Source organism: Paradesulfitobacterium ferrireducens (assembly GCF_017310645.1).
GTDB lineage: Bacteria > Bacillota > Desulfitobacteriia > Desulfitobacteriales > Desulfitobacteriaceae > Paradesulfitobacterium > Paradesulfitobacterium ferrireducens.
In genome coordinates this window covers 1-57,671 of the sequence record NZ_JAFLRH010000003.1, presented here as the reverse complement: position 1 = coordinate 57,671, position 57,671 = coordinate 1, and the positions used below count along the sequence as shown (strand labels likewise).

Genomic DNA, 57,671 nt, shown 5'->3' with positions numbered 1-57,671 from the left:
GAGAAATCCATTTTATGCATCCTCCTTGAGGGACAAACATATCTGGTATAAGCTATGTGAATATGCTTAGTTTTGCCACTATAATAAAGGCTTTTTAGGTCTTGTTTTGCCAAGCAAGTGACCGCCCACAAACTGAGTGCATAATGTATATTCTGAGGAGGGTGAACTAAATATGATGCATCCGGACACAGAACTCCGCCTTGTAAGTAAAGAGGTTGGTCTTGGGGTATTTGCAACAAAGTTTATTCCTAAAGGGACGATCGTCTGGATTTTGGATGATTTGGACATGGTATTAGAGGAGGATTATGTCGATTCCCTCGATGAACTTAGGCAAAATATGGTATATAAATACTCGTATCAAAATAACGACGGCGATTATATCCTTTGCTGGGATCACGCAAGATATATGAATCACAGTTTTCATCCGAATTGCGTTGATACGGCATATGAGTTCGAATTGGCGGCAAGAGACATTTACCCTGGTGAAGAATTAACTTGTGATTACGCAACTATGGGCGATGATGAAGAATTCGAATGTGTGCCTGAAGAAGGTACAGCGCGGACAAAAGTTAAAGCAGATGATTATTTGAATTTTTATCAGGAATGGGACGCAATGGCCAGGGAAGCGTTTAAAACTTTTAATGATGTTGAACAACCGCTTAAACATTTAATCAGAAAGGAATTTGTCGATAAAGTCAATGCAGTTGCTTGTGGACGTGAACCATTAGACTCAATTCTCACCACATTTATAGAAGAGTCAGACCAGGATGAGGGGTAGGATTTTGTCCTGCCCCTGATTTTTTATTGCTTCTCCTTTCATGAACACTTACTGGACATGTTGAATAAAATACATCAGACAACCCCCTTTTTTGTTTACACGTCTTTAAGAAAGAGGTGAAATTATATGGCCGAAGATCCCAAAGGTAGCAGCCAAATTGTAGTTCAAACAGAATTGGCTCTCATAATTGCTTTGCTGGCATACAGCGTTTACGCATGGAACAAAGAAGAATAATATTTATCTAAAGAATGAAGTTTAAGGGGTAGGATTTTTTCCTACCCATGTTTTTCTTGTTCTCACTCCTCCACATGAACACCCCATGGACATGCTGAATAAAATAGATTAGGCACCCCCATTTTCGTCAATGCGCATCTAGCAGGAGGTGAAAATTCTATGAAAGACGATTGTGAATGTTTCGGGGATACAGTAATCCAAGCAGAGTTGGCGCTTGTTATAATATTTTTTTTAATTCTCGAAGCTAAACAGAAGCTAAAAATATATGGAATAACAGGGTATAGTCAGAATCAAGGAAATAAAGACAGTGCTAATCAAGAAAACAATGCCAATCAAGATAACAGCGGCACTAAAAATCAAAATGAGAACAAAGATACCGGCGGAAAGCAGGATAATAATGGGAGCAAAGCCAATAACAATAATAACAATAATAAAGGTAATAGTAATAAAGAATCTCAATGGTATCAGGGATGGTAATGATCGTTATCCGTCTGCCGGCCTGGATTCGCCCTCTAGAACGGAGGTGATACCTTGTGAACGGAAATAATCAATGTCTCGGGCATAAAATAATCCAAGCAGAGTTGGGGATTATAATCGGATTATTCATCCTGTTTATCAGAGATTACCATAAAATCAATAATATGAATAACAATACTAATCCAAACAAAAACAGTAATCCCAATCATAACACCAATACCAATACGAATAACATTACTATTTTCACCAATAAAGACAAATGGCAATAAATTTTGGCCTAGGCAATTATGCCTAGGCCTTCTCACAGATTCCTCTCACAGATCCCTCATAGAATAATGACCTTTCTAGTAGAACAGCCATTCAACCCAAACATACAGGCTTAGTAAACTAATGATCAACCCAATCGGGATTACCAGGATGGTTACTTTGATACAATCCCACCAACCGATCCTAACGCCATTTTTCCTTAGCAGGAACATCCAAATGAGGGAGGCCAGAGTTCCCATAGGAATAATCAAAGAGCCGATATCTGATCCAATAATGTTAGCCAAATAGGCAACGTGCAGTGTGGGCTGATCCAGCCCCATTCCTGCAAGGGTGAAGGTTCCAATCATGACTGATGGAAGATTATTGAATAAATTTGACATCACCGTTAGCAATCCCCCGCTGATCAGACTTGCGCTCAAATAGTTGGCTGATAGAGGCTCGCGCAGAAGTTTGACCAGCAGTGCAGTTAAACCGATGTTATGCAAGGCGTAAACAACGACATAGATGCTGAAAGCAAATAAAATAATATGCCATGGGGTTTTCTTTAAAATGTCGTACGGCCCTATACCTTTCCGGTACCATCTATACCCAATTAGCACTAGGGCGCCGAAGATGCCGATCCATTCGATTGGGATGTCAAAGCCAGCGCCTACAAAGAGACCGGCTCTAATCAGGATGACGATAGCCATACAAATTTTGAACAAGGACATGTCGATCTCAGCAGCATTATTGGTACTGGCTGAAGGCAGGTGAGGAACGGAATCCGGTAAAGGATGAGAAAGATGATGTGGAGGAAGAGGATGCGGAGGATGATGTGGAGGAAGGTGGTGCGGAGGAGGATAGTTTGGAGGATCATTCATATCCGCTAAAGAATCGTGGGAAATGGAAGAGGAGGAGTCGAAAGATTTTCCGTCAATAGAGGCAATTCTTTTCGGAATATCTTTCCGAAAGTAATAAAACAGAAGCAAAGAGATCGTCGTGATTCCTATCATCGAGGGAACAAACATCATGGACACATAAGAATTCAAATCTAAGCCGACAATTTCCAGAGCGATCAAGTTGGCCAGGTTGCTTACAGCAATGGGAGCACTGGAGGCCGTAGCAACCAAAGCCCCGGAAAGAAGATAAGGGAATTGTTGCTTAGCTTTAAGTTTCAAAATAGTGACAATATGAATAATGATAGGGGTGGTAATGAGGATGCTTCCGTCGTTGTTGAAAAATATGGTCATGAGGAAGCAGAGCAGATTTATATACCAGTAGAGCAGTACACCTGAACCAGCGGCTAGTTTTACTAAGTTGAAGGCCGTCCAGCGAAAAAAGCCGATGCTGTCGAGTACAATGGACATCACAATAGTTGAAAGGATGGTAATCGAAGCTCCGCTTACAATCCCCAGAATTTTGGATACATCGCTCAGAGGGACGATTCCAGCGAGTAAAATCAGTATAGCACTTATGGTTGGAGGGATGGATTCATTAATGCCATGTGGTCTCCAAATGAGAAACAATACCATCAGGAAAAATAGGGTTAACGTAAATAGGGTTGGGAAGTCAAACATCCAGCCACGCCCTCACCGTCTAGAGAAGGATTCTTTGGAAATACGAATTCTTCTTGGATGTTGATGTTTTTGGAGACTGGAGGTTTCAACAGCAAATACAAGAAGGAACCGCTAATAAGCAAAAAGACGCCCATGAACATATTTTATCTCCCCCTGGCAGTTAGCTTTGATTCTCTAATTGTGCCTGTCGCCATATTGTTTCTCCGTTCATTTTTCAATTTGTTCTCGGGTTATTGTATAGTATGCTTTTTGAGACAACTTGGTTCATCTCCCGACTAAAACAACGTATTGTCACACTTTAAAAACTTGGACATATTCTACATTAGAAGCAATCAGCTCGGGTAATCCCAAATTTCTTATCTTATATCGCCACATCTCGTGGTAGACGAAAAGAAAGGGGATTTACCACATGTTCGTTGGGCCATTCGGAGTACCCTTTAGTTGTGTTCCGCCAATTCTAGCATTATTTGACACTTATCCAATCGGTGCCCGTTTAGGAATAGGCACAGATTCGAGTTTTTGGGTCGGCAGCTTTGGTGGAATTCAAGATGGAGTGGCATTATTAACCAATGCTCAGCTGTTCGCCAACAATGGAAATCCAGTTGATGGGGTCCGTCCGGTAGTCCGCATTCCTATCAGACAGATTACCTTTGTATCCCAATAGTAGCTATAGCAAAAGGGTAGGATTTCTTTCCTACCCTGGTTTGTATTTTCTTAGCTCTTATTCCTTCTGCGAAATTACCCAATGAATCTGTTGAATAATTTTTTCGAATTCAACTACCCTGTAACAATTGGAAAACTTGGACATATCCTAAATTAGAAGATTTTAGTCAATGGTAATCCCTAATTTCTTATCTTATGTCGCCACGCTTGTGGTAAACGAAAAGGAAGGGGATACCGCTATATGTTATTTGGATTACAGTTCGGAGCACCTTTTACTCCTATTTCTCCAATTTTAGCACTATTTGACACTTATCCCATTGGTGCACGTTTGGCAATAGGTACAGATTCTAGTTTTTGGGTTGGCAGCTTTGGTGGAATCCAAAATGGAGTCGCATTATTGACGAACGCTCAGTTGTTTGCCAACGTTGGACATCCAATTGACGGAATTCGCCCTGTGGTTCGTATTCCTATCAGACAGATTACGTTTGTGTCCCAATAAAAATTGGACTTCCAGCCCAATGAACACCCAAGGGACATGTTAAATAAGATAGTAGACATCCCTTAACTTTCTTCCCGCATTCTTCAACAAGGAGGTGACACTATATGAGCGAAGATAGTAAAACTTCTAATAATTCAGTAATAGAAACAGAGTTGGGGATTATTATAGTGTTATTGTCACTGTTGCTCGTTAAAGATAGTTTTTCAGAGTATTATGAGGAGAGCAAAGAGGAAGGAAATAATCAAGAAAACAAAAATCAGAAAAGCAATAAAAATAATCAGAATAAAGTATGGTAATATAAGTATTATGTTTACTGGTATCCCCCATGTCGAAAGCAACATGGGGGTCTTAATTTGTCTCGGGAAGAGAAACTATAACGAAACGGAGGACTGGACCAAAAGGTTCACTAAGTTGAAACTTTTGCGAATTCGACAAATTCCCCGGAAGGAATTTCGGGTACTCTGCCGAAAGAGATACCTTGGCACTTGAGTTCACAAAAGCCTCTAACGTGACCTGCCGACCAGGGTTTGATAATTCGAAGGCATCTTGAAATGGCTGAATGGCGGTGTTTGGAGTTGGATAAGCATAAAATATTGCAAGTTACCTGGCAAAAACTATTTCCCTTGGCCATAACCAAACGAGCATACATATCGATGCTGGCCCTTATTTTCGCCCCTATGCTTATTCTTGCGCTTGTGATTCCGCACGAATCTTTGTCCGTGAGGAAAGCCCATCGCGGTCAAGAATTGTACCAAGTTGCCTTCAATTTGGTTCAGAAGATGCCTGGTTCATATGAGGATATCCTTGCCCGAGAAGGCGCATTAGAGAAGGCGCCGGCTGAAAAGGTAAAAGTGTTAAACCAAGCTCTCCAACCTATAGTAAATGATTTCACTAGCATTCAGCCTCATATGAGTATGGGGTATTATTCAATTGAACTTGACAGTTCTCTGGCTTTTGGCCCCAATTTTAGTGAATCTTTACTCAAACCAATTCCTCATAATTACCCGTATTTTAGCGTCTACGAGAGCGGCAAACCGGAACTTAAATATAGCAGCCGCTCTGTCTTCTGGGGCGAACCCATCCTTATCCAAACTTATCCTATTTTTGACCACGGTGTAATTGTCGGGCACGTCTGGGCAAGTTATAAGATGCGAGACGTTACAAACGAAATGCTGACGGAAGCCCGGAATGTTTTTATTGTTGGCGCCTTGACTTTACTCGCTTCCTTTTTTTTAGCCTGGAGAGCGTTCCGCAAGTTGCGCGAGGCTCTTAAGGCTTTTGCCGAACGGGCGGCGGATAACAGTATATCCACACTGCCTACGGATTTTCCGGAGTTAAATTCGATTTTGGAAATGGTGCAGGCTCATAATGAAGAACTGATCGCGCTCAACAATAATCTGCAGGAAGAAATCGGCGTGCGCCTGCAGGCAGAGAGCGAGCTTGCTCAAATTAACCGCGAGATGAGTGATATTTTGGAGAGTATTTCCGAAGCTTTCTTTGCCCTTGACGAAAACTGGCGCTTTACTTATCTCAACCATGAGGCTGAAATTCTCTTGGGAAGAACAAGAGGGGAGCTTGTGGGTAAAGCCATATGGGAGGAAATCTCTGGACATGAAAGTATGCAGGAAAAATTCCTGCAGGCCCAGAAGCAAAAAACTCCCTTGCATTATGAGGATTATGGCGAGCGCTCTCATAAATGGCTGGAAATTCATGTCTATCCTGCGGAAAACGGATTTTCTGTGTTTATGCGGGATATTACCGAGCGCAGGCTCGCTAATGAAGCCTTGCGAGCTTCGGAACAACGCTTTTTTAAAGCTTTTTATTCCAGTCCTAGCTTAATGGTGATTATCGACCGGAAAAACGGCCAAATCCTGGATGCGAATGAAAGTTTCTTCTTTTTTACTGGGTATGAACGGGCGCAAATTATTCAGGGATCAGACAGCCTTAAGTTTTATGACATCTTTGAAGAATGCTTTGCGCTTGAAGGTCAAATGGGCGAGCCTGAGCTTGTACGCAATTCCGAAGTCACCTATCATACCCAAGACGGCCAGGTGCGCTATGGATTGGCCGCTACGGAAAAAATCGAGCTCAGCGGCAAGCCCTGTCTCCTAGTGGCGATTATTGATATTACCGAGCGCAAACATTTCGAAAAAGAAATGCTCCGCTATGAACGACTCAGTCTTGTGGGCCAGATGGCCGCAGGGATTGGTCACGAGATCCGCAATCCGATGACCACGGTACGGGGGTTTTTGCAGATGCTGGGGGCTAAACAGGATTTGCAGGCCTATCACGAGTATTTTTACCTGATGATCGAAGAGCTTGACCGTGCCAATACGATTATTTCAGAATTCCTGTCATTGGGGCGCAACCGGCCGGTTGAACTCAAACTCCAAAGCTTAAATGCCATTTTGTCTGCGCTCGCCCCTTTAATCGAAGCAGATGCCCTGAACGGAGAAAAATCGTTCTATTTAAGGCTTGAGAGTGTCCCGCATCTTCTCCTGAATGAGAAGGAAATCAGGCAGATTGTGTTAAATTTAGCGCGCAACGCTTTAGAAGCTATGGAACCCGGCGGGGTGCTTACCTTAAAAACTTATTTGGAAGAGTCTGAAGTTGTATTGGCGGTGGAAGATAACGGTCCCGGCATCCCGGCAGAAGTTCTGGCTAAAATCGGTACGCCCTTTTATACGACCAAGGATCAGGGAACAGGCTTGGGTTTGGCGGTCTGCTATAGCATTGCGGCCCGCCATCAGGCAAGCATGACTGTTCAAAGTATGCCGGGTCAGACCGTTTTTATGGTTAAATTTCCCCTGCCGACGTGTTAGAATATGTCATTTTCACTCGCTTTAACTCAGTTTTCATCTAATTATTCAAGTATTGCGGCCTTAATCAGTAAAAACTAGGACTTTGGTCCTAAAGGAAAAACCTCAGGGGTGCAGAAGATTAAGAAGTGACTGTCTGCACAGATGAGGGTGATTAAGGAAATGCTTGTCCGACTTCTAAGAAGAATTTTTCCCTTACGGATCACGACCCTGATTTATCTCAAATGCTCAGTGTCAAAGGAAAATGCGCCCGGTATCATGATGATTACGCCCTGATGATTGAGGAATTAGACGAAGGCATAAGGCGCGGATTATGGTTGACAGCAGTCCCAAGGGAACTTCTTTTAAGGTGCGGTTCGGGTATTCCGGGACCGGGACTGGAAACGTGACAGCATGATAAGAATGTGATAAGCTGAGGCGGGGAACACTGGAGGGGAGATGAAAATACGTTGGCGGAAGAAGTTGTGATGTATGTAGTGCCCATCTGACCGCATTGCGCGCGCGCACGGCGGTTCCTTACGGGTAAAGGAATAAATTTCACGGAAAAGAATATCCTCTTTCCCAAGGCACGCAAAGAAATGCAGACCTGGACGGATGTTATGACCGTGCCGGTGACGCGAGTCGGGAAAAGAGTTTTGATCGGATTTGTAGAGAAGGAATATGAGGAGGCGTTCCTAGATTATCATGGCTAAGGAAACGGGGAACCGGTTGCAGGCAACCGGAATTCTCCTGGCCGGGGGCAAGAGCTCGCGCATGAGAAGAAATAAGGCTTTCCTCGAATTAGACGGGGAACCGCTGGTTGCACGAAGTCTCCATGTCCTGCAGGAGATTTTCGCAGAAGTCCTCATCAGCAGTAACGATCCCCATCTTTATGAAACATACGGAGCGAAGGTAGTTCCCGATCTGGTACAGGGGAGAGGTCCGGTTGGCGGCTTGCAAGCCGGGCTTAAAGCGGCTTCATTTGATTATGTTTTTTTTGTGGCCTGCGATATGCCTTTTTTAGAGCCGAAGCTTATCCGTTTTCTCAGCCGCTGGGCCGGGGAGTATGATGTGGTAGTGCCGCAAATCGACGGGAAACTCAATCCCCTGCATGCATTTTATGGGCGGACCTGTTTGCCGTATGTGGAAAAGTATCTTGAGGCCGGCCGCCTGAAGATCATCGATTTTTACCCGGAGTGCAAAGTCCGGTACGTAGGTCCGGAGGAAATGGCCTTGGCCTTCGGGCTGCCTGCACGGGAAAAGGAGGCAGCAGAGCGCCTTGAACAAGCGTTTCTCAATGTCAATACTCCGGAGCAGTGGGACAGGCTAATACAGGCTCAGGCTGCTCTTCCTAACCGGTTAGTCTATTAGGATGCGTTCCGGAAAGGTATAGATATTGAGGCGGTCTCCCCGGGCAAAACCAATGACCGTGATCTTAAGATCGCGGGCCAAGTTTAAGGCCAGGTCAGTCGGGGCCGAGCGGGCAATAAGGATCGGAACCTTCATCTTGGCTACTTTCAAGAGAATCTCAGAGGAGATGCGTCCGCTGAAAAAGATCACATGGTTCTCAAGATCTAGCCCTGCCCGAAACGCGCTTCCAAATAGTTTGTCAAAGACATTGTGACGCCCGATATCATAGCTGGTGAGCAAAATTTCCCCGTTGCGGGCGATGCCGCCGCTGTGAATCCCGCCGGTAGCCTGGAAAAGGGGCAGGTGTTCCTGCAGGTGGTTGGCGTAGGTATAGGCTTCAGTCAGGGTAATCTGCAGGCTGGAGTTTTGCGGTTTAACCAGGCGGGCATCATTGGCAAAGTAAAAAGAAGCCCGGCTTTTGCCACAGCAGGCCGAGAGGAAACGCTTGCTCATTAACTCTTTCTGTAAAGGGCGGGCCTTGCCTTCAATCCAAATTAGGTTTTCTTCCGGCGCATAACGCAAGGAGTAAAGCTCTTCCTGCTTTTTGATAAATCCTTCCGTGAGCAGAAAGCCGATGGCAAGTTCTTCGAGCTGGGCGGGGGAGCAGAGCATCGTTACAATTTCTTCATCATTAAAGTAAACGGTTAAAGGAACCTCGGATACCACAAGATCCGTCGTTTCAGTGACGGTATGACCCTGAGCTTTTAAAACCGGAAAGCGTTTGCTTTCTTCCATGAGATTTCCTCCGCTTGTGGTGTAGAATTTTACTCTTCTTTAAGTTTAAGCTTATCTGTAACAAGCATTTACAGGTGGAAATATTCTAAAGACTATATTATAATATACTAGTAAGAGAGGTACTTCAAGTAAACTCAATTAAACTCAATTAAACAATCATAAACTAAAAACACTCCGAAACTGGAGAACCTAAAGCTATCAAGCGATGGCCACGGTGACCAGGCAAGTGCTCGCAGTGCGGGCGCTCGGGTATGACCGGAAACGGTGATATCTCCTGCATGGAAAGGAGTCTGTACAATAACGGGCAAGTGTCCGCGGTTATTTGCAGACCGCGGATATTTTATTTAACTTGGGAAACGAGGGATATGATGCAGGATCAATTTAACCGGAACATTGAATATCTCCGTATCTCGGTTACGGACCGGTGCAATTTGCGCTGCCGCTATTGCATGCCCGCAGAGGGAATTCAGTGGATGCCGCATGAATCGATTCTTTCTTTTGAAGAGATTCTGCGCCTGATTAAGATCAGTACCCGCTTTGGTTTTCGGCGTTTTCGCATTACCGGGGGAGAACCTTTGGTGCGCAAGGGTATTCTCTCTTTTCTTGAGCAAGCTGCTCAGATTCCCGGGGTCGATGATCTAATGCTTACAACCAATGGGATTTTGCTGGCTGAGCATGCCTTTGATTTAAAGCGGGTAGGGGTTCAGCGGGTGAATGTCAGTTTGGACACCTTAGACCCTGAACGTTTCCGTCATATTACCCGGGGCGGGGATGTGAACCGAGTGCTTCAGGGAATTTTCCGGTCGCTGGAAGCGGGGCTTCATCCGGTAAAAATTAATGTCGTGGTGTCACGGAGCCAAAATTATGAAGAGCTGCCGAAGTTAACGGAATTGGCCCGCAATTATCCTCTCCATGTGCGCTTCATTGAACTGATGCCGATCGGGGCCTCCGATGACCGGAGCGATTTTGTCCCGATTGCGGAGATGCAAAAGCTTTTGGACATTCAGGATGTGAAAGCTACGGATGATGTTCAAGGCGGCGGCCCGGCCGAATATTACCGGCCGCCGGGGTTTCAAGGAACGGTTGGTTTTATCAGTGCCTTAAGCCGGCATTTCTGCCATACCTGCAACCGGGTGCGCCTGACTGCGGATGGGAAACTACGTCCGTGCCTGCACAGCAGTTATGAAGTGGATTTACGCCAAGCTTTGCGCAGCGGAGTCAGTGATACGGAGGTCGCAGACCTCTTTGCCAAGGGAGTTTGGCTGAAACCCGCTGAGCACCATATGAATGACCGGGAGTGGCAGGATAAACGCCTAATGTCTCAGATCGGAGGGTAACATGGAATTAACGCATTTTGACGAAGAAGGACGCGCCCGCATGGTTGACGTCAGTGCCAAGGACGAGACCGCCCGTATGGCCGTCGCCCGCGGCCGGGTAGAGATGAAGCCTGAGACTTTGCGTTTGATTAAAGAAGGCCAAATCGCCAAAGGGGATGTACTTGCTGTCGCTCAAGTGGCAGGCATTATGGCCGCCAAACAAACATCGGCCTTAATTCCGATGTGTCATCCCTTAAATATTACCAGTGCCAAATTAAATTTCCACTTAAAAGACCCCGGCACGGTTGAAATTGAGGCCATTGTTAAAGTCGCCGGAAAGACCGGCGTGGAGATGGAAGCACTGACTGCCGTGAGTGTAGCAGCCTTAACCATCTATGACATGTGTAAAGCCGTCGATAAGGAGATGACCATTAAAGACGTCTATCTGGCAGAAAAAGCCGGAGGAAAAAGCGGGCACTTCATAAGGGAAGATTGACATCTGAATTCTGAGTACCTGAAGCTAGTATGAAAGGATGAATACGAATGGGTAAAATCGTCGCGGTATGTACGAGTGAAAGAAAAGGGATGCGTAAAAAAAACGTGGGGACTGGGGTATTGAAAGTTAATTTCGGGATTGAAGGAGATGCCCATGGCGGAGACTGGCATCGTCAGGTAAGCCTTTTGGCCTTAGAAAGTATCAAGAAAATGCAGGAAAAAGGGCTGGATGTCCATCCGGGAGATTTTGCCGAGAATTTGACCACGGAAGGGATTGACTTAGTCAGTCTGCCGGTGGGTACAAAACTCAAAATCGGAGAGGGTGGCTTGGGTGAAGTGACCCAGATCGGCAAAGAATGCCATACTAAATGCGCTATTTATTATCAGGCCGGAGACTGTGTCATGCCTAAGGAAGGAATCTTCATTAAGGTGCTTGAAGGCGGACCGGTACACGTCGGAGATAAGATCGAGGTGTTTTCCTGATGTTTAGAGTGGGTGTCATTACGGCCAGTGATAAAGGGTCGCGTGGAGAGAGGGAGGATCTGTCCGGCCCGGCCTTGCGTGAATTAGTGCGCGAGATCGAGGGTGAAGTCGTGGAATATGTGGTCTTGCCGGACGATCGGGATTTGATCGCTGACACGTTGAGACGCTGGGCCGATGATTTGCAGCTGGACTTGATTCTGACCACGGGCGGAACAGGCTTTTCTCAGCGGGATGTAACCCCGGAAGCCACCTTAGCTGTAGCCGAGCGGCATGTGCCGGGTATTGCCGAAGTGATGCGGGCGGAAAGCCTCAAGGTTACACCCAAGGCGATGCTCAGCAGGGCAACTGCCGCGATCCGCAAATACACCCTGATCATCAATATGCCCGGAAGCCCGAAAGCGGTGCGGGAATGCTGGCAGGCGATCGCCCCTGCGCTCACTCACGGAATTGAGATTCTGAAGGGGGAAGCCAGTGAGTGTGGGACACAATAGTCTCCGGTGGAGACTATTGCCGGAGGCGTGGGCCATTGAGAAATACTAAACGCCGAAGGATGACTATCAAACTCTTCAAAGTAGCTCGCCTGCTGTGTAGCGGTATGGGAGTCTGAGGCCTTCGGGTCTCTTTTTGTTTGTGTCTGTCACCCCTGTCCGTTTTCTGCGTACACTATAGTAGACAAGCGGGAAACGGGGTGACAGCGTGAAAGCCATTGCGTTTGTCGATTATGAGAACATTTGGAGCGGCATGCAGGAACGAGGGTATAAACTGGCACCCGAATCGCTGGTACAGGCTCTGCAACAGTATGCTCAGCGAACGAGCAAGGATTTATTGGCTATTTATCTCTTTGCTAATTTTGACCGGGAGGAGTTTTGGCGCACCCAGACTGTTTTTGAAAAAACCAATGTATTTACCAGACATGTGTACGGAAAGAACAATTACTCCAATACCGATTTGCGTCACAATGCAGCGGACTTGGAACTTATGCTTGAGGCCTTGGAAATTCTGCTCACACGCCCATCGACAGTAGATGTTTTTGTATTATTAAGCGGTGATGGGGATTTCCTGCCATTAATCAGGAAGATTCGGGCCTGGGGCAAAGAAGTAAGGGTTATTGGGGTAGATGGGAGTGTTCATCATTCTCTTCAGCCTTATTGCGAAGGCAGCGAGATTCTAAGCGATATGCTTAGTCTTGGTTTGGATGAAGAATATCGCCCAGAGACAGACCTCCAAGCGGCGCTTGAGACCTTAGCACAAATGCAGTTGCGTCTGCCTTATGTTGCTTCGACCAAGGCCCGCACGGCCTTGAGCGAGCGGCTGGCCCGTCCGGTGACCCAAGTTAAGGAACTCATTCGTTATGCCTTGCGTGAAAACATCCTCATTGAACGCGAACATCCAGATCCTAGTCTACGCATCGGCAAAACTAAGATTTACCTTCTTAACATCGAGCACCCTGTGGTGCGGGCTGCCTTAGAACCCCTGCTTGAGGAGTTGGGAGAACGGTACGCAAAACTGGAACAATAACTTTCCCGGTGTATGACTGGTAACATTTTCATTATGATGAGGAAAATAAGAGAGCTGTTCCAAACAATAGGTTGGGACAGCTTGGCTTTTGTCCTGGACATCCCGTACCTTCTTGATATGGCTATGATTGGTGCCGTAAAAAATGTGTTTAGCCATGAATAAAATATAAAAAGTTTGGCCAACATAATCGTTAGAGTTTAATTCTAAGAAATATGCTTATGTAGAGTAAGATGAAGCAAATTGAAGATTTGCCCTGAATAATCCTAAAATTAGCCTGGAAACGCCCTGATTTAACCAATAAGGGGGGTTGCTTTCCGGTAGCCCCTTGCATATTATTATAGCTAGATGTTAGCACTCAACTGAACTGAGTGCTAACAACAAATAAAAGTAAAACAACATATATTAAGAAATCTTAAGGAGGGACTTACTTCAATGAACATCAAACCTCTTGGAGATCGGGTCGTAATTAAGGCACTCCCGATGGAAGAAAAAACGAAGAGCGGCATCATTATGCCTGATACTGCTAAGGAGAAGCCGCAGGAGGGAGAAATTGTAGCTGTCGGACCTGGAAAACTGGAAAAAGGAGAACGTCTTGCACTTGATGTTAAAGTGGGGGACCGTGTGATTTATTCCAAATATGCGGGTACCGAAGTTAAGTATGATGGACAAGAGTACCTGATTTTGAAAGAATCCGATATCTTGGCTATTGTTGGTTAATAGGCTTTCCTTTGAAACGTTAAAAGGTTAAAAAATAGGGAGGAATAGACGTTGGCTAAACAAATTGTTTTTAATGAAGATGCACGCCATGCATTGGAACGTGGCGTGAATGCGTTGGCAGAAGCAGTGCGCGTCACTTTAGGACCGAAAGGACGCAATGTTGTTTTAGATAAAAAGTTTGGTTCTCCTCTGATTACCAATGACGGAGTTAGCATCGCCCGCGAAATCGAGCTTGAGGATCCCTTTGAGAACATGGGTGCCCAGCTGGTGAAAGAAGTCGCGACCAAAACCAATGACGTGGCCGGAGACGGAACCACCACCGCGACGGTGCTGGCCCAGGCCATTATCCGGGAAGGGCTGAAAAACGTGGCCGCCGGAGCCAATCCGATGGGGATTAAACGCGGTATCGAAGCGGCTGTTGCTGCCATTGTCGATGACATCAAGGAAAATGCGAAGACGGTTGAGAGTAAAGAAGCGATTGCTCAAGTTGCCTCCATCTCCGCCGGAGACAGTGCGATCGGCGAACTGATTGCGGAAGCGATGGAGAAAGTGGGTAAAGACGGGGTTATTACCGTTGAAGAGGCTAAAGGCATGACTACCGAACTGGAAGTCGTGGAAGGCATGCAATTTGACCGCGGCTATATTTCTCCTTATATGATTACCGATACCGACAAAATGGAAGCCGTACTCAATGATCCTTTCATTTTAATCACCGATAAGAAAATCGGCGCCATTGCTGATATTCTTCCGGTCTTGGAAAAAGTCGTACAGCAAGGCCGTCAACTTCTGATTATCGCCGAAGATATTGAAGGGGAAGCGCTTGCGACCTTAGTGGTGAATAAACTGCGTGGCACCTTTACGGCAGTTGGGGTTAAAGCTCCTGGCTTCGGTGACCGCCGCAAAGCGATGCTTGAGGATATTGCAGTGCTTACCGGAGGCACCGTGGTTACGGAAGACCTCGGCCTTAAACTGGACAACACGACCATTGATATGCTCGGTCGTGCCCGTCAGGTGCGTGTAACCAAGGAAGAAACCACAATTGTGGAAGGTTCCGGCAGTACGGACGATATCCAAAAACGGGTGGAAGCCATTAAGAAACAGATTGAAGAAACTACTTCCGATTTTGACCGCGAAAAATTGCAAGAGCGTTTGGCTAAGCTGGCCGGCGGGGTTGCAGTGATTCAAGTCGGGGCGGCCACCGAAACAGAAATGAAAGAAAAGAAACTGCGGATTGAAGATGCTTTGGCTGCAACCCGCGCTGCGGTTGAAGAAGGAATCGTAGCCGGCGGCGGCACCGCGCTGATTGACGCCGTTGCAGCCTTGGATAAGATTGAATTAGTCGGGGATGAAAAGACAGGGGCTAACATTGTCCGCCGCGCTTTGGAAGAGCCGCTGCGTCAGATCGCCAATAACGCCGGGTATGAAGGTTCTGTCGTTGTGGAGAAAGTGCGCAGCCATGGACGTGGTGTCGGCTTTAATGCGGTGTCCATGGAATACGAGGATATGATCGCGGCCGGGATTGTTGACCCGGCTAAGGTGACCCGCTCCGCCCTCCAAAACGCAGCGTCTATTGCTGCCATGCTCCTGACCACGGAGTGCCTTGTGACTGACCTTCCGGAAAAGGATAAAGGCGCAGCTGCAGCAGCCATGGGCGGCATGGGCGGCATGGGCGGCATGATGTAAGCAAGGCCTGGAAAACGCTTATAGTGCACATGCAAAGGATTTGAGACACCTTAAATACCCTCAGGGGTAACATTGGGGTAACGCAATCAAATAAAAGATATTCAACATGCCTTAGTTAGGTATGGATGAGATTAGAGGCTTCATGAGTTCACTGAACTTACGAGAAGCCTCTTTTTTCATGGCTTTTGTAGTGTGCATATAGACTGTTCTGGTTGTTTCATCATCCTTATGGCCTAATCTTTCCATGATTTCAGGGAGACTTGCCCCAGCTTCGGCCAGGAGGGAAGTTCTTCTAAAACAATCGGATCCACGGTGATTTTACGCTTAGATGTTTTTGTCTTTGGCGGCAAGAGCTTGTACTTTGTAACGTTATTATTGGGGTTATAATACGTTTTTGTTATGTTGATCGTTTATTCCTCAAAGTCGATATCCTTCCACTTGAGAGCTAACATTTCCCCAGCTCTCATACCTGTATAGGCAAGGAGAAGGAAAACCGGATAGTCCTTATCAAGCCCCTTTTCTTTGGATGTTTTCAAGAACAGTGAGAGCTCCTCTTTTTCGAGATACTTAATTTCTTCTTCCTCGGCTTCAAGTTCCTCGATAGTCTTGGGTTTTTTCGGAACGGTGACAAACTGAGTGGGATCGTTCTTTATGAGCTCGAACTCGATGGCCTTTCTGAAGATCATGCGGCCGGTAACGTGTGCATACTAGAATATTCAGTGTAAGAAGAATTAAACGCTCATAAACGCAGCCCTCATCGAATGGTGAGGGTTTGTATTTTCCAAAGATCAAATCTATGTCAAGACCAACCATGCAAATGCAAAGCCAGCTCGAAGCGGGTTGCCGCGATCCTCCTTCCGGGGATTTCGGCCTGATTCGGCCAGAGCGACTCCGAATTACCGAAGAAGACAAGCAGACAGTAATCCAGGTTGACCAGGTCTTGGCCAGGAGCGAGGAAAAGGTGGGCAAGGAACGGGAGCTGATTATGCGCTGCCAGGGCGTGATCGGAGAACGCATGCAGGTGCTTGAACTAAAATACCGGGTTGGAGAATGCCGGTGGTACTTATATAGAATGTAAGACGCCTTATTCGGCGTCCTTCTTCATCTCTGCTAACCTTTGTTCTATCACCTGTATTGATCGCACCAGCTCCGCATTGGCCTCCCTGACCTCGTTCCCTTACGGTAACCTTGATGATAAAGTAAAACAGCTAGGGTTAGCGAGACTCTAGCTCTTTTTTGTTTCGGGCAAAAAAATTCCTATAGACTTGTAGACTTGCACAGTAAGATTTTGTCCGATCATAATAATAAAGTGCAATCGGAAATAAAAGGAATACTATAAAACTAGAAGGAGAGAGTGCTCATGCATCATACTGTTCGTCGTGGAGAGAGCCTGCATAAAATAGCCAGGCGTCACGGAAGACGAGTCCACCATCTTTTACACTTAAATCCCCATCTCCGCCGCCGGCCGCATCTTATCTACCCAGGGGAGAGAATCAGAGTTTGGTAAGTTTGAATTACCCCGGTTAAGCCGGGGCTTTTCTGTTAATAGCCTCCGTAAATCGGCACATACTATTTTCGCGCCCTACCTAGTTTCTTTCCTGTATTCCCAAAATCCCCTTCACATAAAGAGCCCTTCCGGCACGACGCGGGAGGGCGATTTTTTGCGCATAAAACAGAGCCTGGAAAATTCCGCCCTATTCAATTCTGTGCCCGTGAAGGATAGAGGTCATTGATTGTTAACTGCAAATCAATACCCTTTCTCCTTGCTATGTCATTGTAAACCTTCGCAAACCTATGCGCCAGCGCTATTTTCGGCTCACGCTCGCCGGCTTCATACCGGCTCCACTGGTTTCTCTCAACATCACATCGCCACTCCATCTCCTGCTGGGTAACCCCGAGCTTTTCCCGGTAGTACTTGAGGTTGTTATGCACCCTGGGCTTTTTCCCCGAACTACCATTCATACGCATCACCCAGGAAATATATTCCATGTGCCTGAAATACCGCCTCTCATCCCCGGATCAGAAATCTGAGTTTTCCCGGCGGTTTCTATAATGACAAAGTGCCAACGGACACCAGGATCTTATTTCGGAAACCGTTGGTTATTTTTATGCCTTTCATTTAGTAGTCCGTCGGCTGATTGCTTGCTTGTAACATTTTTTCACATTTTCGCAACACACTTTCATAGTTCGGTAAAGGCCAGTTAATAGGCCTCCGGTATAATTGGCTTCGAAAGGAGGACAAGTTTTTATCTCAGGAAGGGGGCGCGAAGATGTAGAGATTTACTATAACATGATTTAAGCCAATTTCAAAAACTAAACAATTCGTTTTCTGGCTGAAAACTGAGAACTGCCGAGAGTGTTCCGAAATCGTGTTAAGGAGGAAAGATTTATGTTCACGTCCAAAGCCACATTAGCGAAGATTGCCTTAGGTTCTATGCTTACATCAGTTATGACTTTTGCGACCTTAATGCCTGCCAGTGCTCATGAATTAGAGGCCAAATCAGACAGCAACGCCAATATGGTCATGCAAGGGGGAGTTCAGGAGGGTTTATTACCCTTATCCAACTTAGGTCTCCCGGATAAAGCTGCAGCGCAAATTATCTCATTAGGGGATGGAATAAAGGAAATATTGGTTATGCCGAAAGCCTATCTTGCCAAGCTAATTCCCACAGAGCAAAACGGGGTACAGGCCGCTGTTATTGCGGGCCAAGAACAAGCGATAGATGGACAGGCTACAGTATCCACCGGCGATGAGCAAGCGGCTCCCGCGGACGAAGGGCAAGCGGTAGATAACGAGCAAGCGGCTCCCGCGGACGAAGGGCAAGCGGTAGATAACGAGCAAGCGGCTCCCGCGGACGAAGGGCAAGCGGTAGATAACGAGCAAGCGGCTCCCGCGGACGAAGGGCAAGCGGTAGATAACGAGCAAGCGGCTCCCGCGGACGAAGGGCAAGCGGTAGATAACGAGCAAGCGGCTCCCGCGGACGAAGGGCAAGCGGTAGATAACGAGCAAGCGGCTCCCGCGGACGAAGGGCAAGCGGTAGATAACGAAACAGCGGCTCCCGCGGACGAAGGGCAAACCGTGAATAGGGTGTACGCTAAGCTTCTTAACTCTTACGATAAATTGCTGAGCATTTACGACCATCTTTTAAGTTTTTTTGGAACAGTCTTCACCCGCTAATCGGATTACCAGCATAACAAGCGACAGATTCTTTACACCTAGCTGGTACAGGAAGTATTTGCCTGGAGGAGAAGGGTTGACATATAATAGTAGACAACTCATAATAATATAACGAGTTGTTAGACATTCCGGCTAAATAGTCAAAGACGCGCTGAGTTCCGCACCAGTGGAAACGGAGGACCCATTTTTTCGGGGTGAATCCGGCTTAGGCCGGTAGGGCTGCCTCTTTTAGCCCGAATCCGTCAGCTAACTTTGTAAGCGCTTTCAAGAGAGAAAAAATCTTATGTCAAGGGTTCTGTGTTCATTCAGCACGGGACCCTTGACGTATTTTTGAGCAGGATAGTGGGTACAACTCGAATGGGAGGTGGTTTGTATTGCAAGAGTGTCCAGTGTTGGAAATTGATTTAGATACGATTGCCTTGAATTCATCACAGGTGGTAAGGGGATAAGAAAACGGGCACCCCCTTAAACGTCAATTGTCGTGTCGTACTACTATTTAGAGAGATTATGGAGGTTCCCAAGGAGGCAGCTAATTGAAAGAAATTAAATTCAAAGTTTGGGATAAGATTAGGCAGAAAATGTTTAAGCCGCAAGCTATAACATTCGATACAAAGACTCTAGCTCCTTTTGCTGTTAGTGTGCCCGGACGTTCGTGGGAACCGGCTGAAAAATTTGAATTGCTGCAGTGGACCGGTTTGTCAGATGCTAACGGAACAGATGTATATGAAGGCGACTTTATCATTATCTCAGATACTATTTACAAAGTGATTTGGCATAAGGCAACAGCAAGTTTCGGACTCACGGAACAAGGAAGTTTAATATTTCGCAGTATCGGAGATGTCAGGTTGGGAGAAATTGTGGGAAATCAGTACCAAACTCCCGATCTCCATCAAGGAGATGCTCGATAAGGATAGGAAGAAAACACATTGAGGGAGGGAAAAATGTCAGCAGAAAGGGTAATTCCTACGACAATGCAATATAGTGGTAAGGTTTTGCTGGTTGATGACGACCAAAACGTATTGGAATTGGTCAAGTTATATGGTGAAAGGGAAGGTTTTAACGTCATAGGGGTGAGCAACGGTGACTTGGTTCTAGCCGCATTCGACCGGGAAAATCCTGATGTGGTAATATTGGATATTATGCTTCCGGGTCAGGACGGGCTTACTCTATGCCGCAATTTAAGGGCGGTGCGTATGGTTCCCATCATCATGCTTACAGCCAAGGGAGAGGAAGCCGACCGTGTTTTGGGACTGGAAATGGGAGCCGATGACTACGTTGCCAAACCTTTCAGCCCCCGGGAACTGGTAGCCAGAATCAAAGCGGTACTGCGCCGCACCCAACCGGTGTATGCACCGATGAATTTGAAATTGAACTATCCCGGGCTGGAAATCTTGGCCGATACCAGGACTGTTTTGATTGATGGTCAAGCAACGGAAGTCACTCCCAGGGAATTCGATTTGCTCTATTACCTGGCCCAGAATCCGCGCCGGGTTTTCAGCCGGGAGGAACTACTGGCGGCTGTTTGGGGATATGATTTCTTCGGTGATCAGCGTACGGTGGATGTTCACGTGCGCAGACTGAGAACCAAGATGGCATCTTTGCCTTCTGAATACTTGACAACTATATGGGGTGTGGGATACCAGTTTACACCTCCTGCCAAAGGGGGAGAAACCACGAAGTGAATATTTATCTACAGCAGGGCAGGGAAAAACTTCGCTTGGTAATCCGTGCCCTGCATCGCTTTTGGCTTATTAGTAAACGTTTACTCCAGGAACAATTCAACAAAAATCTGTACACCAGGATCTTGTTTACCAATGTAACGGTCTTTGTTATCGCTCTGATTATCCTGATGATTTTTTCCAGCTTGATGGTGAAGCAGGTAACCTATGATCAGATCCAACAGGAATTGTTACGGGAGGCCAAACGAGTAAACTTTGCCTTGCTCCAGCAGACGGACAGCTCGTGGAGTATTCCGCCTGACCAGCGGACGGGCGGTCAGGTCCAGGCTCAACAGGACTTCTTGAAATATCTGGCCGATATCTTTGACGCTAAGATTACGATCTTTGACATGACAGGAAAGATTACGGCCACCTCGGCAGAGCAGGAAATGGTGCCCGGCAGCAAGGTTGATGAAAAATTCCTTGAAATGTTGAAAAAAGCTTCAATTGCAACGACTCGAACCGTGGAACAGGAGACCGGTCAGCCGATCTTTGTCGCTGTTGTACCAATGGGGAATAACAAGGATGCCCTTAAAAACGGTATCCTGCTGGAAACGAAATCATCCAATCTCAACCTTGCTTTAAGCAAAATGCGTTTGTATCTGGTTAGCGGGGGAATGGTCATCCTGCTGTTTATTATTATCATTTCCCTCTACCTGGCCATGTACATTTCCAAGCCAATTTCCCGTTTGACCGCCACCGTAGCCGAGCTCAGCAGAGGGAGTTATGTGTTGAACGATAAGGACCAGCCTCTGGATGAAATCAATGTCCTCGGTGACCAGCTTAATAAAGTGGCGGCAAGATTGCAGAAGATCCAAACCGAAAGCCGCAAAATGGAAGAAGAAAGAGCCCGCTTATTTGCGGAGATATCGCACGAGTTACGCACCCCTTTAACTGCTGTGCAAGGCTTTGTTGAGGCTCTTCGCGACGGTATTGTGCAAGACGAGGCTATTCAGAAGAGATATTTAGACACGATTCACACGCAAACGGTTCATATCAGCAGGCTGGTCGATGACATCTTGGAATTAAGCCGTTTGGAAAGCGGCAATGTAACGGTTGAAAAACTCCCTGTGGACTTGAACGCCCTGGCCCAAGGTGTGGTGCTATCCATGGAGCCTGTGGCTAAGCGCACGAACACCTCGATCCGATTGGACCAGAAAATAGAAAAAGCCATTGTGCTCGGGGACGCTGACCGGATGGAACAGGTTATCCGAAATCTGATGAAGAATGCGATCAGGGCCACGGAGAACGGCACGATCAGAGTTGGTGTGGAGACCCGGCAAGGTAAAGTGGTACTGAGCATTGAGGATAATGGCATTGGCATAGCGCCTGAGGATTTGCCGCACATTTGGGAAAGGTTTTACCGGATTAAGAACCAACGTGATGAGCGTTTGCAGGAAAAAGGGAGTGGCCTGGGACTGGTGATTGTGAAAAAGCTGGTTCAGTTACAAGGCGGGAGCATCGAAGTGACAAGCCAGTTGGGTAAGGGGACAACTTTTCAGATCAGTTTCCCAGCTTTTGAGCAGATATAAGTTACGGAGGACATCATGTTTAGTAAGCTTCAGGGATTATTTAAGAATTTTTTACGTAGTGCTGGCACCAATAACCTATTCGTATTCGGCAGTAAGTTAAAATCTGTAATCATAAGTAGTAAACGTCATTCTGTACTAAAAAAATTAGTACATTTCAAGACTTCGAAGTTTTGGCGAAACCCTAAATTTTGGCGACGCTTTGCCCTTGCTGCACTACTCGGATTCCTATTAGCCACAGGAGGAACTGCATTCTGGGTGGCTTCCCTGGACGTAAGCAAACTGGAGAGTCCGCTTGCCCAGCCAACTTTCATCTATGACCAAAAAGGGAATAAGGTTTTCCAGCTTTCCTCTTCCAGAATTGAGCCCGTTTCCATTGATAAGGTACCGCTCAAAATGCGTGAGGCCATTGTCGCTGTTGAAGACCGCCGTTTCTATGAACATCAAGGTGTCGATGCCTGGTCAATCCTACGGGCCTTGGCTCATGACCTTAAATCCGGGGATTTCTCAGAGGGAGGGAGCACCATAACCCAACAATTGGCGAAAAATCTCTTCCTGCCTACGGATAAGACAATCGGGCGGAAATTCCAGGAAGCGGCGTATGCCTTCAAGATCGAATTGACTTTGAATAAGGATCAAATTCTTGAGGCTTACCTGAATCACATTTATTTTGGGGAAGGCCGTTGGGGGATTCAAAATGCCGCCCGCTTTTATTTTGGTAAAAATGTCCAGGGTCTCAGCCTTGAAGAAGCAGCCATGCTCGCAGCCCTTCCGAAAGCTCCCAGTATTTACTCTCCTGTAAAAAACAAAGATAAGGCTTTGGAGCGCCGCAATTTAGTACTATCCTTAATGAAAGAACAAAACTATATCTCAGAGCCTGAATACCTGAAGGCCAAGGCTCAACCGATAAACTTACACAAAGGTCCGGAAGGGGAACTCTCAGGAAAATATGCTCCCTATGTGGACTATGTTATCGAAGAAGCCATTTCCCGCTATGGTTTTACGGAAGATCAAATCCTAGGGAGTGGATTGCAAATCTATACTCAGCTGGATCAAACTGTGCAAAAAGCTGCTGAAGATGTGTATCAGGACAAGCGTTTTTTTCCTCCCGGTAAGCCGGATCAGATCGTGCAAAGCGGTATAGCGATCATCGATCAGCATACCGGCGGGATCCGGGGGCTTGTCGGATACCGGGGAGAAAGTATATTCCGGGAGTTTAACCACGCCACCCAACTTAAACGCCAGCCGGGCTCCACCTTTAAACCCTTGTCGGTCTACGGTCCGGCTTTGGAAAAAGGATATACTCCATATTCTATTCTTTATGACGGTCCGCTTAATTTAAACGGCTATCAACCTGTGAACTGGGATTACCAAACCCGGGGCTATGTCACCATGCAGGAAGCGTTTCAGAACTCTTGGAATATCCCTGCAGTCTGGCTTCTGAATGAAATCGGTCTGGATACCGGCATGGGATTTGCCCGGCGTACCGGGATTCCTCTTAGCAAAGAGGACCGCACCTTGAGTCTGGCCCTAGGCGGTCTTTCGACCGGGGTATCTCCTTTGCAAATGGCTCAAGCCTACAGCAGCTTTGCCAATTTGGGTGTGATGAACAAAGCTTATGCGATTACGAAGATTACAACATTTGAAGGATCTGTGCTAATTCAGGCCAAACCGGAAACCGTTAAAGTCACTGATCCAGGCACCGCATATACCATGACACTTCTCTTGAAAAATGTAGTTGACAACGGAACGGGCAAGAATGCTGCTCTCGACCGCCCGACAGCCGGAAAAACCGGTTCTGTTGAGCTTCCCCATATTAAGGAATTTGCCGGTATTGCTAAAGGAGTTAAAGATGTTTGGTTCGTCGGTTATACTCCAGAGCTAACCGCTGCTGTTTGGATGGGCTATGATAATACAGACCGGGAGCACTATCTTACGATCTCCGGGGGTACAGGACCGGCTGTTGTATTTCGGGAAGTCCTCTCCAGGGCTTTGAGTAACCATCCCGTCGTTCCCTTTAAAATACCCTCGGAATACCGGCTTAACCCAGGGAAAACGTATCCACCTTACTCTGACTTTTTTAATAGTTGGATTAATCGTGGAGAAACGGATGAATTACCTTCTAAAGGAAAAGGTAAGAAGAGATAATAATTGAACAATAAGAAAGGACTGGTCAAGAATTGACCAGCCCTCTTTGCGTCAATAGCTAGCAAGAATATCTTTCTCAAAAATGGAGAAATCTTTTCACAAGCCCATGTTCAGAAACCATTGACCGGACATCCCGCTTCCGCCCAAGGTAGTATTAAAGTTACCGTCAGTAATAACATTAACAGGTATACGAAGATTTAGCTGTTCCCGGAGAGCATTTTCGAGATAGGGTTGTTGGTCGGGTTGCTGAAGAGGAAATACTTGGATATTACTGCTGATGTTTTGACCGGCATTCATCTCCATTGAAGCAGATTTTCCATTGGAGCCATTATGGGTAACTGTGCTATGAGAGCCGGTATTCATTTCTACAGCCATCGCATCAGGTTCGATAGTGGCAGCGGCTTTTTGTTGAATGTCTGTTGAAGTGGCAGCACTTACAATACCTACTGCCCCAGCAATTAAGCCAATTGATAATGCACTTACCAAAAGAGTGTTTTTAATTTTGTTCACAAAAATCATCCTTTCTTACGTTTTCATTCAGTTGTTCGTTTAGGTTGAAAGTTTTTTGAGGGGTAGGCACGAATATCTCTTAATTTTTATTCTACCCCTCGAAAAGTTCTTTACTTTTACGAATGACTGGTAAGCGGAGTGATAAAAGTGCAAGAAAAGTTTTTAAAAGATACATTAATATCAGCTAAAAACGGTAATTCTGAGGCTCGTGAGGAACTCATAAGATCGCACAAACAATTTATAGCTAAGGTTAGCTCTAAAGTCTGTAACAGGTTCTTGACCTGGGATAACGATGATGAGCTAAGCATTGCCCTGATAGCTTTCAATGAAGCCATAGATAACTATAACCCTCAGGAAGGCTCTTCTTTTCATAGTTTTGTGCAAATGGTCATCCGCAGAAGGTTAATTGATTACTTCCGCAAAGAAGGAAAACATCAACATTTATCCCTCTTCCCAATGGACCCGGAGGGTGAGGAAATGAGCCGTTATGATCTTGAGGTTTCCCAAGAACAATATCAAGCCAACGAGAACAAAGTGGTCTTGGCGGAAGTGGTGGAAAATTTCGTCCGCATGCTAAGTGAGTACGGCGTTACCTTAGATGATTTGGTCAAAGTCTCTCCCAAGCACCGGGATAGCAGGGAAACCCTAATAAAGGTAGCTTCAACCTTAAGCCATAACGTTAATCTTATGGCTCATCTTCAAAAACACAAACTTTTACCGGTAAAAGAATTGGAATTACTGACCGGAGTAAAGCGCAAGGTCTTGGAGAAGGGCCGGAAATATCTGATTGCATTGGCACTCATCCTATCCGAACCGGATTTATATCCATTAAGAAGTTTCACCCAGATTCCAGCAGAGATTAGAGAGTAGGTGTAGGAAATGGAACAAACCAAAGGTATCGTCATGCGAACCTCAAATAAGACAACTGTCATTTACACAGAAAAAGGCGACTTTTACGAAATTCCTACGCCCAAAGAAGTGCCGCTGGTAGGTCAGACGATTGAAATTAATCTAAATTCCACGAGTTTATCCCAATTGAAAACTTTCGCCCTAAAATATGCAGCAGCCGCAGCGGTTTTATTGCTGGCTCTGAGTATAAGCGCCTTTTATTTGTTATACCTTCCTAATAAGGCGGTAGCCTCAGTCGCACTGGATCTTAATCAAGGCATAGAATTATTAGTAAACAGAGAAGGCAAGGTTATTAAAGCCCAAAATGTTAATGGCGCTTCAACTTTGTTAGAAGGATTGTCTGTTAAAGGATCGGATATCTATCAAGCAGTTGATTTAATTCTGGAAAATGCCCATAACAAAGGAACTTTGAACCAAACACAAAACCTGGTTTTAGCCAGAGTGATTCCACTCAGCAGCCGGGGTGACCAAATGATCGATACAGAAAGCCTTCGGAACACCATTCGGGATGAATTGCTGCGCAGTAATCTTTCTGGAAATGTGGTTGTAGGTAAAGCTGATGAGGCAACCCAACTGGAAGCCCGGAAACATGGGATGACCGTTAACAGTTATTTGATTTACGAACGTTCTCAGCAACAAGGTGTGGAGATTCAACCGGATACCCTCCGCAACGATCTGCAAAAAGCTCTCAACGATGCGAAAATCAGTGTCCCCAGCCTCTTTCCGGAAGAAAATTTAGAGGTAAAACAAAATGCTCCAATCCAAACCAAGCCTATGGATCAGCACGGACAACCTTCATATCTAGAACCGAACTTATCACCAGGTAGCGCTTCCGGTAGTTCGCCAGAATCCGGTCCTGCCGACAGTTCTTCTTTAATAGAGCAACTTCCGGGAACAAATATTCTGAACCAGTCAGGTATAACCTCCGATATTAAGGTGCCGGGCAGCAAGTAAAGTGGTTTGTAACATTTCTTAATATCTTTGCAATATATTTTCAAGGTCTGGCCACAGCTGCTTAATATATCCCAGGTATCATTAGCTTCGCAAGGAAGTTTCTCTGTCTTTGTTCGGGGTCGGGTGGCATACTTTCACGCCCTTCCGGCCAATCTCCGAGAATGAAGGATCATAGCTTTAATGGAGTTGACGGATGAAAAGAATAATGACCGCATTAGCCTTATCGGTAATCTTACTGGGAATGGCAGTTGCGATTATGTGTTTAATTAGGTACTGACATGTTTCCTGCAGTTGCGATACAAAAGCCAGGTCTTACGGTTTAGCTGTTGGATACGGTGGGTGTCATGTTGGCTACAGAAATCGATCGGTAGGCAGGCATTACTTTGGCTATTGAAGTCTTGCGACGTATGTACCGAGAAATTAAGATTTAAGTATTGCAGCTTCCGGTAAAGAGGGGAAATTAGAGGCCTTTCACAAGTCCGCTGAACTTGCGAAAGGCCTCTTTTTCACTGTTTATCTTTCCATCTTAATAGTTTAGAAGATTACACCTAACGCAATCAGGATTAAGATAGCAATTGCGATAATTCCTACACCCGCGCCGACTCCCACTCCGACAGGGGCAGCCGGCGGACAACAGCTTGTAATCGGCCCGATGTGTGGTGGTGCACCAACCGGTGAAATGTGCGGATAATGGCAATAGCCGTACATATAATTCCTCCTCCGATTTTAATCCATATTCGTTAGAATACAATGCCCATTGCAATCAGCAACAGAATGATTACGACGACTATTGCTATACCGGGAAAAAAATTAGGGACACAAGCGCCGTCAACACCAGCATATGCCAACTTAAACCCTCCTTTATTTGTGATAATATATAGTATGCGTTGTCTATATAATTGGAACAAAATGGAAATAGGGGAATTGGGATATTTCTTGGAATAGAGCAAGACCTTGCTACATAAAGTTTGATTAAGAACTCCGCCAGGGGGGCATAGGGATGAAGAAAAGAGGATTCACTTTACTCGTTGCAATCGTACTGGTTTTGACTGGGGTTTTTGGCGTCCGCCTGTTTGAGCGGCCCGACCCAAACGAGCTTGTGGCCCAAAGCTTAGAACGGTTGAATGGAGCAGCCTCTTTTCGATACACTATGACCCAGCACCAATGGGTTGATGGTAAGGACAGGGTGTTAACAGAGATTAAGGGAGAAAAGGACGGTGGAAACACTCATATAATCGGGCAGACGGTGGGGAGCGAAATCGAGATGATTCGCATCGGAGACTCTCTATTTATGAAAGATCCTTTCGGTAAAAAATGGGTCCGATTTAATAATGCCCCTGCCGCCCAAGAAGTATTTCTGGCGGAGCTTGACCCCATATCCTCACTGCAATTAAAAGAGCTGGGGGAGGTGGTGCTTAGCTCACAGAAAAAAATTGACGGGGAAAAAGTATGGGAATTAAGCCTAAAACCAAGTGTCGATAATCAACTAATGGAACAATTTTGGGGTGATTTCTCTTATACCTTGTATATTCGCAAGTCTGACAAAATTCCGGTTAAAGCTGTGATCGACGCCAAAAGTAAATCCAAGGGCGAGCCTATGTCGCTGACTCTGGAATTCAAGGATATCGGGAAAAAGATAAATATTCAGGAACCCAGTATTTAGAAAGTGGTAGTGAAGGAACAGGGACTGGAGCTTTAGACTTCAGTCTCTGTTTTTTAGGCTACTGCTCAATCACCAGTTTACAGCCCCAAAAAAATTCTGACTCCTGACTCCTGACTCCTGACTCCTGACTCCTGACTCCTGATTCCTCAACTCCCTGTTTGACACTAAAAACCTTCCTCTGCTATAATTTGGAGCATATTAGAAGAATGAGCCGGAGGTGGGACTGTGAAAGAAAATATCGCAAAAATATTGCTTACCGAAGACCGGTTGAGAGCCCGTATCGCAGAGCTGGGAGCCGAGGTTACCCGGGATTATGCCGGAAAAAATCTTCTGGTTCTGGGTATTCTTAAAGGGGCTGTGCTCTTTATGGCCGATCTGATCCGGGAGATAAAGATTCCTTTGTCATATGATTTTATGGCCGTATCGAGCTATGGTGCGTCAACCCAGTCATCAGGCGTGGTGCGGATCTTGAAGGATCTGGAGCGCAGTGTGGAAGACATACATATTCTGATTTGCGAAGATATTGTGGATACAGGGCTTACCCTCAAATATCTCAAAGAAAATCTTTCGGGGCGCAATCCGTTAAGTGTCAAAATCATCACCCTTTTGGATAAGCCTGCCAGGCGCAAGGTGGAGGTAACCCCGGATTACAAAGGCTTCGAGATTCCGGATGAGTTCGTGGTTGGGTATGGGCTCGATTATAATGAGCAATACCGTAATTTGCCCTATGTCGGGATTTTGAAGCCAGAAGCTTATAAGTAAGCGGGAATAGGTGATAATATTGGAATTAGTATTAGTGCTTGATTTTGGCGGCCAGTACAATCAGCTGATTGCGCGCCGGGTACGCGAAGCGCATGTGTATTCGGAGATGATTTCTTACAAGACCCCGCTTGAAGAGATTAAGCGCCGTAATCCTAAGGGGATTATTTTCTCAGGCGGCCCGGCCAGTGTCAATCAAGAGGGGGCTCCTAAGGTTGATCCCGCAATTTATGAATTGGGAATTCCGATCCTCGGTATTTGCTATGGCATGCAGCTCATGACCGTGCAACTGGGTGGGAAAGTGGAGCACCCACAGGTGCGTGAATATGGAAAGACCCTGCTGAAGGTAGAGCAAAACGATGGGATCTGGCGCAACCTGCAAGGGGAACGGCAGTGCTGGATGAGTCATGGAGACGCGGTGCGGGAACTCCCTCCGGGCTTTCGTGTGGCCGCTCGCACCAAGCATACCCCGGCAGCGGCGATTATGGATGATAAACGGCATTTTTACGGGGTGCAGTTCCACCCGGAAGTCAGACACACTCCTGAGGGACAAAGAATGCTGGAACAATTCCTCTTTGATATCTGCGGGTGTCAAGGGGATTGGACGATGGAGTCCTTTATCGAAGGGCAAATCAAGGATATCCAAGCCCGGGTAGGCAAGAAAAGAGTCTTATGTGCTTTGAGCGGGGGCGTGGATTCTTCAGTGGCGGCGGTTTTGGTGCACCGGGCCATTGGGGATCAGCTGACTTGTGTTTTTGTGGACCACGGCTTTCTGCGCAAAGATGAAGCCCTTCAGGTAAAAAAGATTTTTAGAGAGCAATTCCATTTGAATTTAGTCTTTGTAGATGCCAGTGAGCGCTTTTTAGATAAAATCGCCGGAATGACGGAACCGGAGAGCAAGCGCAAAACGATTGGCAACGAATTTATCCGGCTGTTTGAGGATGAAGCCCGCAAGCTCGGGCAAGTGGATTTCCTGGTGCAGGGAACCCTTTACCCGGATGTGGTGGAAAGCGGGACAGAGACAGCGGAAACGATTAAAACCCACCATAATGTCGGCGGGTTGCCCGAGGATATGCAATTTGAGTTGATCGAACCGCTGCGCATGCTCTTTAAGGATGAGGTGCGTGAAGTGGGCAGGGAATTAGGCTTACCGGAAGAAATCGTCTGGCGCCAGCCGTTCCCGGGACCGGGGCTGGCGATTCGGATTCTGGGAGAAGTGACCAAGGAGAAATTGGACATCCTGCGTGAAGCGGATGCCATTGTCCTGGAAGAGGTGCGCCAAGCCAATCTATACCATGAGTTATGGCAGACATTTGCGGTCCTTCCTTCGATTTTTAGTGTCGGAGTTATGGGAGACGGCCGCACCTATGCTTATCCGATCATCGTCAGGGCCGTGACCAGTGAGGATGCGATGACAGCAGACTGGGCCCGCCTTCCGTACGAGGTGCTGGAAAGGATTTCAACCCGGATTGTCAATGAAGTGCGCGGGGTTAACCGCGTGGTCTATGACATTACGTCGAAACCACCCGGAACGATAGAGTGGGAATAGAGGCAAAATATTGATTGGAATGAAAGAGCTTCTCCGGATTCTAACTCCGGGGAAGCTAATTTTTGTTATCCGGGCAGGCCGTCTACACACTGATCCTAAAGACCTAGTGCTATAGTACAAAAGTCCTAGTTTTGTATTTTTTGCCCCGAAATTTCGGATAAATTGGAAAACATTTCATTGAAATATTCGATAGATTACCCTATCATGGGCTAAAGAGAATGTGAGAGATGGGAAGGGGATAAAGAATGAGTTTTTGGAAGAAGGGCAAGAAAGCCGCGGCTAAAGAAACCGGGGGAGAAACAGCTAACGCCAAAGAAGTTATGGAAAAAGAAGTCATGGACAAAGAAGCGGTAAGTAAAAAAGATGAGAAAGCGGAGAATAAACTTAAGAACCCTGCCGCTAAAAAACAAAAGAATAAAACAAAAGAAACCAAAGTCGGCTTGAAAAAGATGACACATAATCCTCTTAACACTATCGGAGCCCGCCTTTTGTTGTTCTTTCTGCTTTTATCCCTAATTCCGGTGATCGGTATCGGAGTCACGGATTATTACTATGCCGAAGCTCAGTTTAAAGCGAATACCTTCGATGGGCTGCGCGAGATTGCTAAAGGGTCTGCCGACGATGTAGATAACTGGATCAACGGTAGAATTGCCAAGTTGGAAAGGGCTTCTAACAATCTCGTCTTCCAGACGGGGGATCAATTTAAGATATTGTCCTTTATCATGTCACTCAAAGAGGAGACTGATGACGTTGAGACAATTTTCTATATCAATAGCCAGGGGGATGCTATTGCTTCTTCGGGCAAAGAGTTTAATTTTAAGAATCAAGACTTTTTCACCAAAGCCATGAAAGGGGTTGCGACAACCTCTAATATTATGTCCAACCTGGATACCGGGAACAGTGTAATAACAATCGCCCTTCCCATTCGGAGTATTAACGGAATCGAGGGAGTTCTGGCCGGTTCCTTCGGTTCCAATGCCTTAACCCGTTTGATTCAAAACACCCGTTATGGGCAATCAGGCTATGCCTATATGATTGATGATACCGGGGTGATCATGGCTCATCCGGATGCCGGCAAAATTCTGAAAGAGAATATTACCAATACCGAATCAGCCAGCTTGAACCAGATAGCCAAACAAATGCTGAATGCCCAGCCGGGTGAAGGAGAGTATACCCAAGAAGGGGTAAACAAACTCGTTTCATATGCTCCGGTAAGATCCACCAAGTGGGTGGTCGCTCTAACGGTCGCTACCGACGAAGTGTTTGCCCGGGCGCAGGCAATGCGTTGGTTTAACCTGATTGGACTCATTGTGGTTGCCGTGGCGGTTACCATTCTGGCGTTAATTATCAGCCGCTGGATTTCCCGCCCGATTGTTGCCTTGGCGCGTCAGGCCGATGTCTTGGCCACTGGAAACCTGCAAGTGGAGATTAGCACGAAACAGCCGGGAGAGCTTGGCGTTTTGGGGACTTCCCTGGCGTCTATGGTTCACAACACGCGTTCCGTGCTTCAGGCCTTAAAGGCCGGGATCGGTAATTTGGATAGCGCGACCGGCGAAATCACCCAGGCGGCTGAGGGTATGGCCCAGGTGTCGGAACAGATTGCCTTGACTATCGGCCAGATGTCGGCCAGTACCCAGGAAACCGCCAATACAGTGGGTGAAGTGAATAAGTCCCAGGCCAATTCTGCAACCGAGTTCGAAAGACTTGTCCGCAATGTGGAAGCCATGGCAGCCACCACAGGTGAAACAGTCACCCAGACTCAGCAAGGTGCGAAGATTATGGCGGATCTCACCGGGAGTATCGGAGAAACCAACATCAAGTCCCAATTGGTCCAAGCGGCGATGGACCGGCTTACCACCCAGGCCAAAGACATCAGCGGGATCACAAGCGTGATTGCCCAGATTGCCGAACAGACTAATCTACTCGCGTTGAACGCGGCGATTGAGGCCGCGCGGGCTGGAGAAGCCGGGAGAGGGTTCGCGGTGGTGGCGGATGAGGTGCGCAAATTAGCAGAGGCTTCGAGTGCCCAGGCCAGTGAAATCGCCCGTTTAATCAATGAGGTGACCGCAGATGTAGCCTCAGCAGTTGAGGCGACCGGTCAAATGAATGAACTCGTGGCTGAACAGGCCCAGGTTAGTACGCAGGCACAGGCTCAATTTAACCGGATTGCTGAGGGCTCCGGCAATGTCATGTCGATCCTGTCTCAGGTGGAAGAGCAGGCCAGGCTGATCAGCACCCAGGTGCAGCAAGTGAGTGATGGAATGGGGAATATTGCGGCCATTTCTGAAGAGAATGCCGCCTCGGCTGAAGAGATTGCGGCTTCCACCCAAGAAATGAGTTCTTCCGCGCAGACGGTCAGTGAAAGCGCCCAAACGCTGAGAAAATTAATGGAAAGTTTGAATACGGAAAGCGAACGCTTTAAGCTGTAAATCTCTGAAGTTTATATTCTCGAACATTATTTTTCTAACGGAAAATAATGTTCGATTTTTTATTGACCTTTTTTCTTCCCTCTTGTACAATGTTTTTAGAAAACAAAATATCGGTTCATATAGTCGCAGAGATATGGTCTGCCAGTTTCTACCAAGCTGCCGTAAATAGCTTGACTATGAGCGAAAGTGTGCCTAGGGCGTTAGCAGCGTCCGAGTGGTACAGATCCGGTGAACACAAGAGAGATATTTTTACTAGCCTTACCTAAACTCTTGTGATTCATGGATTACACCGAAGGGATAAAAGCCCAGGCGGGTAGGTTTCACTCACCTAGAATTCGTGTGTGTGGAATCTTCCCGGCCTGGTTTTTTTATTTCCGGAATTTAATTATGGCAAATATTGAGGGGCAAAACCTATTAAGGAGAGTGAAATGATGGCTCAAAAGAAGGAAACACCGGTCGGCGTAGTCATGGGGAGCGATTCGGATTTTTCGGTGATGGAAGAGGCATTAAAGGTTTTCGAACAATTCGGGGTAGAATTTACGGTCAAGGTATCGTCCGCTCACCGGACGCTGGAACGGACCTTGAATTGGGTTAAGGAATTCGAAGCCCAAGGAGGAAAGCTGATCATTGCCGGGGCAGGCTTGGCCGCTCACTTGCCTGGAGTGGTGGCCGGGGCGACGACCCTCCCAGTGATTGGAGTCCCTATCCGGAGCGGTGCCTTGGAGGGAGTGGATGCCCTCTATGCAATCGTTCAGATGCCGCCGGGAATCCCCGTGGCAACGGTTGGGATCGGGGCTGCCCGCAATGCCGGGCTGTTGGCGGTACAGATGCTGGCCATGACCGATGCAAGACTTAAGGAAGAGCTCCTGGCGTTCCGCCGGAAAATGGCCGGGGATGTAGAGGAAAAAGATTCAAAACTGCAGGAAAGGTTAGCCGCACAGAAGCATGAGCACTAAAATATAATCATGAATCGGAGCCTGTTCGGGAAGAGTAATAAAGATGTAAAGACAGGTTCCAAATAAAAGTTGAAATTCAATTTAGGGTAAATCAGAAAATCCTTAAGATAAAATGCAGTTCATAAAGTTTCAGGTGAAAGGAGTTCACACATGATCGAACGTTATACGCTCCCGGAAATGGGAGCGATTTGGACAGATGAGCACCGCCTTTCCTGGTGGCTGAAGATTGAGATCGCTGCCTGTGAGGGATGGGCAAGAATCGGGAAGATTCCGGAAGAAGCGGTAAAGGTAATCAAAGAAAAGGGAGCCTTCTCCTGGGAGCGGGTGCAAGAGATTGAGGAAGTAACCCAGCACGATGTGATTGCCTTTCTCACGAATGTGGCGGAAAACGTCGGGGATGAGGGAAAATACATTCACATGGGCCTGACGTCTTCCGATGTCCTGGACACGGCTTTGTCCCTGCAGTTGGTGGAAGCAAGCGACATCCTCTTAAAGAAAATGGATGCCTTAATCGAAGTGATTAAGAAGCGGGCCTTGGAACACCGGGATACGTTAATGATGGGCCGCACCCATGGGATTCACGCAGAACCGATTACCTTGGGGCTGAAGTTTGCCTTGTGGTACGAGGAAATGAAACGGCAGAAGGAGCGCCTCCTGTTTGCCCGGGAAGAGATCCGGGTCGGGAAAATTTCAGGAGCCGTGGGGACGTTTGCCAATGTCGAGCCGGAAGTGGAGGAATGGGTGTGCCGGGAGCTTAACCTGAAGCCGGCTCCGGTCTCGACTCAGATTCTCCAGCGCGACCGCCATGCCTTTTACATTAGTGTGCTGGCCGGCATTGGCAGCTCGCTTGATAAAATCGCCACGGAAATCCGCAACCTTCAGCGCACGGATGTGCATGAGGTGGAGGAGCCGTTTGGCAAGGGGCAGAAAGGCTCGTCCGCCATGCCCCATAAGAAAAACCCGATTACGGCGGAGCGGATTTCCGGAATGGCCCGTTTGCTCAGGGGCAATGCCCTGGTGGCGATGGAAAATGTTGCTCTCTGGCATGAACGGGATATCTCGCATTCTTCGGCCGAGCGGGTGATCCTGCCGGACAGCACGATTGCCCTGGATTATATGCTGCATAAGCTGATTCGCCTTTTAGACGGGCTGCAGGTATTCCCGGAACAGATGAAAGAGAACATGGAAAAGGTATATGGCCTCATTTTCTCCCAGCGGGTACTCTTGGCCTTGGTGGAAAAAGGGGTTGTGCGCGAGGATGCCTACGCCTGGGTTCAGCGCAATTCCCTCAAAGCCTGGGAAACCAAAGAAGACTTTCAGAGCCTGGTTAAGCGAGACCCGGATATCAACAAGCACTTAAGCGCCTCTGAAATCACTGAACTCTTTGACTATGCGTATCACACTAAGCATGTGCGTGACATTTTCCGCAGAGCGGGGTTAGAGTAAAGCATCTGTCCGCTTGAAAACATTCTAGGCAAGCTTCCTTGCAGAGCGAACCGTTTTGAGCAGAGGAGCGTTAAGCGAGCGAGTTGACGAAGCGTAAACGCACCGACGGTTCACATGCAGAAAGCATAAGGGTTTCGGATGCGTTAGCGAAGTCGACGAGTGAGTAGCTCCGGCGCGTGGTGAGCGGGCAAGGAAGCTTGCCGGTATTAATGAAAGGGGAATGAAGTATGGAAAAACGTGAGTTTAAGTACGAAGGCAAAGCCAAAAAGGTGTATTTAACCGATCAAGAGGGATATTACTGGATTGAATATAAAGATGATGCCACCGCCTTTAACGGAGAGAAAAGGGGGCAGATTCTGGACAAAGGCATTGTCAATAACCGCCTATCAGCTACGTTTTTCAAGGCGCTCGAACAAGAAGGCGTGCCCACGCATTTCGTGGAGCTCCTAAACGACCGGGAGCAGATTGTGCGCAGCCTGGACATGCTCCCGCTCGAAGTGGTGGTGCGCAATGTTGCGGCCGGGAGCCTGGCCAAACGGATCGGGGCTGAGGAAGGGTATGTGCTCTCCCAGCCAGTGGTTGAGCTTTATTACAAAGATGATGCGCTCGGGGATCCGCTGGTGAACGAATCCCACATCGCTGCCATGGGCTGGGCCAAGGCGGAAGACGTGGCCGAGGTGCAAGCGATGGGGTTAAAGGTAAACTCTGTCCTGCGCGCCATTATGGCTAAAGCGGGGATAGAACTGATCGACTTTAAATTGGAATTTGGGAAATACAACGGCAAAATCTATCTTGGGGATGAGATTTCTCCGGATACCTGCCGCTTCTGGGATATGGTGACTCGGGAAAAGCTGGACAAAGACCGCTTCCGGCGCGACCTGGGGCAAGTGGAAGAAGCTTACCTTGAGGTTTACCGCCGGGTGAAGGAGGTACTGGGTGATGCTTAAAGCGAAAGTGACCGTAACTTTAAAAAAGAGTATCCTTGATCCGCAGGGAAGTGCAGTGGAAAAAGCCTTAAAAAGCATGGGTTATCCGGTGGATGAGGTGCGTATCGGCAAGTATATGGAAGTCACCTTGCCGGAAGCGGCCCGCGGAAATGCCACTGAGATGATGCACGAAATCTGCCGCAAGCTGCTATCTAATCCTGTGATTGAAGACTATCGCTTTGAACTGGAGGATAAGGAGTAGCCATGAACATCGGAATTGTACGGTTTCCCGGTTCCAACTGCGAGGTTGACGTCTGGGAAGCGTGGAAGGTTCTGGGGCAAGTTCCCAAAATGCTCTGGCACCAGGAAACGTCTGTGCGCGGGTATGATTTAATCGTCTTGCCCGGCGGTTTTTCCTACGGGGATTACCTGCGCACGGGTGCGATTGCCCGCTTCTCTCCGATTATGGAAGATGTGATCCGTTTTGCCAAGGAAGGCGGAATGGTTTTAGGGATTTGCAACGGGTTTCAGATTTTGACCGAGTGCGGGCTCTTGCCGGGGGCGCTCCTCAGGAACCGCGATCTTCATTTTCTGTGCCAGCCCCAGTATCTGCGGGCGGAGCGCACAGACCTGGCCTTTACTTCCCTCTATCAGAAAGGGGAAGTGATTCAGATTCCCATTAACCACGGAGAAGGAAACTATGCGATTGATGATGCCGGACTTAAAGAACTGGAAGAGAACGGACAAGTGGTCTTTCGCTATGTCGATGCATCTGGAGAGGTGAATGAGGCGGGAAACCCGAACGGTTCGCGCCACAATATTGCCGGGATTGTCAACCGTGAAGGGAATGTGTTGGGGATGATGCCGCACCCGGAGCGGGTTGTGGAAGAAATCGTGGGCGGAACGGACGGGCAGCGCCTGTTTCTCTCGCTTGTGCAAGCATGGGAGAGGAGGATGCAGTATGGAGCCTAGGATTTGGCGTGAGATGGGTCTGACAGATGAAGAGTACGAGCGAGTGGTCCAGCTTATGGGCCGGGAACCGAATGAACTGGAAGTCGGGATTTTCGGTGTGATGTGGTCTGAGCACTGTTCCTATAAAACCTCCAAGCCGGTACTGAGAAGGTTTCCGACCGAAGGACCACAGGTTTTGCAAGGCCCGGGGGAAAACGCCGGGATTGTGGATATCGGGGACGGCCTGGCGGTGGTGTTCAAGATGGAGTCGCACAACCACCCGTCGGCGCTGGAGCCCTATCAGGGTGCGGCCACCGGGGTCGGGGGCATCCTGCGCGATGTCTTCACTATGGGAGCGCGCCCGATCGCGGTCTTGGACCCACTCCGGTTCGGGCCGCTTGAAGAGGAAAATACCCGCCGCCTGGTGCGCGGCGTGGTCGCTGGGATCGGCGGCTACGGGAATTCAATTGGGATTCCTACGGTTGCCGGAGATGTCTATTTTCATGAAAGCTATCGCGGCAACCCGCTGGTGAACGCGATGGCGGTTGGGCTCTTGGAACACCGCCACATTGCCAAAGGAGTCGCCTCCGGAGTCGGCAACCCAGTGATGGTGGTCGGAGCCCGCACCGGGCGCGACGGAATTCACGGCGCCACTTTTGCCTCGGTTGAGCTGAGTGAAGAGTCTGAGGCTAAACGCTCCGCCGTCCAGGTGGGTGACCCGTTCATGGAGAAGCTCTTGATGGAAGCCTGCCTGGAACTGATTCAGTCCGGAGCGATTGTCGGCATTCAGGACATGGGAGCGGCCGGGCTTACGAGTTCCTCCTGCGAAATGGCAAGTAGAGGAAACAGTGGGATTGAAATGGATTTAAGCCTGGTGCCGCGGCGGGAGACCGGGATGACTCCGTATGAAATCATGTTGTCTGAGTCTCAGGAGCGGATGCTGGTCGTGCCCAAAGCAGGACGGGAGCAGGAAGTGGAAGAAGTATTCCACCGCTGGGGTTTGGAAGCGGTGGTAGTCGGGAAAGTGACGGCTGACGGGATGCTGCGCCTCTTGGAAGAGGGCAAGGTGGTAGCGGAAATTCCGGCCAAAGCCTTGACGGATGAAGCTCCGGTCTATCACCGTCCGACCCGGGAACCGGAATATTACGCCCGGCTCAAGGAACAACCGCTTGATGGTATCAAAGCGGCCAAGCCATATGGAGAGATTCTCTTGGATTTGCTCGGCAGCCCGAACTTAGCCTCCAAAAGCTGGGTTTACCGCCAATACGACCATCAGGTCGGCACCAATACCGTGGTGACACCCGGCGGGGATGCGGCGGTACTGCGCGTGCGCGGCACCCAGAAAGGCCTGGGAATGACCACGGACTGCAATGCGCGCTATGTATACCTTGATCCGTATGTCGGCGGGGCCTTGGCTGTGGTGGAAGCAGCCCAGAATTTAGTCTGTGTCGGGGCCAAGCCGCTGGCGATCACAGACTGCTTAAACTTCGGCAACCCGGAAAAGCCGGAAATCTTCTGGCAGTTCGAGCAAGCCTGCGCCGGGATTGCCGAAGCCTGCCGCGTCCTCGAAACCCCGGTTACCGGCGGGAATGTGTCCTTGTATAATGAAACGAACGGGGAAGCGATTTACCCCACTCCGACCATCGGCATGGTAGGACTGGTTGAAAACTTGGAGCAGGTCGTTCGCAATCGCTTTGCTGAGCCGGGAGAAGAGATTTTCCTGCTCGGAGAAGTGAGCGGGTCGCTGGCCGGCTCGGAATACCTGGCACTCTTTGACGGGATGGAGGCAGGCACCCTGCCGCCGCTTGACTTGAAGGAGATTAAACAGAGGCTCGACTTCATGCTGAAGCTTATCGTGGCGGGCTTAGTGCAGTCCGCCCATGACGTCACCGAAGGAGGCTTGGCCGTGGCCTTGGCAGAGATGGCCGGGAAGTGCGGGGTCAGGGTGAGTATTGCGCTTGAAAGCGCATATGAGCTTGCTGAATTAATATTGCTCTTTGGAGAACGTTTGGGCCGAATCTTATTTACAGTGAAGCCGGAAAATGCCGCAAAAGTTCAAGCGTTAGCAGAGCAAACTGGAGTGCTCGTAACCCGTTTAGGAGAAACCGGCGGAGATACCGTGGCGATTTCGGTCAATGGGGAATTGAAGCTGGAGGCAGCAATCTCTGAATGTCAGCGTAGAAGCGAAGAAACCCTGCCCAAGGCGCTGAATTAGATAGAGAGAGGGGGATACGGGTGAGAGATTACGAGGACGATAAGCTGCATGAAGAGTGCGGGGTGTTTGGGATTTATGCCCCGGGTCATGAGGTGGCGCGCCTCACTTACTACGCTCTCTACGCCTTGCAGCACCGGGGCCAGGAAAGCGCGGGAATTGCCGTTTCCGATGGCCGCACGATTGATGTGCATAAAGGCATGGGCTTGGTAGCGGAAGTGTTTTCCGACCGCACCCTGAATGAACTCAACGGAAAAATGGCGATCGGGCATGTGCGCTATTCAACCACAGGCTCCAGTCTCTTGTCGAATGCTCAGCCTCTGGTCGTGCATTACCAAAAAGGGATGATGGCCCTGGCGCATAACGGCAACTTGACCAATGCCGCTGAACTCCGGGAAGAACTGGGTAAGGATGGAGCGGTCTTTCAGACCACGGTGGACAGTGAAGTAATTATTAATTTAATTGCGCGCTACCGGCGCGGAACCTTAGAAGATGCGGCAACCAAGACCATGATTGACTTAAAAGGGGCTTATGCCCTGGTGGTCTTGGCTGAGGATAAACTGGTCGGAATGCGTGATCCTCACGGTGTGCGTCCTCTCTGCATCGGCAAGCTGGGAGACTACTATTGCCTGGCCTCGGAAAGCTGTGCTCTGGATACGATTGGCGCGGAATTTGTGCGGGATGTGGAGCCGGGGGAAATTGTGACGGTTGATGAAGAAGGAATCCACACCCGCATCGGTGTGCCGAAATGCGATAAGGCCGGCTGCTCTTTTGAATACATTTATTTCGCCCGCCCGGACAGCACCCTGGATCAGATCAATGTCTCGGAAAGCAGACGGCGCATGGGGGTGGAGCTGGCGCGCGAGTGCCCGCTGGATGTAGATATTGTGGTGCCGGTCCCGGATTCCGGGACAGCAGCAGCCCTCGGCTATGCTATGACCTTGGGGATTCCCTTCGAACAGGGGCTGCTCAAGAACCGCTACGTGGGCCGCACCTTTATTCAGCCGACCCAGGAAATGCGGGAAGTGGCGGTACGTTTGAAGCTCAACGCCAATAAAGGGGTATTGAAAGACCGCCGGATTGTTCTGATCGATGACTCGATTGTGCGCGGCACTACCAGTTCCAAACTGGTAGAAATGGTGCGCAAAGCCGGGGCCAAGGAAGTTCATCTCCTGATCAGCTCACCGCCGGTACTTTTTCCTTGCTATTATGGGATTGATACAGCGGAGCGGGAGAAACTAATTGCCACGAAGCTAGAACTGGACGGTATCAGGAAATTTGTGGGTGCGGATTCCCTGCATTATCTTTCGGAAGAGGGGTTGAAACGGGCTCTGGGAGAGCAATCGGTCTGCCTGGCTTGCTTTAACGGGAACTATCCGGTACCGATTCCGGAGGGCCAGCGGAAGTTAGCATTTGAGTAGAAGGGAGAACCTGAGCATGGGATATAGTTACCGGGATGCCGGGGTGGATATAGATGCCGGGAATGAGGCGGTCGAGCGCATGAAGCCGTGGGTAAAGCGGACGCTGCGCCCGGAGGTGCTCGGCGGGCTCGGGGGGTTCGGCGGGCTGTTTCAACTCGATCTGAAGAAATACCCTGAGCCGGTGCTTGTTTCCGGAACCGATGGGGTTGGCACCAAGCTCCGTTTGGCTTTTGAGCTGGACCGCCATGATACGATCGGGATTGATGCGGTTGCCATGTGTGTCAATGATGTTTTGGTGCAAGGGGCCGAGCCTATATTCTTTTTGGATTATTTAGCGGTGGGTAAAGCCAAACCCGAAAGAATTGCCGAGATTGTCAAAGGAGTTGCCGCCGGGTGTGAACAAGCGGGATGTGCTCTGATCGGCGGGGAGACGGCCGAGATGCCCGGCTTTTACCCGGAGGATGAATATGATATCGCCGGATTTACAGTCGGGGCCGTCAATCGGGATCAGATCATTGACGGATTAAAGATCAGCTCCGGGGATGTGGTCTTAGGCTTGCCGTCTACGGGTTTTCACAGTAATGGTTTTTCTTTGGTGCGCAAGGTTTTCGCTCCCTATCCTATGGATACGGTTTTCCCGGAATTGGGCGAGCCCTTAGGTGAAGTGTTGCTTCGACCCACCAAGATTTATGTGAAAACCGTCCTGCCTTTGTTGGACAGCGGGAAAATCCTGGGGATGGCTCATATTACAGGCGGGGGACTGACGGAAAATATTCCGCGCATTCTCCCTAAGGGCTTAGGGGTAAGCATTAAGCTTGGATCCTGGCCGGTTCGGCCGGTATTCTCTCTGCTCCAGCGTTTAGGCGAAGTGGAAGAAAGCGAGATGTACCGCACCTTTAATATGGGGATCGGGTTTGTTCTCATCGTGCGTGCTGAAGATATGGATGTTGTAAGAGAGTCGTTAAAGGCGCAGGGAGAAGAGTCTTACCTGATCGGACAAGTCGTACCGGGTAAGGGAGTAAGCTACACTTGAGTCAGAATTCAGGAGTCAGAATTCAGGAGTTTCATCCGGTTGCATTATTCTGATCCGTTCGGCCGGACGAAAGTCTTTTTGGTTTGGCCGAACGGCGTAAGTCTCCACCGGAGACTTACGTTCCTGACTCCTGTGTTCTGACTCCCCTACTCTGATAACTACAAGATCCGAAGCAAGATTGGAGTGAGCCTGGGTGAGCATAGATCAGAAACCTTTGAAAACCGCGGTGCTGGCTTCCGGCCGCGGCAGCAATTTGCAAGCTTTAATTGATGCCTGGCAAAGCGGGAGTCTGCCAGTAAATCTTGTTGCCGTCGGCTCGGATCAAAGCGAAGCTCAGGCTTTAAAGCGGGCTGAAGCGGCAGGTATTCCTGCGAAGGCTTTTCCCCTGAACGCTTATCCGGATCAGTTGGCTCAAGAAGAGGATCTCTTAGCCTGGCTGCATGGGAATGAAGTAGAACTACTCTTGCTGGCAGGGTATATGCGGGTGTTAAAAGCAGATTTTATCCAAAAGGCCGGTTTTCCAATCCTCAATATCCATCCTTCGTTGCTGCCTGCTTTCCCCGGACTTCATGCCCAACGGCAGGCGGTAGAGTATGGGGTGCGCTACAGCGGATGTACGGTGCACTTCGTCGATGAGGGCTTGGACAGCGGCCCAATTATTTTGCAGGAAGTGGTTCCGGTTTTGCCGGGTGATACGGAAGATAGCTTGGCGGCCCGGATTTTGGAAGTCGAGCACCGTTTATACCCGGAGGCTGTGCGCTTGCTGGTGGGCGGAAAGCTGGAACGCCGGGGGCGGCAAATTTGGGTTAAAAAGTAGACCATAGGCTTTATTAAGATTCTGGAATGGAGGGGTTAGCTTGAACCGGAGGGCTATTATCAGTGTGTCCGACAAACAGGGGGTCGTGGAGTTCGCCCAAGGATTGGCTGCGCTGGGGTTTGAGATTATTTCGACTGGCGGGACTTTTAAGACCCTGGAAGAGGCCGGGGTACCTGTCAAATATGTGACTGAAGTCACCGGTTTTCCGGAAATATTGGACGGCAGGGTGAAAACCCTTCACCCCACTATTCATGGGGGGATTTTGGCCCGGGATACGAACGAACATAAAGAGCAAATGGCCAAAAACGGGATTCGGTTTATTGATTTGGTGGTTGTGAATCTGTACCCGTTCCGGCAAACCATTGCCAAGCCCGGTGTCAGCTTGGAAGAAGCGATTGAAAACATTGATATTGGGGGACCGACCATGGTGCGCTCGGCAGCAAAGAACCATGAGCGCGTAACGATCATTGTGAATCCGCAGAGGTACCAGGAAGTGTTGGCAGTGCTGCGCCAGGAAGGGTTCGTGCCGGCCGGCGTGCGCCGCCGCCTGGCAGCAGAGGCTTTTGCGCATACGGCGGAGTATGACCGGTTTATTGCCGAGTATCTGGAGCGCCAGCTTGAACCCGAAGGGGCCTTCCCGCCAGTGTTAAGAATAATTGCGTCCAAGGTGCAGGATTTGCGCTACGGAGAAAATCCCCAGCAGCAAGCTGCTTTCTATGCTTCACGTCAGGAAGGCACTTTGGCTTCCGGACGCCAGCTTCAGGGTAAGGAACTTTCCTATAATAATTGGCTGGATATGGATGCGGCTTGGGGTGCGGTACACGAATTCGACACCTGTGCCTGTGCCATAATCAAGCACACGAATCCCTGCGGCCTGGCTCTCGGCAATACTCCGCTTGAGGGGTATGAACGCGCCTTGGCCACAGATCCGGTCTCGGCTTTTGGGGGAATTATTGCCTTTAACCGGGTGGTGGACGGTCCTGCTGCCCAGGCTCTGAGCGAAAGGTTTTTTGAAGTGATTGTCGCACCGGAGTTCAGCCCGGAGGCACGCGACCTTTTGCGGGAGAAGGTCAATCTGCGCCTGTTTGCGGTGGGTCGGGGGGACAAAAACGGTGCTCCTTCGTGGAAGCTACGCAGTGTGAACGGGGGTTACCTAGTTCAGGAAGAGGATATTGGAACTTCTCCGGCGTCTGAATGGACGGTAGTAACGAAGAAAAAACCCAGCAGCGAGGATTTGCGGGAACTTGAATTCGCTTGGCGGGTTGTGAAACATGTAAAATCCAATGCCATTGTTGTCAGTAAATCCGGGCAGCTGCTGGGGGTAGGAGCCGGGCAGATGAACCGCGTCGGCTCGGTTAAGCTAGCTGTGGAACAGGCCGGGGCGGCGGGCTTTGGCGCCTATTTGGCATCGGATGCTTTCTTTCCGTTCCCGGATTCACTGGAGGAGGCTGCCAGGGCCGGGATTAAGGCTATCATTCAGCCTGGGGGCTCGGTTAAGGACGATGTGGTGATTGAGGCCGCCGATAACTTGAATTTGATTATGCTCTTTACCCACAGGAGACATTTCAGACATTAAAAGGTTAATGTTTGAGGTATGTGAAATAGAAAGTTGGTGGTAAAGTTTATGGGGAAGAAAGTTTTAGTCATTGGCAGCGGGGGACGGGAGCACGCCCTGGCTTGGAAATTAGCACAAAGTCCGGAGCTGGAACGGCTTTATGTGGCTCCGGGCAATGCGGGTACAAGTGAATGGAACGCCCCGGTCGCTCAGAACGATATTGCCGGCTTGGTTAGGTTTGCCCAAGATCACAACATTGACTTAACTGTGGTCGGGCCCGAGGAACCATTGAGCCTCGGGATCGTTGACGCATTTCATGAGGCCGGGCTGCGCATTTTCGGCCCGACACAGGCGGCTGCTCAGCTGGAAGGGAGCAAAGCGTTCGCTAAAACAATTATGCAGGCGGCCAATATTCCCACGGCAGAATGGAACACCTTTACAGACCCGCCAGCGGCCAAAGATTATGTGCGTCGAATCGGCGCTCCCTGCGTGGTCAAAGCGGACGGGCTGGCTGCGGGCAAAGGCGTAATTGTGGCCATGGACCTGGACACCGCCTTGCAGGCTGTGGATGAAATCATGGACGGGGCCTTTGGGGATGCCGGGAAGAAAATCGTGGTTGAGGAGTTCCTGGAAGGGCAGGAAGTCAGCCTTCTCTGCTTTGCCGATGGGACCAGCGCTCTGCCGATGGTGCCGGTTCAAGACCATAAGCGGGCTTTGGACGGGGATGAGGGGCTTAACACCGGCGGTATGGGTACGTACAGCCCGCCTCCGGTATGGACGCCTGAGATTGAGGAGCAGGTAAAACGGGAGATACTGTACCCGACGCTGGAAGAAATGCGCCGGAGGGGAATGCCGTTTACCGGAGTTTTGTTTTTAGGGCTGATGCTCACGGAGCGGGGGCCCAAAGTGTTGGAATATAATGTACGCTTTGGCGACCCGGAAACCCAGGTAGTGATGATGCGGCTGCGGTCCGATTTGCTGCAGGTGCTGTGGGCGTGCACGGAAGGCAAGCTGGGAGATGTTACCCTGGAATGGTCTAATGATGTAGCGGTATGTGTAGTGATGGCTGCTCCGGGTTATCCCCAGAGTTATGAAAAAGGGATTCCAATTACGATTCCGGCCGAAGTGGGACAAGAAGGGGCGGTGTTTCATGCCGGAACCGCTTTGAAAGACAACCGTCTTGTTAGTTCGGGTGGGCGGGTGCTTGGAGTAACTGCCAGCGGTTCTAATTTAGTCGCAGCGCGGGAAAACGCTTATTCTATCGTAGGAAAAATTACTTTTCCCAAGGCGCATTACCGCAAAGATATCGGAATGAAGGGTATGAAAGGGGCACTCACCTAAACGTGAGTGCTTTCTTATTGGCGAGTTTTTTTATCTGAGAAAATAAAGAGGATACAGGAAGAAAAGTGAGTTTACGCTTGTAATTCCCGGATATTTTTAGATATCCGGTTTTTTTATGGTTGCGAGTATAAGGAGAAGAGTGATAAAATAGTACAGACAACTTATTAGGTAATATTAAGTTGTATGTAGTCGTGGTAATTTTGAAATCATGGTTTTTAGTCCAAAGGAGGTGTTTTCATGATACGGTTTCAAGAAGTATCCAAGGTATTTCCGGACGGCTTCAAAGCCTTGGATAATATAACTTTTCATATTGATGAAGGAGAATTATTTGTCCTGATCGGGCCAAGTGGTTGCGGCAAAACGACCACCATGAAAATGATCAACCGCTTAATCGAGCCGACCAAGGGCAAAATCTGGATCGCTGATAAGGACATCAGCAAGGAAAATCCGGTCGAATTACGGCGCAGTATCGGCTATGTCATTCAGCATATCGGCCTCTTGCCCCACATGACCATCGGGGAAAATGTGGCCTTGGTTCCGAAACTTAAAAAAATGGATGCTGCAAAATACCAAAAAAGAGTGGATGAACTTTTGTCCCTGGTGGGCTTAGATCCTTCAATATACCGTGATCGCTATCCTGCAGAATTAAGCGGCGGTCAGCAGCAAAGAGTCGGAGTGATTCGGGCATTGGCCGCTGAACCCCCGATTATCTTAATGGATGAGCCTTTTAGTGCCTTAGATCCAATCAGCCGTGAACAACTCCAAGATGAGCTTATCCGGCTGCAGCAGGAAATTAAGAAAACCATTGTCTTTGTAACGCATGACATGGATGAAGCTCTTAAGATTGCGGACCGGATTTGCATCATGCAAAAAGGGAAAGTCGTGCAGTTAGATAGCCCGGAACACGTTCTGCGTCATCCGGCCAATGATTTTGTGCGTTCATTTATCGGGGAGGAAAGACTAAATGCGGCCGGAGTTTTGCCGGATATTGAAGAGGTCATGCTTAAGCCGGTCACGGCAGGGCCAAACCGTGGTTTGGCGGAGTCGATAAAATTAATGCATAAGCATAGAGTGGATAGCTTGCTCGTCACAGGAGCGAATGATGCGTTTTTGGGGATCGCTAAGGTCTGGGATATCCAGCAGCATTACCGGGAAGAAGAATTAACTCTTAAAGATATTATGACAATCGATGTTCCAACCATACAAATAGGCCGCTCGTTAGCTGAGGCCATCGAACTGATTAGTGAAAATAAAGTGGCCTATCTTCCTGTGCTTAGTGATGAGGAGAAGCTGGTAGGAGTTATTACCAGAGCAAGCCTGGTAGATGTGATGGCTAATAAGTATGGTAATGCATAGAAAGGAGGGAGCTTATGGACCTATTTACTATTTTTCAAGACCGGTTGCCTGACATCGCGACCGGGTTCCGCGAACATCTTGAGCTGACATTTGTCTCGCTTTTTTTTGCAATTATCATCGGGGTTCCTTTGGGAATCATTCTCACCCGTTATCGTAAAGGAGCGGAGGCGGTGATCGGTGTGACTGCTGTCGCGCAAACTATTCCCAGTTTAGCCTTGCTCGGGTTTATGATTCCACTGATGGGGATTGGGTTTACTCCGGCGGTGGTGGCCTTAACCATTTATGGCTTGCTCCCGATCGTCCGCAATACCTATACCGGTATCGTCGGGGTAGACCAAGCAGCCATTGAAGCCGGCATCGGCATGGGCATGACTTCCGGGCAGGTATTATACCTGGTTGAAATACCACTGGCCTTATCGGTTATTATGGCCGGAGTCAGAACCTCAACAGTCTTAATTATCGGGGTGGCAACCTTGGCTTCTTTAATTGGGGCCGGTGGTTTGGGTGACATGATCTTTCGGGGGATTGCGATGTCGAGCAACGAATTGATTCTAGCTGGGGCTATGCCGGCAGCAGTGTTGGCCGTGATTTTTGATTTCTTGCTCAAGCGGCTTGAGGTGCGGGTTACGCCCAAGGGCAGCCGAAACAAAGCCTAATTCCAAGATAAAACAATACTATTATCGTTTCAAAGGGTAAGCATTTGCTTAAAAAACTTTTTTGAGGGAGGTAGACTTGTGAAAAACTCAAGGAAATATGGATTGGTGGCAGTGGTGTTAGTGTTGGTTCTGAGCCTGGTCGGTTGCTCAGCAGGTGGCAAAGGCACGGCCGGTGGAGATAACACGGTCACCATTGGAGGTAAAAATTTTACCGAGCAGGATATTTTAGTTTATTTAATGGCTGGGGTAATTGAGGCCAAAACCGATCTTAAAGTAGAAACCAAGCCTTGGCTGGGTGGAACGTTAGTGGTCTCGAAGGCCTTGGACCGAGGGGATATCGATCTCTATGCCGAATATACCGGCACGGCTTTGACCGTCCAACTGGAGCAGCCGCCAATGAATGACCCGGATGCGGTGTATGACAAGGTGAGCAAAGAGTATAAAGATAAGAAGAAGATTACTTGGCTTAAGCCTTTTGGTTTTAATAATACCTACACCTTGGCCATGGGGGAATCCGAGGCCCAAAGACTCGGAATTGAATCTTTCAGCGACTTGACCAAGCAAGCTCCGAATTTGACGTTGGTATCGGAACAGGAATTCCTGGAGCGGGATGACGGGTATAAGGGTTTGCAGAAAACCTACAACATGAACTTCAAAGAAACCAAGGGTATGGATGCGGGACTTATGTACAGTGCTGTCAAAGACGGAAAGGCCGATGTATGTGATGCTTTCGCTACGGATGGAAGAATTGTAGCCTTTAATCTGAGAGTGCTTAAAGACGATAAGCAGTTTTTCCCGCCCTATTATGCGGCTCCGGTCGTGCGTGATGACACCCTGGCCAAACATCCGGAGCTTAAAGATGCGCTCAATTCATTGGCTGGAAAGCTGGATGACAAAACCATGCAGCAGCTCAATGCCAAGGTCGATCTGGAAAATAGAAAATCTCAAGATGTTGCCAATGAGTGGCTCAAGGCTCAAGGCCTAATTTAATTCCGCGCAACGAAGTAATTAGAAACAGAAGCAACAACCAATTACCGGTGCCTAGCCTGTGACCGCTTAAATCCTGCCTTCATAAACTGAAGGCAGGATTTACTGTCATAAGGAGGGACAACAATGTTTGGATATCGGAAACGGTTATTTTATCCCCTGAATATTGAGGAGCCGGACCCGGTGTTTGCCTACGTACTTATGGAACATTATGGCGGGAGAGATTCCGAGTTCTCGGCAGCCGTTCAGTACTTAAACCACCGTTCAAATATGAAAAACCATCATTTACGGGAGCTTCTGGGGCTAATCGCCGCCGAAGAGCTGGGGCACATGGAACTCATCGCCGCCTGCATTAACAAGCTAGGGGGACAGCCGGTCAGCTACCTGAACGCCCAAGGCTCTCCCTGGGAATTGGCATATATCGACCAAAGTTCAGATCCCCTTTCAGTCCTGGAAGCCAACATAAATCTGGAATACCGTTCCCGAACGCTCTACCAAAAGCACATTAAACGGGCCAATGATCCGGGTGTTCAGCGCATGCTGGTTTTTTTGGCCAATCGGGAAGATGTCCATAAAAAACTTTTGCAAAAGGCACTGAGGAACTTCAAACAAGGGGGAGGTTCGGAGAAATTTCCGGAGTTAATTTATGAATATAAGATGAGTTTGCAGGTGTTAGAGTAGAGGGACTGGGCACTCTGCTTGGGGAAAAGCCTTCCTGTAGCTGCCAATTAGTGGTATAATTCTTACAAGAATTATTGTAAGAATTATTGTAAGAATTTTTTTAGACAGGGGAGCGCAATCGTGCTCACTTCACTGCGCCCCTAGACGTTTTCGGAGTTTATCCCAAAAAGATAGGATCCCTTCCTTGGGTATTGGCTGTGATGTTTTTCCCCCGAGAGTTTGGGCCATTCGGAGGATCCGCCGGGAAAATTCTATATTTGGATCGGACAAAAAGAGAGGGAAGCGCGCTTTAAGAGAACGGGGAATCCCTGGGTCAACTGGAAGCCAGCCTAAGACAACAGGATCCAAATTCAAAAAATTCTTCGCGGCGTCCATCAGGGTGCGAGTGCTCTTTTGTGCCTCAGATTCTGATTCACAGCGGTTCATGACGATGTGGGGCCGAATTCCAGGATTCTGATTGGCAAGGACTTTTAATAAGGAATAGGCATCCATTAGCGCATGGGGCTCTGGATTAGAGAGAAGAATAAGTTTATCTGCCACGCCAAGGAACATAAGAACCAGTTCCGAAATCCCGGCACCTGTATCCAATATTAAATAATCACAGTCTGCTTCTAAATCCCGAAAGCCCGCTGATACACGGTTAAATTGGATGGGATCCAACCGGCTTAAACTGCTGATACCACTGGAACCGGCCAGAACCTGGAGTCCGCCGGGGCCTTTTTGCAGAATTTCTTTCAAAGTGTGTGTCCCGGCAATGACATGGCTAAGGTTAAGAGAACCCTCAAGTCCCAGAAGTACATCAATGTTAGCCATGCCGAGATCAGCATCGAGGAGGATGACGCGCTGGCCTAATTGGCTGAGGGCCAGGCCTAAATTAATCGAAAAGGTTGTTTTGCCCACACCGCCTTTACCACTTCCCACGGCAACGACCGTGGTCGCCCGAGGAGCAGAAACGGCTTGAGGCAGGGTGGTGCTCCAACTTTGGGTTTCTCTGGACAAAACCTTCGAAACAGAGTGTTCAAGCCCGGGGGATAACCAGCGGATTTCCGTGCCAACGGGCAGCAAAAGGAGATAACCGCGATACAAGGGAACGAGCAGTTCTATACGGTCAGGAAAGACGGCCCGCACTTGGGCTTGGTATGTATCCTGATATAGTGAAGAGTCTGTTGTAAAGTGGAGATATTGCCCCGGCTGTATCACTTAAAGTGTTCACCACCAAGTCGAAAACTTTTTAAGTATTTTCGACAGAAGAGAGCATATCCCCTTTTTTATTTCGGCCAAGGAGTAGAAACCAATGCAAATTCCTGAAGAGAAATGGTATCAGGCTATATTTCAGCGGCGAGCCAGGCGCCAATTGGATGGAAGGACTCTGGAAAGCCTGTGTTTCACAATGCCGCGAGAACCCTTGCCCAAGTGGATAAGTTCAGCCTTAGAAGCAGCAAGGCTTGCCCCTTCGGCTGTCAATAGACAACCCTGGCGTTTTTCTGTGGAGGCAGGAAGCATTAAAATCTCAGTGGATAATGATCGGGATACATATAATCTCTCTAAGCGTTTAGACTGCGGCATCGCTATGGCCCACATTGAGATCGGGGCAGCGCATGAGGGCGTCGCAGGACAATGGGAGTATTTAGCAAGCCCTGACGTGGCTCGATTCAAATCGTTAGTCTAGCATTATGGATCTTCACTGCCTCCGGTGTACGGCTCCTGTATTTCCGGTGCCGGGAAAATGATTCTATTCAAAAATAAGACCGTACAGGTAAAATTCACTCGCACGGTGGAAGGCAATCTTCCGCCGGTTCATTGGTTTGAATCGGTATGAACCAAAGGCCTGTAAAAGGAGAGGTAATTCATGAGTTACACGGTAGCTTTTCAGCAAGTTGACCAAACCAGCTTGCCTTTGGTCGGGGGCAAAGGGGCCAACCTGGGGGAAATGAAGGCTGCGGGATTTCCGGTGCCGCTGGGATTCTGTGTTACGACCGAGGCCTTTAACCGGTTTATTGCCATGAGCCCGGCAATGGAGCACTGGTACAGAAAATTGGACGAACTGAATGTGGATGATCTTGAAGCTTTAAGGCACTTGGGAGAATCTGTGCGTGAGTATTTACAGGGCTTGCCTATTCCCCAGGATGTCGCAGATGCTGTGGTTCAGGCCTGGGAACAGCTGGGTGCAGGAGATGCTTACGCTGTCAGGTCGAGCGCAACGGCCGAAGATTTGCCGGGGACTTCGTTCGCCGGACAGCAGGAAACGTATTTGAATGTGATCGGCAAAGGCGATCTCTTAAACCATATCCGCTTGTGCTGGGTATCCCTGTTTACGGACCGGGCGATCGCCTACCGGAGCAAAAACGGCTTCGATCATAGAAAAGTGGCGCTGGCCGTGGTGGTGCAGAAAATGATTTTCCCTGAGGTTTCAGGGATTCTGTTTACGGCTGATCCCGTTTCCGGCAACCGTAAGGTGTCCACCATCGATGCCGGTTACGGACTGGGGGAAGCTCTGGTGTCCGGCCTTATATCCCCCGACCTTTATAAGGTAAAGGATGGACAGATTCTGGAGAAAAAAATCGGGGACAAAAAGCTGGGGATCTACGGCCTGCCCGCAGGCGGAACGGAAAAAAGAGAGATTCCCGGGGACAAGGCCAAAATGCAGGCGCTCACCGATGAGCAGATCATCGGGTTAGCCGGACTGGGCCGCCAAATCGAAAGTCATTACGGTGCTCCTCAGGACATTGAATGGGCCTTAGCGGGTGGTAAATTTTACATCGTGCAGAGCCGGCCGATCACATCTCTGTATCCGGTGCCCGAGGTTGTTGACCCGGAGTTTGTGCATGTTTATTTCTCCTTCGGCCACCAGCAGATGATGACCGAAGCGTTGAAGCCCCTGGCAATATCCGCTTTGCGTACATTTTTACCTTTCGGCAAAGAAACGGCCTGGTCTGAAAGCCGGTTTATGCAGGAAGCGGGGAGCCATCTGTTTGTCGATATTACTTACATCTTGCACATGCCGCTGGGCCGCAGGAATATGCCGAAGGGGATTAAGAATCTTGACGATATGATGAGTTCGGCGCTTATAGAGTTCGTCAAGCGTCCCGATTTTATGGCCGGAATTCGGAAGCATCCCGAGATCGAGAAGAATATCCGGCGTAATCTGCGTAAAGTAGGGCTTAAAATCTTACACACGGTTTTGGCGCGTAATCCGCAGAGCTTGGCGCCGGAATTGAACCAGTATATTGACCGGACAATTGCTTCGAATAAAGAGAAACTCGCAGGTACATCCGGATTCAAGCGGATCCGGGCAGCGCGGGAGATTGTAGGGGGCTTTGCCATCGAAGAACTGTTTGAGGTCTTTCCTTATCCCGTGACCGGAATTGTAACGATGAAGGCGCTTGAGAACCTGATTCATAGATGGGTGGGAGAGACTGACCTGATTCCGAAACTGAGTCAATCTTTTTCAGGGAATGTGACCACAGAAATGGGGCTTAGACTGGGGGATCTGGCCGAGGCCGCCCGTCCGTATCCGGAGGTAATCGCCTATCTCGCTCAAGCTACAGATGAAAATTTTTACTCCGGACTGGAAAAGGTGGCAGGCGGGGAAGTTTTTCTCAAAGCGTTTCATGATTTTTTAGCAGAATACGGTATGCGCTGTCCCGGAGAAATTGATATCACGGTGCCACGCTGGCGTGAAGTACCAACCCAGCTGGTACCGGCTATTTTAAGTCACATCCGGAGTTCGGAGCCCAATGAACATAGAATACGCTTCAGAGAGGGCGAGCGGGAAGCCGTGGAGGCTGAAGCAAAAATTCTGGAAGCGGTTAGGAAAAGGCGGGGAGGATTCCTTAAGCACAGAATTCTGGCACGGCTGATCAAGGTTTACCGCAGCACCATGGCTCTGAGGGAGCACATTAAGTACATGATCATCCAACACCTGGATATCTGCCGGGAAGGTATCTTAGCCGTGGCCGAGGAATTGGTGAGAAAAGGTCTGCTGGCAAGCCGGGAAGACGTATATTATCTGTCTTTGGCTGAAGTGGAAGAGTTGGCGGCTGCTGCCGAAGGGAATAAGTCGTTTAACGGGGCTGAAGTTTTTTTAAATATGGGCGAGATTAGCAAACGAAAAGAGAAATATGAGCATGACCGCAAGTTAACGCCCCCGCGGGTTATCACGAGTGAAGGGGAAATCCTTACCGGAATGCGCAGCACGGAGAATCTGCCCCCCGGGGCTTTGGCCGGACAACCGGTGTCGGCGGGTGTGGTCGAGGGCCGGGCCAGGGTGGTGCTCAGACCAGAGGAAGGAAAGCTGGATAAAGGGGATATCTTGATCGCTCCTTTCACTGATCCCGGGTGGACACCTCTCTTTCTTTCAGCCAGCGGGCTGGTAATGGAAGTGGGCGGGCTCATGACCCACGGAGCCGTAGTCGCCAGGGAGTATGGTCTCCCGGCTGTTGTAGGGGTGGACGGAGCGACGAACAAGATTCAGGACGGGCAGCACATCCGGGTAAACGGGAATTTGGGGTATGTCGAGATTCTATAGGACGTTAATCGTTCATTCAGGCTCACAGACAGCTTAATTTCTTTGTTCCATTTCTTTTATCTTCAGGGTTGTTTCTCTTTAATCTTGATTTATTCATTATGATAAATATCTAAGGGCTTATCAATGCGTATTTTCTAAGCTCCCAATCCTTACTCAAATTAAAGCTGATTTTTCAGATACCTAAGAATTTTTGCTTCAATTTTGAGTAACTGATTGTAGTTCAAATTATATTTTCTATACAAATCAGACAGTTTTAAGGGAGGATTATTAACTCCTAGACGATCATAGATTATATTTTTTTCATCAGTAGTTAAGCTTTGCTCAATAGCATTTAGGATTTCTTTCCTTGTATACATTTTATCTACATCCGTTCAAATTCAACTTCATCAATAACCCAATTGAAATTTTCCAATTTAAACTTATACGTTATTAAGGTTCTAAATTCAATTGTTCCATTAATATCTTCAATCTTTCTATATGAAATAAATTTTGTAACGGGATTAACGAAACTGGGATTTACCGCTACAAAACTTTCTATATAGCCTTCTGATTTTTCCTTAACCTTTTGAATATATTCAATATCAACGCTCTTACCAAAAAATTTCTTCTGAGCATCTTGGCTAAAAAAGACTGCCCCCTCATTGCCAGTATAGGAATCCCATGAAAAGTTATTTGCATACTCTATCGATTTTATACTTTTTTCTTTTAAGAGCTGTTCGCTAGGAAAAAGGCGGATCAATAAACCAGTCGAGATTGCAACCGTTAAAAAAATAATAAAGATAACACGTTTGTTTACCCTCATAAAACTTCGCCCCCTTTTAAGGTTTATTAATCCACCATAGTCATTTTTCTTTAGGGACCTATATAAGTTGGCTCAATGTAAATTGTACTGCTTATGTCCGAACCCGTGGAGTAATTTGGGATCTGACCAACAGGCCAATAAATTACTGCGGAACTATATGACCTCCAGTAACCCCAAGTGGCATTACTCATTAAGTATGTCGGGGTCTCCATATATGCAGTATCTTCGGAGTATAATTTTTGCTGAGTAACTTCGGTTTGCCAACTCCCTCCGAGTGGACTCTGCCACTGTAGACTAACTTGAATTGAAGCAGAAACCCATGGGTAATTCGATGATAGATTTCCTGAATACCAAAGGGCTGTTCCGGAGCTGCTTTTAGTAATATAAGCACCTACCCAACTCAGTGTAATACCGTCTGGCTCCACAATTGAGCTTGGTTCGGAGTTAATGCTGGTTGCTGGAGTCTTCGTCACGGTTGAGGGGCTTGCAGTTACGGAAGAAATAGACATTAGGAGGAAGAAAACAGTTATCATACTAAGTAGCAAAACGTTTTTCTTGTTTTTCATATGGCTATTCTCCTCTCTGCTTAAGAACTATGAAATTGGTCTTAAAAGTAATTTTTCCCGGAGTAAATAATTGTAAAACGCTGGAACGGGTTTAGAGACGTAGTCTAAAAAGCTGTTGTTGTTTTCTACATGTAACCATCATTATCCCTCCCTTGAAATATAAATTTAGTTCCAACAGTTAGATGCATTTAGACCCATAAAAGGTTACATTATCCAGAATAAAAAATTATAATATTAAGATTATTAAATTTTATAGTGGTGCATATACCAAAAGGTAAGCTTGAACTCTGCTCAGGGTAACCCAGTTTTTCAATATTTGTTCCGCTTTTGGGATGCCTGAATTTCTATGAGGGAATAACGTTTAACCTTTATAGAATCTCTCTATATTCCGCTTGCATTAGTTGTATTAAGTTATATAATACAACTAAGACGTATACACCGAAGCTCTGGTCAAAGGAGGGATGGGCTTGGAAACTATCCGCATCGGAGATTTTTCCTTTCAGCTGGATTTAACGAAACCGCTGTACGAACAAGTACTGCAGCAGATCCGCTATTCGGTGGCGAGAGGAGAAGTTGCCTTGGGAACAAAACTGCCGTCAGTCCGTGAACTGGCCCAAAACTTAAAAATTAATCCCAATACCGTAATGAGGGCGTACCAGGAACTTGACCGCGACCATTTGATTGAAACCCGCCGCGGGCAGGGAACCTTTATTACGGATAACCTCAAAATCGTGGAACAAATTCGCCAAAACCTTGCTTATGAAGCAGCGCGGTCCTTTATTACGGCCATGAAGGAATTGGGAATGGATGTGCACACAGCTAAATCTCTGATAGAGGAAGGGGACTGGACATGAGTTTTATCGTTGAAACAGAAGATCTCTGTAAAAGGTATGGAGATAAAATGGCCCTGGACCGCTTAACCCTCCGCCTTCTCCAAGGTCAGGTAACCGGCCTTCTCGGTCCCAATGGCGCCGGGAAGTCTACCCTGCTCAAAGCGATCGTCGGCTTGCTTCAACCCAGTTCAGGCAAAATCGAGGTCTTCGGCCGCAAACCTCATTGGAGTGTCAATGCCAGGATTGCCTATCTGCCGGACCGTGCCCAGTGGTATAAATATCAGACGGTTGAGAGTGCCCTGCATTATGGGGAGCGGGTTTTCCCGAACTTTAATTTGGCTCGGGCTCAGAGAATGGCAGAGCAAATGGGGCTCACTCCCAGTGATTCGGTCGCGGCCTTATCCAAGGGCTTAGAGGCCCGCCTGCACTTGATTCTGTGTTTGGCGCGTGAGGCTGAACTTGTCTTGCTGGATGAACCTTTTTCCGGCATTGACCTCGTCTCGCGGGAACACATTATTCAGTCCATCATTGATTCCACGCTTGAACAGCACCAGACCATTCTCATCACGACTCACGAAATCCATGAGGCGGAGAGCATATTTGACCATGTTATATTCCTCGAGAACGGAAAACTGATCCTCGAAGGGGAAACCGAGGTTCTGCGCTCCGAACAAGGCTCGATTGAATCCATCTATAGGGGGTTGTATCGATAATGAGTGCTTTGCAAGCTTTAATCCGCAATGACTTACACCTGCACAGACAGAAAAGAGCGCACCGGTCATCGGCGAGGGGTTTCTCCTTTGCCGCAATGCTAATTGTTTTTGCTGCTGTCACTTGGGGAATCTACCAAGGGAGAGTAAGTCTGAACAGTGGGTTTATGCTCTGGTTAACACCTGTATTTCTTCTGATTCAAGTGATTGTATCCTTCGCTCTCATTACAATCGAGTGGCGGAGCGGAACGGCCGGCTGGTGGCTCTCGCTTCCCTATTCCCGGGAAATGCTGGTTGGAAGCAAAACGGTCGCCAGTTTTCTGGTCTCTGTCCAGAGTTATTTACTGGTACTCGGAGTTTCTTCGTTTTTTATGATTGAAGCGGTGCTTATCCGACCCGACCAATACTCTTATGAAATCCTTTGGAGCTATCTCAAGATTAGCGGCCTGGGAACCCTCTGGTATTTGTGTTTGAGTCCGGTGGCCGCGTTGAGCGGGACTCTTTTGGGTGTTGTGGTCAAGTCGCGTTGGAAGAAGGCCGTTCCTTTATTTTTGGTTGGGGTTTGGTTTTTGGGGAATGCCTTGGTGCCTTGGGGTATTCTCGTTGGACTTAATAATATGACTAACATGAAATTTCCGCCCGCCTATTCATTCCTTGATAATTACGGGATAATGGCCGCATTGATCCTAGTTGTTCCGGCAGTGGTTTCCTATGGTTTGTACCGCTTATCCGCCTATGTGTTGGAGGATAAGGTGGAATTATAATTAAAGTTGTTGGCTTATTCTGTAAATAGTAGTATAATCTCATCTTTGACAGTTAAGAACTATAAAAAGCTTGAAAGCCCTGTATTTGCAAGGTGTTCAAGCTTTTTTGTATTTTAACAAAGTGAGTAATTTTTTTATTTCTTAGCAGTGTTCAA

The 57,671-nt window shown here is 48.2% G+C and carries 56 protein-coding genes, 1 pseudogene and 3 riboswitches (1 of these 60 running past the window's edge); of the genes and pseudogenes, 47 read left to right on the top strand and 10 right to left on the bottom strand.

The features are described from left to right. A protein-coding gene (gene speD, locus J0X21_RS01830) for an adenosylmethionine decarboxylase (protein ID WP_206809659.1) crosses the window boundary here: on the bottom strand, positions 1–11 show its 5' portion. The gene continues 427 nt to the left of window position 1, outside the view; 11 of the gene's 438 nt are visible here — the first part of the coding sequence; the start codon lies at positions 9–11; its stop codon lies beyond the left edge, outside the window. A 161-nt stretch (positions 12–172) separates the two neighbouring features. Here speD and J0X21_RS01825 point away from each other — a divergent pair, with 161 nt between their 5' ends. Together J0X21_RS01825 and J0X21_RS01820 are read left to right on the top strand one after the other, a co-directional pair. Further along, the gene (locus J0X21_RS01825; protein WP_206809651.1) at positions 173–778 is read left to right on the top strand and encodes an SET domain-containing protein; all 606 of its coding nucleotides are present in this window, start codon (positions 173–175) and stop codon (positions 776–778) included. 393 nt (positions 779–1,171) lie between these two features. After that, positions 1,172–1,489, top strand: a complete 318-nt coding sequence (locus J0X21_RS01820; RefSeq protein WP_206809649.1) for a hypothetical protein — start codon at positions 1,172–1,174, stop codon at positions 1,487–1,489. 344 nt (positions 1,490–1,833) lie between these two features. On the opposite strand, the gene J0X21_RS01815 is transcribed toward J0X21_RS01820, so the two are convergent. Then, complete coding sequence (locus J0X21_RS01815) at positions 1,834–3,312, bottom strand: ArsB/NhaD family transporter (RefSeq protein WP_206809648.1); 1,479 nt, start codon at positions 3,310–3,312, stop codon at positions 1,834–1,836. 409 nt (positions 3,313–3,721) lie between these two features. Between J0X21_RS01815 and J0X21_RS01810 the strand changes: the two genes are divergently transcribed. From J0X21_RS01810 to mobA, 6 genes and pseudogenes are all read left to right on the top strand, one after another. Next, positions 3,722–3,976 carry a hypothetical protein gene (locus tag J0X21_RS01810; RefSeq protein ID WP_206809646.1) on the top strand — a complete coding sequence of 85 codons (255 nt, stop codon included), beginning with the start codon at positions 3,722–3,724 and terminating at the stop codon, positions 3,974–3,976. 240 nt (positions 3,977–4,216) lie between these two features. Further along, on the top strand, positions 4,217–4,474 hold the full coding sequence (locus J0X21_RS01805) for a hypothetical protein (protein ID WP_206809644.1): 258 nt from the start codon (positions 4,217–4,219) through the stop codon (positions 4,472–4,474). A 104-nt stretch (positions 4,475–4,578) separates the two neighbouring features. Beyond that, positions 4,579–4,770 (top strand): hypothetical protein, encoded by a 192-nt coding sequence (locus J0X21_RS01800; protein WP_206809643.1) that lies wholly within the window; start codon positions 4,579–4,581, stop codon positions 4,768–4,770. Positions 4,771–5,025: 255 nt separating this feature from the next. After that, the gene (locus tag J0X21_RS01795; RefSeq protein ID WP_206809641.1) at positions 5,026–7,296 is read left to right on the top strand and encodes a PAS domain S-box protein; all 2,271 of its coding nucleotides are present in this window, start codon (positions 5,026–5,028) and stop codon (positions 7,294–7,296) included. A 497-nt stretch (positions 7,297–7,793) separates the two neighbouring features. After that, positions 7,794–7,985, top strand: a pseudogene (locus J0X21_RS15570) (glutaredoxin family protein); the annotation flags it as partial. Then, the gene (gene mobA / locus J0X21_RS01785) at positions 7,978–8,643 is read left to right on the top strand and encodes a molybdenum cofactor guanylyltransferase (RefSeq protein ID WP_236006025.1); all 666 of its coding nucleotides are present in this window, start codon (positions 7,978–7,980) and stop codon (positions 8,641–8,643) included. The pseudogene J0X21_RS15570 and the gene mobA, both read left to right, overlap by 8 nt. Here mobA and fdhD read toward each other — a convergent pair. Further along, the gene (fdhD, locus tag J0X21_RS01780) at positions 8,632–9,417 is read right to left on the bottom strand and encodes a formate dehydrogenase accessory sulfurtransferase FdhD (protein WP_206809637.1); all 786 of its coding nucleotides are present in this window, start codon (positions 9,415–9,417) and stop codon (positions 8,632–8,634) included. The two genes, mobA and fdhD, sit on opposite strands and share 12 nt — an antisense overlap. Positions 9,418–9,577: 160 nt before the next feature. After that, positions 9,578–9,722, top strand: a riboswitch (molybdenum cofactor riboswitch). Positions 9,723–9,785: 63 nt separating this feature from the next. On the opposite strand from fdhD, the gene moaA reads away from it, so the two are divergent. The 7 genes from moaA (at position 9,786) to groL (ending at position 15,629) form a co-directional block, all read left to right on the top strand. Next, positions 9,786–10,754: a GTP 3',8-cyclase MoaA gene (gene moaA, locus J0X21_RS01775; RefSeq protein WP_206809754.1), complete on the top strand. Its 969-nt coding sequence runs from the start codon at positions 9,786–9,788 to the stop codon at positions 10,752–10,754. 1 nt (position 10,755) lies between these two features. Next, positions 10,756–11,229: a cyclic pyranopterin monophosphate synthase MoaC gene (gene moaC / locus J0X21_RS01770; protein WP_206809620.1), complete on the top strand. Its 474-nt coding sequence runs from the start codon at positions 10,756–10,758 to the stop codon at positions 11,227–11,229. A 47-nt stretch (positions 11,230–11,276) separates the two neighbouring features. Continuing rightward, positions 11,277–11,711 carry an MOSC domain-containing protein gene (locus tag J0X21_RS01765; RefSeq protein ID WP_206809606.1) on the top strand — a complete coding sequence of 145 codons (435 nt, stop codon included), beginning with the start codon at positions 11,277–11,279 and terminating at the stop codon, positions 11,709–11,711. After that, positions 11,711–12,202 carry a MogA/MoaB family molybdenum cofactor biosynthesis protein gene (locus J0X21_RS01760; RefSeq protein ID WP_206809603.1) on the top strand — a complete coding sequence of 164 codons (492 nt, stop codon included), beginning with the start codon at positions 11,711–11,713 and terminating at the stop codon, positions 12,200–12,202. Before J0X21_RS01765 ends, J0X21_RS01760 begins: the two co-directional genes overlap by 1 nt. Before the next feature lie 205 nt (positions 12,203–12,407). After that, positions 12,408–13,229: an NYN domain-containing protein gene (locus tag J0X21_RS01755; RefSeq protein WP_206809601.1), complete on the top strand. Its 822-nt coding sequence runs from the start codon at positions 12,408–12,410 to the stop codon at positions 13,227–13,229. Positions 13,230–13,661: 432 nt separating this feature from the next. Next, a complete protein-coding gene (gene groES, locus J0X21_RS01750) occupies positions 13,662–13,946 on the top strand; it encodes a co-chaperone GroES (RefSeq protein ID WP_206809598.1) in 285 nt (94 codons plus the stop codon). 51 nt (positions 13,947–13,997) lie between these two features. After that, on the top strand, positions 13,998–15,629 hold the full coding sequence (gene groL, locus J0X21_RS01745) for a chaperonin GroEL (RefSeq protein WP_206809581.1): 1,632 nt from the start codon (positions 13,998–14,000) through the stop codon (positions 15,627–15,629). Between the two features lie 410 nt (positions 15,630–16,039). Here groL and J0X21_RS01740 read toward each other — a convergent pair whose 3' ends face one another. Then, positions 16,040–16,315: a tyrosine-type recombinase/integrase gene (locus tag J0X21_RS01740; protein WP_206809574.1), complete on the bottom strand. Its 276-nt coding sequence runs from the start codon at positions 16,313–16,315 to the stop codon at positions 16,040–16,042. A 110-nt stretch (positions 16,316–16,425) separates the two neighbouring features. Here J0X21_RS01740 and J0X21_RS01735 point away from each other — a divergent pair, with 110 nt between their 5' ends. Next, positions 16,426–16,707, top strand: coding sequence for a hypothetical protein (locus J0X21_RS01735; protein WP_206809565.1), 282 nt, complete (start codon positions 16,426–16,428; stop codon positions 16,705–16,707). 620 nt (positions 16,708–17,327) lie between these two features. Here the strand turns inward: J0X21_RS01735 and J0X21_RS01725 are convergent. Continuing rightward, complete coding sequence (locus J0X21_RS01725; protein ID WP_206809561.1) at positions 17,328–17,618, bottom strand: helix-turn-helix transcriptional regulator; 291 nt, start codon at positions 17,616–17,618, stop codon at positions 17,328–17,330. 400 nt (positions 17,619–18,018) lie between these two features. Between J0X21_RS01725 and J0X21_RS01720 the strand changes: the two genes are divergently transcribed. The 5 genes from J0X21_RS01720 to J0X21_RS01700 all read left to right on the top strand — a co-directional run bounded on the left by J0X21_RS01720 (position 18,019) and on the right by J0X21_RS01700 (position 24,202). Beyond that, on the top strand, positions 18,019–18,807 hold the full coding sequence (locus J0X21_RS01720) for a hypothetical protein (RefSeq protein ID WP_206809559.1): 789 nt from the start codon (positions 18,019–18,021) through the stop codon (positions 18,805–18,807). Positions 18,808–18,946: 139 nt separating this feature from the next. Continuing rightward, a riboswitch (cyclic di-AMP (ydaO/yuaA leader) is annotated at positions 18,947–19,083 on the top strand. A gap of 257 nt (positions 19,084–19,340) precedes the next feature. Beyond that, on the top strand, positions 19,341–19,715 hold the full coding sequence (locus tag J0X21_RS01715; protein ID WP_206809558.1) for a YopX family protein: 375 nt from the start codon (positions 19,341–19,343) through the stop codon (positions 19,713–19,715). Between the two features lie 63 nt (positions 19,716–19,778). Continuing rightward, a complete protein-coding gene (locus tag J0X21_RS01710) occupies positions 19,779–20,489 on the top strand; it encodes a response regulator transcription factor (protein WP_206809752.1) in 711 nt (236 codons plus the stop codon). Then, positions 20,486–22,057 carry a sensor histidine kinase gene (locus J0X21_RS01705; RefSeq protein WP_328812035.1) on the top strand — a complete coding sequence of 524 codons (1,572 nt, stop codon included), beginning with the start codon at positions 20,486–20,488 and terminating at the stop codon, positions 22,055–22,057. Before J0X21_RS01710 ends, J0X21_RS01705 begins: the two co-directional genes overlap by 4 nt. Before the next feature lie 111 nt (positions 22,058–22,168). Continuing rightward, positions 22,169–24,202, top strand: coding sequence for a transglycosylase domain-containing protein (locus J0X21_RS01700; RefSeq protein WP_407947619.1), 2,034 nt, complete (start codon positions 22,169–22,171; stop codon positions 24,200–24,202). Between the two features lie 96 nt (positions 24,203–24,298). Here the strand turns inward: J0X21_RS01700 and J0X21_RS01695 are convergent, their stop codons facing one another. Next, positions 24,299–24,712, bottom strand: coding sequence for a hypothetical protein (locus tag J0X21_RS01695; protein WP_206809533.1), 414 nt, complete (start codon positions 24,710–24,712; stop codon positions 24,299–24,301). Positions 24,713–24,850: 138 nt separating this feature from the next. Here J0X21_RS01695 and sigI point away from each other — a divergent pair, with 138 nt between their 5' ends. Then, entirely contained in the window at positions 24,851–25,582 is a 732-nt protein-coding gene (gene sigI, locus J0X21_RS01690) for an RNA polymerase sigma-I factor (protein WP_328812033.1), read from the top strand. 9 nt (positions 25,583–25,591) lie between these two features. Further along, the gene (locus J0X21_RS01685) at positions 25,592–26,575 is read left to right on the top strand and encodes an anti-sigma factor domain-containing protein (protein ID WP_206809515.1); all 984 of its coding nucleotides are present in this window, start codon (positions 25,592–25,594) and stop codon (positions 26,573–26,575) included. A gap of 534 nt (positions 26,576–27,109) precedes the next feature. Here the strand turns inward: J0X21_RS01685 and J0X21_RS01680 are convergent. Further along, the gene (locus tag J0X21_RS01680; protein WP_206809513.1) at positions 27,110–27,283 is read right to left on the bottom strand and encodes a hypothetical protein; all 174 of its coding nucleotides are present in this window, start codon (positions 27,281–27,283) and stop codon (positions 27,110–27,112) included. Between the two features lie 292 nt (positions 27,284–27,575). Here J0X21_RS01680 and J0X21_RS01675 point away from each other — a divergent pair, with 292 nt between their 5' ends. The 19 genes from J0X21_RS01675 to J0X21_RS01585 all read left to right on the top strand — a co-directional run bounded on the left by J0X21_RS01675 (position 27,576) and on the right by J0X21_RS01585 (position 49,313). Continuing rightward, positions 27,576–28,238 (top strand): LolA-like protein, encoded by a 663-nt coding sequence (locus J0X21_RS01675; protein WP_206809511.1) that lies wholly within the window; start codon positions 27,576–27,578, stop codon positions 28,236–28,238. Between the two features lie 225 nt (positions 28,239–28,463). Beyond that, positions 28,464–29,000 carry a hypoxanthine phosphoribosyltransferase gene (hpt, locus tag J0X21_RS01670; RefSeq protein WP_206809509.1) on the top strand — a complete coding sequence of 179 codons (537 nt, stop codon included), beginning with the start codon at positions 28,464–28,466 and terminating at the stop codon, positions 28,998–29,000. Between the two features lie 13 nt (positions 29,001–29,013). Then, positions 29,014–30,546, top strand: coding sequence for a glutamine-hydrolyzing GMP synthase (guaA, locus tag J0X21_RS01665; RefSeq protein ID WP_206809750.1), 1,533 nt, complete (start codon positions 29,014–29,016; stop codon positions 30,544–30,546). 245 nt (positions 30,547–30,791) lie between these two features. After that, entirely contained in the window at positions 30,792–32,975 is a 2,184-nt protein-coding gene (locus tag J0X21_RS01660; protein ID WP_206809507.1) for a methyl-accepting chemotaxis protein, read from the top strand. 95 nt (positions 32,976–33,070) lie between these two features. Continuing rightward, a riboswitch (purine riboswitch) is annotated at positions 33,071–33,172 on the top strand. Between the two features lie 234 nt (positions 33,173–33,406). Then, positions 33,407–33,931 carry a 5-(carboxyamino)imidazole ribonucleotide mutase gene (purE, locus tag J0X21_RS01655; RefSeq protein WP_206809505.1) on the top strand — a complete coding sequence of 175 codons (525 nt, stop codon included), beginning with the start codon at positions 33,407–33,409 and terminating at the stop codon, positions 33,929–33,931. Positions 33,932–34,081: 150 nt separating this feature from the next. Further along, positions 34,082–35,377 carry an adenylosuccinate lyase gene (purB, locus tag J0X21_RS01650; RefSeq protein ID WP_206809497.1) on the top strand — a complete coding sequence of 432 codons (1,296 nt, stop codon included), beginning with the start codon at positions 34,082–34,084 and terminating at the stop codon, positions 35,375–35,377. A 227-nt stretch (positions 35,378–35,604) separates the two neighbouring features. Further along, complete coding sequence (gene purC / locus J0X21_RS01645) at positions 35,605–36,324, top strand: phosphoribosylaminoimidazolesuccinocarboxamide synthase (RefSeq protein ID WP_206809495.1); 720 nt, start codon at positions 35,605–35,607, stop codon at positions 36,322–36,324. After that, on the top strand, positions 36,317–36,565 hold the full coding sequence (gene purS / locus J0X21_RS01640) for a phosphoribosylformylglycinamidine synthase subunit PurS (RefSeq protein WP_206809493.1): 249 nt from the start codon (positions 36,317–36,319) through the stop codon (positions 36,563–36,565). Before purC ends, purS begins: the two co-directional genes overlap by 8 nt. Before the next feature lie 2 nt (positions 36,566–36,567). Next, positions 36,568–37,275 (top strand): phosphoribosylformylglycinamidine synthase subunit PurQ, encoded by a 708-nt coding sequence (purQ, locus tag J0X21_RS01635; protein WP_206809482.1) that lies wholly within the window; start codon positions 36,568–36,570, stop codon positions 37,273–37,275. After that, positions 37,265–39,469: a phosphoribosylformylglycinamidine synthase subunit PurL gene (gene purL, locus J0X21_RS01630; RefSeq protein WP_206809480.1), complete on the top strand. Its 2,205-nt coding sequence runs from the start codon at positions 37,265–37,267 to the stop codon at positions 39,467–39,469. Before purQ ends, purL begins: the two co-directional genes overlap by 11 nt. Before the next feature lie 20 nt (positions 39,470–39,489). Then, positions 39,490–40,887 carry an amidophosphoribosyltransferase gene (gene purF, locus J0X21_RS01625; RefSeq protein WP_206809478.1) on the top strand — a complete coding sequence of 466 codons (1,398 nt, stop codon included), beginning with the start codon at positions 39,490–39,492 and terminating at the stop codon, positions 40,885–40,887. Between the two features lie 16 nt (positions 40,888–40,903). Further along, the gene (gene purM, locus J0X21_RS01620) at positions 40,904–41,920 is read left to right on the top strand and encodes a phosphoribosylformylglycinamidine cyclo-ligase (protein WP_206809476.1); all 1,017 of its coding nucleotides are present in this window, start codon (positions 40,904–40,906) and stop codon (positions 41,918–41,920) included. Positions 41,921–42,134: 214 nt separating this feature from the next. Continuing rightward, positions 42,135–42,737 (top strand): phosphoribosylglycinamide formyltransferase, encoded by a 603-nt coding sequence (purN, locus tag J0X21_RS01615; protein WP_206809733.1) that lies wholly within the window; start codon positions 42,135–42,137, stop codon positions 42,735–42,737. Positions 42,738–42,777: 40 nt separating this feature from the next. Beyond that, a complete protein-coding gene (gene purH / locus J0X21_RS01610) occupies positions 42,778–44,313 on the top strand; it encodes a bifunctional phosphoribosylaminoimidazolecarboxamide formyltransferase/IMP cyclohydrolase (protein ID WP_206809474.1) in 1,536 nt (511 codons plus the stop codon). Between the two features lie 48 nt (positions 44,314–44,361). Then, complete coding sequence (gene purD / locus J0X21_RS01605) at positions 44,362–45,633, top strand: phosphoribosylamine--glycine ligase (RefSeq protein ID WP_206809463.1); 1,272 nt, start codon at positions 44,362–44,364, stop codon at positions 45,631–45,633. 237 nt (positions 45,634–45,870) lie between these two features. Next, positions 45,871–46,989, top strand: a complete 1,119-nt coding sequence (locus tag J0X21_RS01600; RefSeq protein ID WP_206809461.1) for an ABC transporter ATP-binding protein — start codon at positions 45,871–45,873, stop codon at positions 46,987–46,989. A 14-nt stretch (positions 46,990–47,003) separates the two neighbouring features. Next, positions 47,004–47,645 (top strand): ABC transporter permease, encoded by a 642-nt coding sequence (locus J0X21_RS01595; protein WP_206809459.1) that lies wholly within the window; start codon positions 47,004–47,006, stop codon positions 47,643–47,645. A 78-nt stretch (positions 47,646–47,723) separates the two neighbouring features. After that, the gene (locus J0X21_RS01590) at positions 47,724–48,635 is read left to right on the top strand and encodes a glycine betaine ABC transporter substrate-binding protein (RefSeq protein WP_206809451.1); all 912 of its coding nucleotides are present in this window, start codon (positions 47,724–47,726) and stop codon (positions 48,633–48,635) included. A 123-nt stretch (positions 48,636–48,758) separates the two neighbouring features. After that, the gene (locus J0X21_RS01585; RefSeq protein WP_206809450.1) at positions 48,759–49,313 is read left to right on the top strand and encodes a manganese catalase family protein; all 555 of its coding nucleotides are present in this window, start codon (positions 48,759–48,761) and stop codon (positions 49,311–49,313) included. A 129-nt stretch (positions 49,314–49,442) separates the two neighbouring features. Here the strand turns inward: J0X21_RS01585 and J0X21_RS01580 are convergent, their stop codons facing one another. Beyond that, positions 49,443–50,513 (bottom strand): MinD/ParA family ATP-binding protein, encoded by a 1,071-nt coding sequence (locus J0X21_RS01580; protein ID WP_206809447.1) that lies wholly within the window; start codon positions 50,511–50,513, stop codon positions 49,443–49,445. Positions 50,514–50,607: 94 nt separating this feature from the next. Between J0X21_RS01580 and J0X21_RS01575 the strand changes: the two genes are divergently transcribed. Both J0X21_RS01575 and J0X21_RS01570 read left to right on the top strand, forming a co-directional pair. Further along, complete coding sequence (locus J0X21_RS01575) at positions 50,608–50,982, top strand: nitroreductase family protein (RefSeq protein WP_206809438.1); 375 nt, start codon at positions 50,608–50,610, stop codon at positions 50,980–50,982. A gap of 180 nt (positions 50,983–51,162) precedes the next feature. Further along, positions 51,163–53,841 (top strand): phosphoenolpyruvate synthase, encoded by a 2,679-nt coding sequence (locus J0X21_RS01570; RefSeq protein ID WP_206809423.1) that lies wholly within the window; start codon positions 51,163–51,165, stop codon positions 53,839–53,841. A gap of 361 nt (positions 53,842–54,202) precedes the next feature. Here the strand turns inward: J0X21_RS01570 and J0X21_RS01565 are convergent, their stop codons facing one another. Next, on the bottom strand, positions 54,203–54,643 hold the full coding sequence (locus J0X21_RS01565; RefSeq protein ID WP_206809421.1) for a hypothetical protein: 441 nt from the start codon (positions 54,641–54,643) through the stop codon (positions 54,203–54,205). Positions 54,644–54,693: 50 nt separating this feature from the next. After that, complete coding sequence (locus tag J0X21_RS01560; protein WP_206809419.1) at positions 54,694–55,209, bottom strand: hypothetical protein; 516 nt, start codon at positions 55,207–55,209, stop codon at positions 54,694–54,696. A gap of 467 nt (positions 55,210–55,676) precedes the next feature. Here J0X21_RS01560 and J0X21_RS01555 point away from each other — a divergent pair, with 467 nt between their 5' ends. Genes J0X21_RS01555 through J0X21_RS01545 form a run of 3 tightly spaced genes read left to right on the top strand, consistent with a single transcriptional unit; the run spans position 55,677 to position 57,516 of the window. Continuing rightward, positions 55,677–56,063: a GntR family transcriptional regulator gene (locus J0X21_RS01555; RefSeq protein ID WP_206809418.1), complete on the top strand. Its 387-nt coding sequence runs from the start codon at positions 55,677–55,679 to the stop codon at positions 56,061–56,063. Beyond that, positions 56,060–56,755 carry an ABC transporter ATP-binding protein gene (locus tag J0X21_RS01550; protein WP_206809416.1) on the top strand — a complete coding sequence of 232 codons (696 nt, stop codon included), beginning with the start codon at positions 56,060–56,062 and terminating at the stop codon, positions 56,753–56,755. The genes J0X21_RS01555 and J0X21_RS01550 overlap by 4 nt, the downstream gene beginning before the upstream one ends. Next, the gene (locus J0X21_RS01545; protein ID WP_206809414.1) at positions 56,755–57,516 is read left to right on the top strand and encodes an ABC transporter permease subunit; all 762 of its coding nucleotides are present in this window, start codon (positions 56,755–56,757) and stop codon (positions 57,514–57,516) included. The genes J0X21_RS01550 and J0X21_RS01545 overlap by 1 nt, the downstream gene beginning before the upstream one ends. The last annotated feature ends 155 nt before the right edge of the window (positions 57,517–57,671 follow it).

Excerpts from the sequence above, each read along its gene's own strand:
- fdhD (WP_206809637.1), bottom strand. The coding sequence starts at position 9,417 with ATGGAAGAAAGCAAACGCTTTCCGGTTTTAAAAGCTCAGGGTCATACC.
- purB (WP_206809497.1), top strand. The coding sequence starts at position 34,082 with ATGATCGAACGTTATACGCTCCCGGAAATGGGAGCGATTTGGACAGAT.
- purS (WP_206809493.1), top strand. The coding sequence starts at position 36,317 with ATGCTTAAAGCGAAAGTGACCGTAACTTTAAAAAAGAGTATCCTTGAT.
- purM (WP_206809476.1), top strand. The coding sequence starts at position 40,904 with ATGGGATATAGTTACCGGGATGCCGGGGTGGATATAGATGCCGGGAAT.
- J0X21_RS01560 (WP_206809419.1), bottom strand. The coding sequence starts at position 55,209 with ATGAAAAACAAGAAAAACGTTTTGCTACTTAGTATGATAACTGTTTTC.
- J0X21_RS01565 (WP_206809421.1), bottom strand. The coding sequence starts at position 54,643 with ATGAGGGTAAACAAACGTGTTATCTTTATTATTTTTTTAACGGTTGCA.
- J0X21_RS01570 (WP_206809423.1), top strand. The coding sequence starts at position 51,163 with ATGAGTTACACGGTAGCTTTTCAGCAAGTTGACCAAACCAGCTTGCCT.
- J0X21_RS01660 (WP_206809507.1), top strand. The coding sequence starts at position 30,792 with ATGAGTTTTTGGAAGAAGGGCAAGAAAGCCGCGGCTAAAGAAACCGGG.
- J0X21_RS01720 (WP_206809559.1), top strand. The coding sequence starts at position 18,019 with ATGTTCACGTCCAAAGCCACATTAGCGAAGATTGCCTTAGGTTCTATG.
- J0X21_RS01675 (WP_206809511.1), top strand. The coding sequence starts at position 27,576 with ATGAAGAAAAGAGGATTCACTTTACTCGTTGCAATCGTACTGGTTTTG.
- J0X21_RS01725 (WP_206809561.1), bottom strand. The coding sequence starts at position 17,618 with ATGGAATATATTTCCTGGGTGATGCGTATGAATGGTAGTTCGGGGAAA.
- J0X21_RS01685 (WP_206809515.1), top strand. The coding sequence starts at position 25,592 with ATGGAACAAACCAAAGGTATCGTCATGCGAACCTCAAATAAGACAACT.
- J0X21_RS01595 (WP_206809459.1), top strand. The coding sequence starts at position 47,004 with ATGGACCTATTTACTATTTTTCAAGACCGGTTGCCTGACATCGCGACC.
- J0X21_RS01575 (WP_206809438.1), top strand. The coding sequence starts at position 50,608 with ATGCAAATTCCTGAAGAGAAATGGTATCAGGCTATATTTCAGCGGCGA.
- groES (WP_206809598.1), top strand. The coding sequence starts at position 13,662 with ATGAACATCAAACCTCTTGGAGATCGGGTCGTAATTAAGGCACTCCCG.
- moaC (WP_206809620.1), top strand. The coding sequence starts at position 10,756 with ATGGAATTAACGCATTTTGACGAAGAAGGACGCGCCCGCATGGTTGAC.
- purQ (WP_206809482.1), top strand. The coding sequence starts at position 36,568 with ATGAACATCGGAATTGTACGGTTTCCCGGTTCCAACTGCGAGGTTGAC.
- J0X21_RS01805 (WP_206809644.1), top strand. The coding sequence starts at position 4,217 with ATGTTATTTGGATTACAGTTCGGAGCACCTTTTACTCCTATTTCTCCA.
- moaA (WP_206809754.1), top strand. The coding sequence starts at position 9,786 with ATGCAGGATCAATTTAACCGGAACATTGAATATCTCCGTATCTCGGTT.
- purD (WP_206809463.1), top strand. The coding sequence starts at position 44,362 with ATGGGGAAGAAAGTTTTAGTCATTGGCAGCGGGGGACGGGAGCACGCC.
- J0X21_RS01795 (WP_206809641.1), top strand. The coding sequence starts at position 5,026 with ATGGCTGAATGGCGGTGTTTGGAGTTGGATAAGCATAAAATATTGCAA.
- J0X21_RS01545 (WP_206809414.1), top strand. The coding sequence starts at position 56,755 with ATGAGTGCTTTGCAAGCTTTAATCCGCAATGACTTACACCTGCACAGA.
- purC (WP_206809495.1), top strand. The coding sequence starts at position 35,605 with ATGGAAAAACGTGAGTTTAAGTACGAAGGCAAAGCCAAAAAGGTGTAT.
- J0X21_RS01600 (WP_206809461.1), top strand. The coding sequence starts at position 45,871 with ATGATACGGTTTCAAGAAGTATCCAAGGTATTTCCGGACGGCTTCAAA.
- J0X21_RS01825 (WP_206809651.1), top strand. The coding sequence starts at position 173 with ATGATGCATCCGGACACAGAACTCCGCCTTGTAAGTAAAGAGGTTGGT.
- purE (WP_206809505.1), top strand. The coding sequence starts at position 33,407 with ATGGCTCAAAAGAAGGAAACACCGGTCGGCGTAGTCATGGGGAGCGAT.
- J0X21_RS01550 (WP_206809416.1), top strand. The coding sequence starts at position 56,060 with ATGAGTTTTATCGTTGAAACAGAAGATCTCTGTAAAAGGTATGGAGAT.
- J0X21_RS01815 (WP_206809648.1), bottom strand. The coding sequence starts at position 3,312 with ATGTTTGACTTCCCAACCCTATTTACGTTAACCCTATTTTTCCTGATG.
- J0X21_RS01765 (WP_206809606.1), top strand. The coding sequence starts at position 11,277 with ATGGGTAAAATCGTCGCGGTATGTACGAGTGAAAGAAAAGGGATGCGT.
- J0X21_RS01760 (WP_206809603.1), top strand. The coding sequence starts at position 11,711 with ATGTTTAGAGTGGGTGTCATTACGGCCAGTGATAAAGGGTCGCGTGGA.
- J0X21_RS01740 (WP_206809574.1), bottom strand. The coding sequence starts at position 16,315 with ATGATCTTCAGAAAGGCCATCGAGTTCGAGCTCATAAAGAACGATCCC.
- J0X21_RS01710 (WP_206809752.1), top strand. The coding sequence starts at position 19,779 with ATGCAATATAGTGGTAAGGTTTTGCTGGTTGATGACGACCAAAACGTA.
- J0X21_RS01810 (WP_206809646.1), top strand. The coding sequence starts at position 3,722 with ATGTTCGTTGGGCCATTCGGAGTACCCTTTAGTTGTGTTCCGCCAATT.
- mobA (WP_236006025.1), top strand. The coding sequence starts at position 7,978 with ATGGCTAAGGAAACGGGGAACCGGTTGCAGGCAACCGGAATTCTCCTG.
- purL (WP_206809480.1), top strand. The coding sequence starts at position 37,265 with ATGGAGCCTAGGATTTGGCGTGAGATGGGTCTGACAGATGAAGAGTAC.
- J0X21_RS01820 (WP_206809649.1), top strand. The coding sequence starts at position 1,172 with ATGAAAGACGATTGTGAATGTTTCGGGGATACAGTAATCCAAGCAGAG.
- J0X21_RS01680 (WP_206809513.1), bottom strand. The coding sequence starts at position 27,283 with ATGTACGGCTATTGCCATTATCCGCACATTTCACCGGTTGGTGCACCA.
- J0X21_RS01585 (WP_206809450.1), top strand. The coding sequence starts at position 48,759 with ATGTTTGGATATCGGAAACGGTTATTTTATCCCCTGAATATTGAGGAG.
- J0X21_RS01735 (WP_206809565.1), top strand. The coding sequence starts at position 16,426 with ATGTCAAGACCAACCATGCAAATGCAAAGCCAGCTCGAAGCGGGTTGC.
- J0X21_RS01800 (WP_206809643.1), top strand. The coding sequence starts at position 4,579 with ATGAGCGAAGATAGTAAAACTTCTAATAATTCAGTAATAGAAACAGAG.